At 41.8% G+C, this 57,671-nt stretch carries 46 protein-coding genes, 1 pseudogene and 1 riboswitch (1 of these 48 running past the window's edge); of the genes and pseudogenes, 23 read left to right on the plus strand and 24 right to left on the minus strand.

Annotated elements, in window-relative coordinates; translation table 11 throughout:
• The 7 genes and pseudogenes from Phpb_RS16735 to Phpb_RS27590 all read left to right on the plus strand — a co-directional run.
• A partial coding sequence (locus tag Phpb_RS16735) for a VENN motif pre-toxin domain-containing protein (protein WP_165603313.1) occupies positions 1-1,691 on the plus strand: 1,691 nt, incomplete at its 5' end.
• Positions 1,692-1,705: 14 nt separating this feature from the next.
• Positions 1,706-2,053 carry an immunity 8 family protein gene (locus Phpb_RS16740; protein ID WP_075489515.1) on the plus strand — a complete coding sequence of 116 codons (348 nt, stop codon included), beginning with the start codon at positions 1,706-1,708 and terminating at the stop codon, positions 2,051-2,053.
• A gap of 283 nt (positions 2,054-2,336) precedes the next feature.
• Positions 2,337-2,897, plus strand: coding sequence for a polymorphic toxin type 25 domain-containing protein (locus tag Phpb_RS16745; RefSeq protein WP_065391338.1), 561 nt, complete (start codon positions 2,337-2,339; stop codon positions 2,895-2,897).
• A 2-nt stretch (positions 2,898-2,899) separates the two neighbouring features.
• Complete coding sequence (locus Phpb_RS16750; protein ID WP_065391339.1) at positions 2,900-3,346, plus strand: hypothetical protein; 447 nt, start codon at positions 2,900-2,902, stop codon at positions 3,344-3,346.
• A gap of 5 nt (positions 3,347-3,351) precedes the next feature.
• Positions 3,352-3,486 (plus strand): hypothetical protein, encoded by a 135-nt coding sequence (locus Phpb_RS27285; protein WP_276204280.1) that lies wholly within the window; start codon positions 3,352-3,354, stop codon positions 3,484-3,486.
• 244 nt (positions 3,487-3,730) lie between these two features.
• Complete coding sequence (locus Phpb_RS25750) at positions 3,731-4,066, plus strand: hypothetical protein (RefSeq protein ID WP_065391340.1); 336 nt, start codon at positions 3,731-3,733, stop codon at positions 4,064-4,066.
• A 53-nt stretch (positions 4,067-4,119) separates the two neighbouring features.
• A pseudogene (locus Phpb_RS27590) lies at positions 4,120-4,347 on the plus strand (DUF2569 family protein); the annotation flags it as partial.
• A 114-nt stretch (positions 4,348-4,461) separates the two neighbouring features.
• On the opposite strand, the gene Phpb_RS16760 reads toward Phpb_RS27590, so the two are convergent.
• From Phpb_RS16760 to mfd, 3 genes are all read right to left on the minus strand, one after another.
• On the minus strand, positions 4,462-5,307 hold the full coding sequence (locus Phpb_RS16760; protein ID WP_065391341.1) for a TauD/TfdA dioxygenase family protein: 846 nt from the start codon (positions 5,305-5,307) through the stop codon (positions 4,462-4,464).
• Between the two features lie 48 nt (positions 5,308-5,355).
• A complete protein-coding gene (gene pvcA / locus Phpb_RS16765; RefSeq protein WP_065391342.1) occupies positions 5,356-6,333 on the minus strand; it encodes an L-tyrosine isonitrile synthase in 978 nt (325 codons plus the stop codon).
• A 721-nt stretch (positions 6,334-7,054) separates the two neighbouring features.
• Positions 7,055-10,501 carry a transcription-repair coupling factor gene (gene mfd, locus Phpb_RS16770; RefSeq protein WP_065391343.1) on the minus strand — a complete coding sequence of 1,149 codons (3,447 nt, stop codon included), beginning with the start codon at positions 10,499-10,501 and terminating at the stop codon, positions 7,055-7,057.
• A gap of 197 nt (positions 10,502-10,698) precedes the next feature.
• On the opposite strand from mfd, the gene lolC reads away from it, so the two are divergent.
• From lolC to pepT, 5 genes are all read left to right on the plus strand, one after another.
• Positions 10,699-11,901: a lipoprotein-releasing ABC transporter permease subunit LolC gene (gene lolC, locus Phpb_RS16775; RefSeq protein ID WP_065391344.1), complete on the plus strand. Its 1,203-nt coding sequence runs from the start codon at positions 10,699-10,701 to the stop codon at positions 11,899-11,901.
• Entirely contained in the window at positions 11,894-12,598 is a 705-nt protein-coding gene (lolD, locus tag Phpb_RS16780; protein WP_065391345.1) for a lipoprotein-releasing ABC transporter ATP-binding protein LolD, read from the plus strand. Before lolC ends, lolD begins: the two co-directional genes overlap by 8 nt.
• Entirely contained in the window at positions 12,598-13,845 is a 1,248-nt protein-coding gene (lolE, locus tag Phpb_RS16785; RefSeq protein ID WP_065391346.1) for a lipoprotein-releasing ABC transporter permease subunit LolE, read from the plus strand. Before lolD ends, lolE begins: the two co-directional genes overlap by 1 nt.
• Before the next feature lie 91 nt (positions 13,846-13,936).
• Entirely contained in the window at positions 13,937-14,788 is an 852-nt protein-coding gene (cobB, locus tag Phpb_RS16790; protein ID WP_065391347.1) for a Sir2 family NAD+-dependent deacetylase, read from the plus strand.
• A 55-nt stretch (positions 14,789-14,843) separates the two neighbouring features.
• On the plus strand, positions 14,844-16,109 hold the full coding sequence (pepT, locus tag Phpb_RS16795; RefSeq protein WP_065391348.1) for a peptidase T: 1,266 nt from the start codon (positions 14,844-14,846) through the stop codon (positions 16,107-16,109).
• Between the two features lie 240 nt (positions 16,110-16,349).
• Here the strand turns inward: pepT and Phpb_RS16800 are convergent, their stop codons facing one another.
• The 8 genes from Phpb_RS16800 to rluE all read right to left on the minus strand — a co-directional run bounded on the left by Phpb_RS16800 (position 16,350) and on the right by rluE (position 24,356).
• Positions 16,350-17,471, minus strand: a complete 1,122-nt coding sequence (locus Phpb_RS16800) for a ribosomal protein uL16 3-hydroxylase (protein WP_065391349.1) — start codon at positions 17,469-17,471, stop codon at positions 16,350-16,352.
• A gap of 83 nt (positions 17,472-17,554) precedes the next feature.
• Positions 17,555-19,018 carry a two-component system sensor histidine kinase PhoQ gene (phoQ, locus tag Phpb_RS16805; protein WP_065391556.1) on the minus strand — a complete coding sequence of 488 codons (1,464 nt, stop codon included), beginning with the start codon at positions 19,016-19,018 and terminating at the stop codon, positions 17,555-17,557.
• A 19-nt stretch (positions 19,019-19,037) separates the two neighbouring features.
• Complete coding sequence (phoP, locus tag Phpb_RS16810) at positions 19,038-19,706, minus strand: two-component system response regulator PhoP (RefSeq protein ID WP_065391350.1); 669 nt, start codon at positions 19,704-19,706, stop codon at positions 19,038-19,040.
• 367 nt (positions 19,707-20,073) lie between these two features.
• Entirely contained in the window at positions 20,074-21,444 is a 1,371-nt protein-coding gene (purB, locus tag Phpb_RS16815; RefSeq protein WP_065391351.1) for an adenylosuccinate lyase, read from the minus strand.
• Positions 21,445-21,467: 23 nt separating this feature from the next.
• Positions 21,468-22,094 carry a high frequency lysogenization protein HflD gene (gene hflD, locus Phpb_RS16820; protein ID WP_065391352.1) on the minus strand — a complete coding sequence of 209 codons (627 nt, stop codon included), beginning with the start codon at positions 22,092-22,094 and terminating at the stop codon, positions 21,468-21,470.
• Between the two features lie 2 nt (positions 22,095-22,096).
• The gene (gene mnmA, locus Phpb_RS16825) at positions 22,097-23,200 is read right to left on the minus strand and encodes a tRNA 2-thiouridine(34) synthase MnmA (protein WP_065391353.1); all 1,104 of its coding nucleotides are present in this window, start codon (positions 23,198-23,200) and stop codon (positions 22,097-22,099) included.
• A gap of 84 nt (positions 23,201-23,284) precedes the next feature.
• Entirely contained in the window at positions 23,285-23,734 is a 450-nt protein-coding gene (locus tag Phpb_RS16830) for an NUDIX domain-containing protein (RefSeq protein WP_065391354.1), read from the minus strand.
• Positions 23,727-24,356 carry a 23S rRNA pseudouridine(2457) synthase RluE gene (rluE, locus tag Phpb_RS16835; RefSeq protein WP_065391355.1) on the minus strand — a complete coding sequence of 210 codons (630 nt, stop codon included), beginning with the start codon at positions 24,354-24,356 and terminating at the stop codon, positions 23,727-23,729. The genes Phpb_RS16830 and rluE overlap by 8 nt, the downstream gene beginning before the upstream one ends.
• A gap of 138 nt (positions 24,357-24,494) precedes the next feature.
• On the opposite strand from rluE, the gene icd reads away from it, so the two are divergent.
• On the plus strand, positions 24,495-25,748 hold the full coding sequence (gene icd / locus Phpb_RS16840; RefSeq protein ID WP_046395879.1) for an NADP-dependent isocitrate dehydrogenase: 1,254 nt from the start codon (positions 24,495-24,497) through the stop codon (positions 25,746-25,748).
• Positions 25,749-26,066: 318 nt separating this feature from the next.
• On the plus strand, positions 26,067-26,399 hold the full coding sequence (locus Phpb_RS16845) for a hypothetical protein (RefSeq protein WP_065391356.1): 333 nt from the start codon (positions 26,067-26,069) through the stop codon (positions 26,397-26,399).
• Positions 26,400-26,593: 194 nt separating this feature from the next.
• Here Phpb_RS16845 and Phpb_RS16850 read toward each other — a convergent pair whose 3' ends face one another.
• Both Phpb_RS16850 and folE read right to left on the minus strand, forming a co-directional pair.
• Entirely contained in the window at positions 26,594-27,178 is a 585-nt protein-coding gene (locus Phpb_RS16850; protein ID WP_065391357.1) for a 6-carboxytetrahydropterin synthase, read from the minus strand.
• The gene (folE, locus tag Phpb_RS16855; RefSeq protein ID WP_240492594.1) at positions 27,175-27,870 is read right to left on the minus strand and encodes a GTP cyclohydrolase I; all 696 of its coding nucleotides are present in this window, start codon (positions 27,868-27,870) and stop codon (positions 27,175-27,177) included. The genes Phpb_RS16850 and folE overlap by 4 nt, the downstream gene beginning before the upstream one ends.
• A gap of 669 nt (positions 27,871-28,539) precedes the next feature.
• Here folE and Phpb_RS16860 point away from each other — a divergent pair.
• The 3 genes from Phpb_RS16860 to Phpb_RS16870 all read left to right on the plus strand — a co-directional run bounded on the left by Phpb_RS16860 (position 28,540) and on the right by Phpb_RS16870 (position 34,399).
• Positions 28,540-29,433 carry a LysR family transcriptional regulator gene (locus Phpb_RS16860; RefSeq protein ID WP_065391359.1) on the plus strand — a complete coding sequence of 298 codons (894 nt, stop codon included), beginning with the start codon at positions 28,540-28,542 and terminating at the stop codon, positions 29,431-29,433.
• A gap of 2,423 nt (positions 29,434-31,856) precedes the next feature.
• Complete coding sequence (locus Phpb_RS16865; protein WP_046397923.1) at positions 31,857-33,329, plus strand: alanine/glycine:cation symporter family protein; 1,473 nt, start codon at positions 31,857-31,859, stop codon at positions 33,327-33,329.
• Between the two features lie 251 nt (positions 33,330-33,580).
• Positions 33,581-34,399 (plus strand): N-acetylmuramoyl-L-alanine amidase, encoded by an 819-nt coding sequence (locus Phpb_RS16870; RefSeq protein WP_065391360.1) that lies wholly within the window; start codon positions 33,581-33,583, stop codon positions 34,397-34,399.
• Positions 34,400-34,753: 354 nt separating this feature from the next.
• Here Phpb_RS16870 and Phpb_RS16875 read toward each other — a convergent pair whose 3' ends face one another.
• Both Phpb_RS16875 and Phpb_RS16880 read right to left on the minus strand, forming a co-directional pair.
• Entirely contained in the window at positions 34,754-35,182 is a 429-nt protein-coding gene (locus Phpb_RS16875) for a DUF805 domain-containing protein (RefSeq protein ID WP_065391361.1), read from the minus strand.
• 544 nt (positions 35,183-35,726) lie between these two features.
• Positions 35,727-36,110 (minus strand): helix-turn-helix domain-containing protein, encoded by a 384-nt coding sequence (locus tag Phpb_RS16880; RefSeq protein WP_065391362.1) that lies wholly within the window; start codon positions 36,108-36,110, stop codon positions 35,727-35,729.
• A gap of 315 nt (positions 36,111-36,425) precedes the next feature.
• Here Phpb_RS16880 and mgrB point away from each other — a divergent pair, with 315 nt between their 5' ends.
• Positions 36,426-36,569, plus strand: coding sequence for a PhoP/PhoQ regulatory lipoprotein MgrB (mgrB, locus tag Phpb_RS27680; RefSeq protein WP_080984968.1), 144 nt, complete (start codon positions 36,426-36,428; stop codon positions 36,567-36,569).
• A 295-nt stretch (positions 36,570-36,864) separates the two neighbouring features.
• Positions 36,865-38,244, plus strand: coding sequence for an amino acid permease (locus tag Phpb_RS16890; protein ID WP_065391364.1), 1,380 nt, complete (start codon positions 36,865-36,867; stop codon positions 38,242-38,244).
• A gap of 54 nt (positions 38,245-38,298) precedes the next feature.
• On the opposite strand, the gene pagP is transcribed toward Phpb_RS16890, so the two are convergent.
• Entirely contained in the window at positions 38,299-38,922 is a 624-nt protein-coding gene (pagP, locus tag Phpb_RS16895) for a lipid IV(A) palmitoyltransferase PagP (RefSeq protein WP_065391365.1), read from the minus strand.
• Positions 38,923-39,524: 602 nt separating this feature from the next.
• Here pagP and cspE point away from each other — a divergent pair.
• Together cspE and thiD are read left to right on the plus strand one after the other, a co-directional pair.
• Positions 39,525-39,734 carry a transcription antiterminator/RNA stability regulator CspE gene (cspE, locus tag Phpb_RS16900; protein ID WP_036781809.1) on the plus strand — a complete coding sequence of 70 codons (210 nt, stop codon included), beginning with the start codon at positions 39,525-39,527 and terminating at the stop codon, positions 39,732-39,734.
• 114 nt (positions 39,735-39,848) lie between these two features.
• Positions 39,849-39,941, plus strand: a riboswitch (TPP riboswitch).
• 37 nt (positions 39,942-39,978) lie between these two features.
• Complete coding sequence (gene thiD / locus Phpb_RS16905; RefSeq protein WP_065391366.1) at positions 39,979-40,776, plus strand: bifunctional hydroxymethylpyrimidine kinase/phosphomethylpyrimidine kinase; 798 nt, start codon at positions 39,979-39,981, stop codon at positions 40,774-40,776.
• Positions 40,777-40,919: 143 nt separating this feature from the next.
• Here thiD and fbaB read toward each other — a convergent pair whose 3' ends face one another.
• From fbaB to Phpb_RS16950, 8 genes are all read right to left on the minus strand, one after another.
• Positions 40,920-41,969: a class I fructose-bisphosphate aldolase gene (gene fbaB / locus Phpb_RS16910; protein WP_065391367.1), complete on the minus strand. Its 1,050-nt coding sequence runs from the start codon at positions 41,967-41,969 to the stop codon at positions 40,920-40,922.
• A gap of 2,192 nt (positions 41,970-44,161) precedes the next feature.
• On the minus strand, positions 44,162-45,523 hold the full coding sequence (trhP, locus tag Phpb_RS16920; RefSeq protein WP_065391369.1) for a prephenate-dependent tRNA uridine(34) hydroxylase TrhP: 1,362 nt from the start codon (positions 45,521-45,523) through the stop codon (positions 44,162-44,164).
• A gap of 198 nt (positions 45,524-45,721) precedes the next feature.
• A complete protein-coding gene (locus Phpb_RS16925) occupies positions 45,722-46,066 on the minus strand; it encodes a YegP family protein (RefSeq protein WP_036805088.1) in 345 nt (114 codons plus the stop codon).
• Positions 46,067-46,163: 97 nt separating this feature from the next.
• Positions 46,164-46,868: an envelope stress response regulator BaeR gene (gene baeR, locus Phpb_RS16930; protein WP_065391370.1), complete on the minus strand. Its 705-nt coding sequence runs from the start codon at positions 46,866-46,868 to the stop codon at positions 46,164-46,166.
• Positions 46,865-48,253, minus strand: coding sequence for an envelope stress sensor histidine kinase BaeS (gene baeS / locus Phpb_RS16935; RefSeq protein WP_065391371.1), 1,389 nt, complete (start codon positions 48,251-48,253; stop codon positions 46,865-46,867). The genes baeR and baeS overlap by 4 nt, the downstream gene beginning before the upstream one ends.
• Positions 48,250-51,336: a multidrug efflux RND transporter permease subunit MdtC gene (gene mdtC / locus Phpb_RS16940; RefSeq protein ID WP_065391372.1), complete on the minus strand. Its 3,087-nt coding sequence runs from the start codon at positions 51,334-51,336 to the stop codon at positions 48,250-48,252. The genes baeS and mdtC overlap by 4 nt, the downstream gene beginning before the upstream one ends.
• Complete coding sequence (locus Phpb_RS16945) at positions 51,333-54,479, minus strand: MdtB/MuxB family multidrug efflux RND transporter permease subunit (RefSeq protein ID WP_065391373.1); 3,147 nt, start codon at positions 54,477-54,479, stop codon at positions 51,333-51,335. The genes mdtC and Phpb_RS16945 overlap by 4 nt, the downstream gene beginning before the upstream one ends.
• Positions 54,479-55,684, minus strand: a complete 1,206-nt coding sequence (locus Phpb_RS16950; RefSeq protein WP_065391374.1) for an MdtA/MuxA family multidrug efflux RND transporter periplasmic adaptor subunit — start codon at positions 55,682-55,684, stop codon at positions 54,479-54,481. The genes Phpb_RS16945 and Phpb_RS16950 overlap by 1 nt, the downstream gene beginning before the upstream one ends.
• 641 nt (positions 55,685-56,325) lie before the next feature.
• On the opposite strand from Phpb_RS16950, the gene Phpb_RS16955 reads away from it, so the two are divergent.
• A complete protein-coding gene (locus tag Phpb_RS16955; protein ID WP_065391375.1) occupies positions 56,326-57,255 on the plus strand; it encodes a nucleoside hydrolase in 930 nt (309 codons plus the stop codon).
• 25 nt (positions 57,256-57,280) lie between these two features.
• Positions 57,281-57,671, plus strand: partial view of an adenosine deaminase gene (gene add / locus Phpb_RS16960; RefSeq protein WP_065391376.1) — the 5' portion only. 599 nt of this gene lie beyond the right edge of the window; only the first 391 of its 990 coding nucleotides appear in the window; the start codon lies at positions 57,281-57,283; the stop codon falls past the right edge of the window.

A 57,671-nucleotide genomic window follows, 5' to 3' on the forward strand; every position in this document is an offset into this window, starting at 1 on the left:
CCGTCAGCGACGGCAACCTGATTATCCGGGATAAAGCGCACCAGACGCAGGATATCGCGACCCTCAGCCGCGATACCGATAACGCCGCGAATGCCCTGAGTCCGATATTTGACAAGGAAAAAGAGCAGCAACGGCTGAAACAGGCGCAACTGATTGGCGAAGTTAGCGCCCAGATGACCGAGATAGCCAGTACGGAAGGGAAAATTATCGCCACCAAAGCGGCGAAAGCGAAGTTAGACCATATCAGTGAACCGGACAAAGCGGCCGCCAGAAAAAAACTGGTCGACAGTGGCAATCCACACCCGACTGCGGCGGATATCAATAAGCAAGTTTATGATACCGCTTACACACAGGCGCTGAATGACTCGGGCTTTGGGACCGGCGGAACCTATCAGAAAGCCCTACAGGCGGCCACGGCCGCCATTCAGGGCTTAGCGGGCAACAATCTCGGTCAGGCGCTGGCCGGGGGCGCTTCACCGTATCTGGCGGGCGTGATTAAGAACTTGACCACTGACCCGCAAACCCATCAGGTGGATATCGCCACCAATACGCTGGCCCATGCGATTTTAGGCGCGGTGGCGGCGGAAGTGAGCGGTAACAATGCCCTGTCGGGTGCCGCGGGTGCGGCGTCGGGGGAACTGGCTGCTCAGGTTCTGATTAAGCAACTTTACGGCGACGGGGCTAAAGTCAGTGAGTTAACGGAGGAGCAGAAGCAAACTATCAGCACCCTGTCCACCCTGGCGGCAGGACTGGCAGGCGGTATTGCAGGTGACTCCACCGCCAGTGCCCTCACTGGGGCGCAGGCAGGGAAGAATGCAATTGAGAATAACTTTTTGAGTGTGAATGAGCTGGACAACTTTGCGCACCAAGCCCGCACCTGTGAAGGCGAAAGCTGCAAACAAGTGATCAAGGATATGGTGGAGACCAATATCCGTAATCAGCAGGAAATGATGGACTTCTGCAACAGCAACCCGAGCCAGTGTGCGCAGAAGTATGGTTATCTGGTTGATCAGTGGCCGGTGTTTGAACGCACCCTCAAAAATATGGACCGGGACGGCACATTGCCGGTTGAGTTCAGAAATTACCTGTCGGCGGTGAATACGTTAGGTCAGGCGGCTACAGGCAAGGTAGGCGAACTCGGCTGGACAAAACGCTTTGAAGCAATGGGCATGAGTCAGGAGACTGCCGCTGCGATGGCGATGACGCTGCCTATTGTGATAGAGGGAGCCAAAGGGCCGAAGTCGTCACCAAAATCATCGCAAAATAATGCCGGCAAAGGTGCTCAGCCTGAGTCAGCAGGGAAAAACACAAGTGGCGCGGAAAATGCGGCAACTTATCCGAAGTTAAAAGAAGACTTAGTGCAACGAAACCTTAGTCATATTGCTTCGCAAGACCCAAGGTTGGCAGCTGTAGTTAAAGGTGATAATGGTAAGCTCAATTATGGCATTGGGGCAGGAACTCGAACAGAAGCGGATAGATTAGGCAAAATCTGGGTAGGAGATGGAGCCAAGAAGACTACTGGAAATGGCTGGGTTAGTGCGGATGGTACAAGAGGTTATAGACCACCATCAGAGAAACCTAATAGTGCCCATGCTACTACTGGTGTGCAAGCCAATTTTGAGACATATTCAATTGATTCTAAAGGAAAAATAAATAAGACTGGAAACGGTCATTTAAATATTCTGGATTAAAAGAGGATGCATTAGTGAAAGCAGTACTAAAAGGCATAGATTGTATGCATAAAGATCCAGTCATGTATTCCGGTGAAGATGACGGAACTATTAATATAACCTTATCCCTATTAATCGGGCCAGAGTTGGAAAGTGGGAGTGAATATTTTGATCTTTTTATCTGTACACCTGAATGGCTGTGTAATCATCATTGGCAACCGGAATTGATACGTCATACGCTTCTGGTACGTGAGTATAATTTGGATGAAATTAAAAAGATCATCACGGATTATATTGAACAGTGTGAAGGTAATGACTGGATGGAGATAGCCCAAAAGCTTTCCCGTGTCTTTGCCTGGGAATATGAGGATTATCAACCTTAACCTGCTGTTATCCAAGGAGTCCAGCTAAAGAACTGGACTCTTCCTTTAGCTGTCAGTCATTCTCAGCCAGTTGAATGATTAACTGCCCGGCTTCGCTGGTAATAGTGATCGGGGCTACACTGACAAGGGCACGGCGGGAAAAACCGGCTTTCGGGGGTGAAAAACGCGTCAGGGGGTTTTGGATTCGGCTGTGAACGCACATCGGAAAAAACGGGGTGTAACTGACTGAGTACACAGGGAAAATTGGTGTTCAACGGCCAGCTTCGCATTGGAAAGTGTTGTTGTGGATAATAATGCTCTTGGTTATGGTCTAGGAACCTTTTGGGGGCAGATAGCCAACTCGATCAGTTCAGATACATCATTGTCCTTTGATCTACAAGGTAAAGGGAAAACAGTAGAAGAAATGAACGAAGCTATAAAATACTCTCATCAGGGGCCATCATGGGGTGTTACTTATAAAGTTAAACCGCATGTAAAAGGTGAGGTTACAGCAGGAATAGGTCCAGCAGGGTTTGCTGAAGCAGCATTGGATCCAAATAAATTTGCAATTAATGGTGGGATGACAACAGCTATTGGTGCTCATGGTGGGGCAACTGTCGGAATAGAATTTGGCCCTTATTTCCCAGGTTTATTAGGAGCCCAAGATAAAGATTATTCTTTTGATCTAGGTTTTGGCTATGGTTCATTTGGAATATCAGCAGGAAAAGATGGAATAGGTGTATCACTTGGTATAGGGCCTTCAATTGGCTGGAGTGGTATTTCAAGGGAAACTCCATTAGGTGAAACAGACGTGAATGGCAAAGTTGGCACTGAAATATATAAACATGAGTTTAAGGATAAATGAGCATGATTGTATATATTCCGTTTACTTTGATGGTCTTGAGTCTGTTGGGGTTTCTTGCATGCTTCATCTACTTTGGCTTGAGCAAAAAAATTTTACTAAGAAGTGTAAAATCTCCATTGCTCTTTTTTGATTTTTGTTTTTTTAATAAAAACAAACTTGCTAATTTTTCCATGATAATATTATTTGTTATTTATATGTCTGGAATTTGGTTTGAATTTATTAGAAATGGAAATTTAATTTCCTTTGTTGGATATTCCATTGGGGTGTTTGCAATTCTTGTTTTTCTTATTCATTGCAGATTTTTCTCAAAAAGAAAATTTGCACATGGAAATAATATTGAATTCATAAAAGAGTTTGCTTTTGAAATGGAAATAAGTCTTCAAAATACGTTATTATGGTTATCTAGGTTATTTTATATTGTTTGGCTTTATTTGTTTTTTTCTACGTAATTGTTGTGGATAATAACCACTTAAGCGTTGACCAGAACCGTTCAAGGAGTGAGGAACTGGTCAACTGTCAGGGTGATACCAACCGCCGTTCTGTTGTCCGGGATAAATATCGTCAGGAATACGATAAGGTTCAGGTATGAATAACAAGCTGTGCCAGTGCAGAGCAATGTGTTGCCGTTGCCAAATAACTGCGGGCATTACAAGGTGATTACAGAGCACTAATAGTAAAAGTTCAGAAAGAAGCCAGGATGAAATATTTTTTTTCACTTGAATATGTAAATAAGGCTATTAAAAATAGGGGGTATCCGGCTAACAAGTTATTATTTTATATACTATCACCTGTATGATTTACGTGAATTAATAATCAATCTTTGGAGAAATTTTATGAAATGTATTAAATGTGAAAGCCCAGCATTACATGAATCAGATTTTTGTGCAGCATGTGAAGAGAAAGAATTAAGTGGCATTGGCGGATTTCTCTATTTACCCGCAATAAATCTTATCTTTGCAATATTTAGCTCTTTATTTAGTTCATATAAAACAATGACAATCTTAAACTCTGGTTATGGTTTTTCAGGTGAATTACGTATCCTTATAGGATTTGAGTTTATACCCGTTATCTTTCAAGTTGCCTCTTTGTTGGCTGCGCTCACTCACCCCGGTCACATAGTTCTCTATGCTCCCGGGGATTCGCTCCCTTGCCGTCGCGATCCATCTTGAAATCCATAGGGTATATCTGTTTTACAATTATTTTTTGAGTTGCACTTTATACATCTATTTTCTTCTTTAGAAAAAAGAAGAAAACACCTTTGTTTTACATTATCCTGTTAGTTTTTACCTCATTATTTGTCATCACCGATTTAGCGTTGGCTCATTATGTATATGAAATAAAACTGGATTATAATCATCTTTTCTTGCTTTTTAGAACTGTGTTTTATGCATGTATATGGGTGCCTTACTTTATTATATCTATTCGAGTTAAAAGGACATTTATTAAATAATGATGGCGGATTAGATTAATAAATGCAATTTTTCATAAAGATAGATCATTTGACTCCCAATAAATTACAGTGCGAGTCAAATAATCTTTCCAATTTTTTGTTTATATAAGAATACTATGGTCTTAACGCCTGATTATTAAATACCGGATCGGATTGTATATGGATTCTCTGTAAATGCCGTTCTGATTTGGAGGTAAATCCTTCACGTCCATGTAGCAGAGAGAAGTTATCCACAATCACCAGATCGCCTTTTTTCCATGTATGAGCATATAAATGGCGTTTATCATAGAGTGTTTTGATGAAATCTTGCTGAAATTCCGCGACTTGATCAGGGCTGATGTTATGGTATTCAATAGCATGTTTATTCAGGAATTTTTCTCCATCTATTGCTGGTTCATTATATCTGATAACGTATCCGTTTCCGTCAGGATGTTCTTCCAGTAGAGGAGAATGAACCTCTCCACCATAATGAGTGACCTTATTAATGCGATAAGTAATAGATATATTTTTCCATTGTTCTAGTTGCTGTTGAGTAGCATTAGTAACAACACGACGAGTATTGACAAAAGTTGTTCTGCCCCCTTGGTCACTTTCAGGTGCGTGGGCACAATGGAACATGATAAATTCGGGAATGGTCGGTTTATACATGCCATCCCAGTGCAATGGCATATAGCTGTTATCAAAAACGTGATCGGTAGCATCTTGATGTTCACGAACATCTAAAATAGCACCAAACGGCCACATCATTATTTCTCCCCAATTATGGGCATATTCTTCATATTTTTTGTGGTCAGATAAGTCAGATTTGAAACCACGTAATATAAGCAGATTGTGTTTTCTAGTCAGTTCTTTCAGTTGTTCCACTGATAATGTATCAATATGTTGATCGGAATATTGAGGAGTAATTTTTAAACCAAATGGGGTTATCTCTTCTGTCTGGAAGTTATTTAATTTTGCCATAGTTATTTTCCTTTAAATTATAATTTATCTTTAAATCACCATATTAAGTTAAATTACATAGTGACTGGGTTTTCCATGAATATTAACTAGCTTTCCACCCATCATCTGGACTTCTTTGTGTTTCATAAGTATGAATTGTCCATTTACATTGGCTGCGACACCGTGCCAAGGGGTTAACCAATCATCCCGGGTTGGCATCATATGAATACCAAGTTTAATACTATTTGCTGGCTGAGGATGAATAGATAAACGTATGGCGTTTGGAAAATGAGTGTCTAATAAACTTCCCCACGCCCAGCTTCGTTGAATAACACCAACGGCCCTTTGTTTGGCATCTTTTTGTAAAGCATTGTTTGAGCCAGTATAGCCGGGTAATAAGCTGTCTTCATATAAGAAACGAGTGACTGCACGATATAATTGTAATCCGTCACTATTTTGCAATAGTTCGTCTTTGATAGATTCTTCTGAGCGGGCATAATGTTTAACTAACATCTGTCTCTGCAAATTGAAATCATCACTATGTTCGCAGAGTTCCTTGTCGTCATTAAGGTTAAATGTACTTAAATTGATAGCACCCACTTCATGAAGTAATTGCTTAATATCTTCATGATATTGGCTGATAACTGTATCACTGACGCGAATCAGATCACCGAAAACGTGCCCGTCAGAGCAAATAATAATGCGGGCGCCAGGCGGATAATAAAGCTGAATACGCTGGCAAAGAGAATTAAGAAAAATCAAAGACAAGCGCTCTGCCATATCAGGGGAGGTGCCAAGTACTTTATTTCTGTTTGGTGACTTGGTTGGGAATGCCGGTAAGATGAATTCGATAGGCTTTTTCTTCTTGATAAAATATTCAATTCTAGGTAATTGTACAGTTTTAACAATCTCTCTTTCTTGATCTGTATTTTTCTTTGAGTCAGTAAGGTGTCTGCGATATTGTAATAATTCACATAAAATCTGCATGGAAATATCATTAACAGAAACATTTTCGGGAGTAATATTATCAATAGTGGCACTTTGCATAATTACGATTTCTCATACTTGTTGTAAATATATTTATTATTTTGTTTCTTTAAAATAGATAAATAGCGGTTTAATTAATTGGTATAGACGAAGTGTAAGATAACGCAATTAAAAGATAATATAATATTTAAGAATATCTAATAATCTATTTCATAATAAGCAATATGCTTGAATATAAATTATATAGTTAATCAATATATTTGATCGATTGTTACATTAAGGCAAAGTTTTACGTGGTTATTAAAATATTTAAAAAACTGGTCCGATCACTTTTTATGAGATAAATAATTGAGTATGTAAATTGATAAGTAATTTGTTTTTCTTCTGTAATGTATTTATAGTGATTATATATTGTGATTATTGTATAAGAGAAAAATATAATTATAACGGGGATGTGTTATTCAGACAGAAAATAAATTCTTGTATCAGATTAATAATATAGACTGTTATTATAATCATGTCGGGTTATTATTTTTCGGAAACTGAATTTGTCCTTAACCCAGTCGGGGAAATAATCCTTATTCCATATGGATATTACGATATGTTTGTTATCTTAGAATAAATATTAATGAATAAATCACAGCATAATTATTCAATAGTACAAATGAATATTGGTCTCGATTTTGGTGGGGTTACGTAAAAAAAGAGTTATACAATGTGAATTAAATTGCAGTACTTCCCCATAGACTGGTAATCAATCATAGGGGAAGTTAGCAGTGGTTTAAGAATGGATTTGATGATGTTCAAACATATCAAGTAATTGCTGAATAAATTCCAGACGTGTCATTCTTTCGTTCAGATCAGTGATGAATTTCAGTTTGGCGGGGCCATCCAACCGGTAGATTTCGGGTTGTTTCTGTAACAGGCCGATAAGATAAGTTGGATCGACTTTATGTTTCTCACTAAACTCGATGAATCCTCCTTTTTCATGGGCTTCTATTCGTTTAATACCTAACTTCTGAGCTGACAAGCGAATGGCTGCTGATTGTAATAAATGGCGCCCCGGATTAGGTAATGTGCCGAATCGGTCTATCAATTCAACCTTCAATTCTGCTAATTCTGATTCGTCCTTGGCGCTGGCGATACGTTTATAAAAAGACAAACGCATATTGACATCGGGAATATAATCATCGGGTAACAAAATAGGTATCCGCAATTCAACGTCAGTTTGGCTATTGGTCAAGTCTTCAAGTGAAGGTTTGCGGCCTGCTTTTAGTGCATCGACAGCGCTTTCCAACATTTCCATGTAGAGAGTGAAGCCGATGGTTGTCATCTGACCACTTTGTTCTTCGCCCAAGAGTTCGCCGGCTCCACGGATTTCAAGGTCGTGAGTTGCCAATGCAAAGCCTGCGCCTAAATCTTCAAGGGAGGCGATGGCTTCCAGACGTTTGTGTGCATCGGTTGTCATTGCTTTCGGATGTGGTGTCAGTAGGTAAGCATAAGCCTGATGGTGGGAGCGTCCGACGCGTCCACGCAATTGATGCAATTGAGCCAAGCCGAAATGGTCAGCACGTTCGATAATGATGGTATTGGCGCTTGGAATATCGATGCCTGTCTCAATAATTGTGGTACAAATCAGAACATTAAATCGTTGATGATGGAAATCAGTCATCACTCGTTCCAAATCCCGTTCACGCATTTGCCCATGACCAGTTGCGAACCGTGCTTCTGGTACTAACTCTTCGAGACGCAGTTTCGCTTTCTCAATATTTTCAACATCGTTATAGAGATAGTAGACTTGGCCTCCGCGCAAAACTTCACGCAGTATGGCTTCTCGCACAACCAGACTGTCATACTCGCGCACGAAGGTTTTAACTGCCAGACGACGGGCGGGAGGAGTCGAAATAATTGAGAGGTCTCGCATACTACTCATTGCCATATTGAGCGTTCGGGGAATTGGGGTTGCGGTGAGGGTTAGAATATCGACGTCGGCACGCATGGCTTTGATCTGCTCTTTGTGGCGCACACCAAACCGATGTTCTTCATCGACAATTAACAAGCCAAGGTCTTTCCAACGCAGGTCGCTTTGTAGCAGTTTATGCGTACCAATAATAATATCGACTTTACCTTCGGCTGCCATTTCAACAACTTGTTGCTGTTCTTTGGCGCTGCGGAAGCGGGATATCATCTCAATACGTACAGGCCAATTAGCAAAGCGGTCGCGGAAATTGTCAAAATGCTGTTGAGCCAGCAGTGTTGTCGGAACCAGAACCGCCACTTGCTTGTCATTATGGACCGCCAGAAATGCGGAGCGCATTGCAACTTCGGTTTTGCCAAATCCTACATCACCGCAAATTAAGCGATCCATTGCTATTGGTTGACACATATCATTCAGAACGGCGTTAATCGCCTGTTCCTGATCTGGGGTCGTTTCGAATGGAAAGCTTTGACAGAATAGTTGGTATTGTTCCCAATCATGTTTAAAAGCAAATCCGGGTTTTACGGCGCGGTGAGCATAAATATCAAGCAGTTCCGCAGCTACGTCGCGTACTTTTTCGGCCGCTTTCTGGCGGGCTTTGCTCCATGCTTCTCCGCCCAATTTGTGTAATGGAGCATTTTCATCAGCGCCGCCTGCGTAGCGGCTGATTAGATGCAGGGAAGATACCGGAACGTAGAGTTTGTCGTCGCCGGCATAACTTAGGATCAGATATTCAGCTTGGATACCACCTGCTTCCAGCGTAGTTAACCCTTGATAGCGGCCAACGCCATGCTCCAAATGGACCACCGGCTGATTGGGGCGTAATTCTGCAAGGTTACGGATCAGGGTATCGGTATTAATCGTGCGGCGGGTGTCTTGACGGCGGCGAACAATACGCTCACCGAGCATGTCGCTTTCACAGATTAGAGCAAATTCATTCTTTGTATCGATAAAACCGTGTTCAGCGGCACCAATCATCAAAAAGTGGCCGGGTTGTTGCGCCTGATTTAATTTATTGATTTTAATTGGTTTAATCTTTATTCGTGACAATAATTCCTGTAATGCTTCTTTTCGTCCTTCGCTTTCAACGGAGAAAATTACGCGGCCCCTGAATTGTTCCAGGAAACGGCGAAGTTTATCCAGCGGCGTCTTATTTTGCGCAACAACGGAGAGATCGGGCAGTAATTGATAGTCAAGGTTTACGTGGCTCGTTTTTTTACTCAATTCTTCCGCTTTAAGTTGAATGCGGGGCCAGTTTTTTAGCGCTGAAAATAATTTATCCGCCGGGAGCCAAAGCTCTTCTGGGGGGAGGAGAGGGCGCATTGGATCAATTTTACGGCTCTCGAAGCGCTGTTGAATATCTTGCCAGAAACGTTCAGCGGCATTGTTGATTTCTTGGCTAAGAATCAGGGTGTTATCAGGCAGGTAATCAAACAACGCAGGCAGAGGTTGGCTGAAAAACAACGGTTGCCAGTATTCTATCCCTGCCGGTAGCGTACCTTTGCTGACTTGCTGATAAATATGCTCACTGTCCCGACGGACTTCAAAACGTTCCCGCCACTGGCTGCGAAACAGTTCAATCGTCTCTTTATCCGTTGGGAATTCATGAGCGGGCAGGAGGTTGATTTGCTTAACCTCAGTTAGCGTGCGTTGGCTGTCAACATCGAAAATGCGTAAGCTATCGATTTCATCATCGAAAAAATCAATACGATAAGGATGCTCGCTTCCCATTGGAAAGAGATCAAGTAGTGCGCCCCGAGTAGCAAATTCGCCATGTTCAAGAACTTGTTCGACACTACGATAGCCGGCCTGTTCTAATTCAGCGCGAAGTTTGTCCCGCGAGAGTCTCTGACCTTTATGCATAACCAATGCATGCCCGTTAAGGTACTCATGAGGGCAAACCCGTTGCATTAAGGTATTTATCGGCAGGATTAAAACACCTTTGGTCATCGTCGGCAGACGGTAAAGTGTAGACAGGCGGTTGGAAATGATTTCCTGATGGGGAGAAAAGCTGTCATACGGCAGTGTTTCCCAATCGGAAAGAAGATCAACCGGGCAGTCGGTAAACTGATAGATTTCATCATGCAGGCGTAAGGCGTTTTGCATGTCTTTGGTTATCAGTACGACAGGCCCTTGATGGCGTTCGATAATTTCAGCGCACTCTACAGCGCAAGCGGCGCCAATAAGTCGACCTAATTGACGGTTATCGCCGCGGCGTTCAGGCAGTTCATAACGATATTTTGAGGACATAAGCGTAAATGTGTTCTTTATGATTCAGTCCATTCCAACGGGCTTTCGACGCATATATGGTCTTCGAGTAAACACGCAGGCTGGTTGAGAGAAAATAAAAAAACCACAGAATCTGGGTGTTGGTGGTTCCATAAAATATAACTACCCTTTATTATCCCCGAACACTTTGCTTTGGCAACAGGGGCGTAACAGATTTCATGTTTCAATCTGTCTCATTATTTATAGGTTTACGGTATATGCGTGGCCGGGCGGCTGACAAATTTGGTCGGTTTGTCTCATGGCTATCAGCAATTGGCATTACTCTCGGTGTTGCCGCGTTAATTACAGTATTGTCTGTGATGAACGGTTTTGAGCGTTCATTGGAAACCAGCATTCTCGGTTTTGTGCCACAGGCGGTTGTGACGTCGGTAAACGGCTCGCTAGACCCAAAAGCGCATCCTGCCAGTGAACTTGCGGATCTAAAGCAGGTTAACAGGATTACCCCATTGGTGACGGGGGATGTGGTATTGCAAAGCGCCCGGAATGTTGGTGTCGGTGTGATGTTGGGCATCACTTTTGATGAATATGAGCCGCTGGCTGAATATTTAAACGGTGCTTATCGTCATCAACTTGAACCCGGTAGCTACAATGCTATTTTGGGCGAAAGAGTAGCCGGGGAGCTTGGAGTAAAACGTGGTGATCGCATTCGCCTGATGGTGCCCGGTGCAAGTCAGTTGACGCCAATGGGACGTATTCCTAGTCAGCGTTTATTTAATGTTATTGGTACTTTTGCATCTAATAGCGAAGTCGATGGCACACAGATTCTGGTTAACCAGCAAGATGCAGCCCGTCTGATGCGCTATCCGCCAGGTCACATTACTGGTTGGCGTCTCTATCTCTCAGAACCATTGGCTGTAGATAGTTTGAGCTTACAAGCCCTGCCTGAAGGATTGTTGTGGAAAGATTGGCGCGAACGTAAAGGTGAGTTTTTCCAAGCAGTCAGGATGGAAAAAAACATGATGGGCTTATTGTTAAGCCTGATTATTGCTGTGGCTGCGTTCAATATCATTACTTCGCTTGGTTTACTGGTAATGGAAAAACAGGGAGAAGTGGCGATTTTGCAAACACAGGGGTTGGTACGACGTCAGGTGATGGCGATTTTTATGATCCAGGGCGCGGGAGCCGGGATTATTGGCACTTTACTGGGAACTGGGCTTGGTGTTCTGCTTTCCAGTCAGCTTAATAACTTAATGCCGCTTATTGGCTTGTTGACCTCAGGGGTTGAACTGCCTGTTGCCATTGAACCGCTACAGGTTGTTACAATCGCAATTTCAGCGATGGCGATCGCCCTATTGTCTACGTTATATCCTTCCTGGCGTGCTGCTGCCGTCCAACCTGCTGAGGCTTTGCGTTATGAATAATCAACCACTATTGTTGTGTAATAATCTGTGTAAAAAATATCAGGAAGGACAAGTACTGACCGAAGTGCTGAAAGATGTCACTTTTGCTGTCAATCAGAGTGAAATGATGGCGGTTGTGGGAAGTTCCGGTTCAGGTAAGAGTACGCTTCTGCATTTGCTTGGTGGGTTGGATACGCCGACTTCTGGTGAAGTCCTGTTTAAAGGGCGTTCTTTGAATAAAATGTCTTCCAGTGCCAGGGCGGAACTGCGTAATCATGAATTGGGCTTTATTTATCAGTTTCACCATTTGTTGCCAGATTTTAATGCGATAGAGAATGTCGCTATGCCGTTGTTGATCGGCGGTAAAAACCGTAGTCAGGCGCAGAAGAAAGCATTAGAAATGCTGGCGGCCGTTGGTCTGGAGAAGCGAGCTCATCACCGCCCATCGGAATTATCCGGAGGTGAACGCCAGCGTGTGGCAATTGCCAGAGCGTTGGTGAACGAACCCTCTTTAGTTTTAGCGGATGAACCTACCGGTAACCTCGATTTACGTAATGCAGATAGCATCTTTGCATTACTGGGCGAGCTCAACCGGCGGCAAGGCACGGCATTTCTGGTCGTCACCCATGATTTAAATCTCGCCGGCAGATTAAATCGCCAGGTGGAGATGCGTGATGGTTATTTACAGGATAAATTGACCCTGGCGGGGGCGTTGTAATGGCGAATTTGCCTCTCTCTTTGGTCACTGCCTTGCGATTTAGTCGCGGGCGTCGCCGTGGCGGTATGGTATCTCTGATTTCTGTGATTTCTACGCTAGGGATTATGCTTGGTGTCGCTGTTCTGATTATTGGTCTGAGTGCCATGAATGGTTTTGAACGAGAATTGAGAAACCGCATCCTCTCTGTTGTTCCTCATGGTGAAATCTATACGGTTCATCAGCCTTTTGAACAGTGGCAACCTGCATTGGAACGGGTAAAAAACACAATCGGTGTGGTTGCTGCTTCACCTTATATTACTTTCACTGGCTTGATGGAAAAAGGCGCCAGCTTACATGCTGTTCAGGTGAGAGGCGTTGATTTAGCCTCTGAATCTCAGGTCAGCTCATTACCACAATTTGTACAAGATAATGCCTGGCAAAATTTTCAGGCTGGTCATCAACAGGTCATTCTGGGACAGGGGGTTGCTAACGCCTTGAAGGTCAAACAGGGTGACTGGCTGACTGTTATGATCCCAAACAATGATCCTGATATGAAATTGTTGCAACCGAAACGAATTCGTTTACAGGTTAGCGGGATTTTTCAATTGAGCGGCTTGCTTGATCATAGTCTGGCCCTGATTCCTTTGGCTGATGCGCAACAATATTTGGATTATGGACAGGGAGTCACGGGCATTGCGATCAAGGTTGATGATGTATTTGACGCTGATCAGCGGGTAAGGTCTGCCGGGGAAGCATCACAGGAGTATGTCTATATCAGCAGTTGGATGAGAAATTATGGCTATATGTATCATGATATTCAGATGGTACGTAGCATTATGTATCTGGCGATGATTCTGGTGATTGGCGTGGCGTGTTTTAATATCGTTTCTACTTTGATTATGGCGGTAAAAGATAAAAGTAGTGATATTGCTATCCTGCGAACCCTCGGCGCTAAAGATAGGCAGATTAGAGCGATTTTTCTTTGGTATGGGTTACTGACGGGTATGACGGGCAGTATTGCCGGTGTTGTAGCTGGTGTGTTGTCGTCACTGAATCTGACAGTGCTTATTCATGGGTTAGAAAAGTTGATCGGGCATCAATTTCTTTCCGGCGATGTTTACTTCATTGATTTCTTGCCATCTGAGTTACATGGCATGGATGTTCTGTATGTTCTGGCGACGGCTCTGATTCTGAGTTTATTGGCCAGTTGGTATCCGGCGCGACGGGCAAGTAGACTTGATCCGGCCCGAATTTTAAGTGGGAAATAATTAATCTGTTATTGGCACGAGCTAATCAAAACGTTATGGTGTAAAAAACAGAAACCTAAGCAGCATTTAAGAAATCTTAAAGGAAGTCAGTATGCGAGTTCGTCGTCGGCTTAGTCGGCTTGGCCGGCTTCGTAAGGTTAAGCGTGTAAGACAGCAGAGATTTCGTAGCCGGATTTTTTATAGGGATAATCTATTGGCGCTTAATATGAAAAAACCTTACATCGTAGTATTGACGGGGGCCGGTATTTCGGCCGAATCGGGTATTCGGACTTTCCGCTCTTCTGATGGGTTGTGGGAGGAGCATCGGGTGGAAGATGTTGCTACACCTGAGGGTTTTCAGAAAGATCCAGAATTGGTGCAGGCATTTTATAATGCTCGGCGTCATCAACTTCAGCAATCAGAAATAAAACCGAACGCGGCGCATTATGCTTTAGCCGCGCTGGAGCATGAGCTTGGTGATAATTTTTTGTTGATTACTCAGAATATCGATAATCTTCATGAACGGGCGGGTAGTTATCGCACGGTGCATATGCATGGTGAATTGCTCAAGATTCGTTGTTGCCAATCTGGGCAGGTGTTTGAGTGGACAGGCGATTTGACGACAGATGAACGCTGCCATTGTTGTCAGTTCCCCTCGTCATTGCGTCCACATGTTGTTTGGTTTGGTGAAATGCCTTTGGAGATGGAACAGATCTATTCCGCACTGGCCCAGGCAGATATTTTTATCGCTATCGGTACCTCTGGTCATGTTTATCCTGCGGCTGGATTTGTACATGAAGCTAAACTGGCAGGGGCGCACACGGTAGAACTGAACTTAGAACCGAGTCAGGTGGAAAGTTTATTTGATGAAAAGCACTATGGACCCGCCAGTAAGATAGTAGATGAGTATGCCAGAAGGTTAATTGATAGTATTAAAGAATTTAAAGCTGATTTGACGCAATAATTATTGTGTTTCTCTTCCTCATAATAGGTAATAAAATCCCTGGGGGAAGAGAATAATGGACAGATTACTAGAGCGTTTTTTTAAATACATATCTTTTGATACTCAGTCAAAGCCGTCAGCGAAGACTATTCCCAGTAGTTATGGACAGCTCGAACTTGCTAACGCGCTAAAACAGGAGCTGATCGAATTAGGTTTTTCCAATGTGGCGCAGGATGCTCATGGTTGTGTGATGGCAACATTACCTGCCAATACCTCTTGGCCCGTACCAGCTATCGGTTTTATTGCTCATCTTGATACTTCACCTGATTTCTCTGGGAAAAATGTTAGTCCACAAATGCTGGAAAATTATCGAGGCGGCGAGATTGCTCTGGGAGCGGGTAATGAAGTGTTATCGCCGGTTATGTTTCCTATCTTGCATAATATGTTAGGGAAGACATTGATTACCACCGATGGTAAAACGCTGCTTGGTGCTGATGATAAGGCAGGTATTGCGGAAATCATTACTGCAATGGTTCGTCTGAAAAATAGCAATATCTTACATGGTGATATTCGGATTGCGTTTACACCTGATGAGGAGATAGGTAAGGGAGCAAGCTATTTTGATATTAATTCATTTGATGCTGAATGGGCATACACTGTAGATGGTGGTGGTGTAGGTGAATTGGCATTTGAGAATTTCAATGCAGCAGTAGTAACCGTTAAGATTGTTGGCAATAATATCGACTCTGGTAATGCTAAAAATATCATGATCAACGCGTTATCGCTGGCGATCCATATCCATCAGGCATTGCCATCGGAAGAAACACCGGAACATACCGATGGATATGAAGGCTTTTATCATTTGCAGCGTATTAAAGGCACGGTTGAGCGTGCTGAAATGCACTATATCATTCGTGATTTTGATCGGAATAACTTCGAAGAGCGTAAAAAGAAGATGATTAAAATTGCTGAAAAAGCCGGTGAAGGGTTGCATTCTGGTTGTTATATCGAACTGACTATCGATGACAATTATTACAATATGCATGATGAAGTTATCAAATATCCGCATGTTATTGAGATTGCTAAACAAGCAATGCTGGATTGTAATATTGAACCCGTTATTAAACCTATTCGTGGCGGTACTCATGGTGCGCAGTTGTCATTTCGTGGTCTACCCTGCCCGAATATATTTATGGGGGGGTATAATTATCATGGTAAACATGAATTTGTTTCGTTGGAAGGAATGGAGCAGGCTGTCAGTGTTGTCATGCGTATTGCTGAATTAACCGCATTGTTGTCTAAAAAATCGGAAATAAGTCCGTCGTTGTGCAGCATTAACTAAGTCGATAATTTGCTGTGTTGTTTTTCGGTATATGAGATAAATTAATAGGTCTTGCTTTCTGCTTGTGAGTGATGGCAATACCATGATTTATTTGTATTTTCCTTTAATATACAAATTCAAAAATTGCCTTTGAATCAGAGGATCTGATTCAAAGGCAGTGAGTTAATCACTAACTTAGGTGTTAAACAGAATTAATGATCTTTGATAACTCTCTTGAAATTAACCTCTTGAGGTGAGGTATCAATCATTAAAGTACCAGTAACCACTATTAACCAATGCAGTGAGCAACCTGATAAAACGAACATCATCTATCGCTTCACCAAGCATTTCGGCATTAATTTCATAATAGCGGCAAAGAACATCAGCCGCTTTAATATGAGGCGTATCTATTAATTCACCGTTAACAAAGCACTGATCACCAATCCTTATAACCCGCAATCCGTTAAGTCGGTGGAGATTTTCACCTTGTTTCATTAATTCATAAATTTCATCACTTTCATAAGGCGGCTCTGGTGGAGCAATATCAAGTTCATGCCGTGACTGAGAAATGAATTCACCAAACCATTGCTGGAAAGTGTCAGGTTGTGCCAATAACTCGTTCATCATGGCATGTAGCTTTGATAATTCATGCGGCTGGACCAGTGCTGGATTTTCACGGAAAGTCAGATCAGGATCGTTATAACGATAGCTGCCTAAATCATTAGCCAGCACATAATCGGCGAAGCTACTGAAAAGCTCACGGGAATTGGGGGCGCGGAAACCAACTGAATAATTTAGTGACTCTTCGATGGCATAACCTTCATGCGGAAATCCAGGTGGGATATAGAGAATATCGCCTGGCTCCATCTCTTCGTCAATAATGGCATTAAAGGGATCGACCTGTAATAGGTCGGGGTGAGGGCAGCGCTGTTCCATTGGTAGCTTTTCCCCAATGCGCCAGCGACGGCGACCCATTCCTTGAATGATAAACACATCGTATTGGTCTAGATGTGGACCAACACCACCTCCGGGAACAGAGAAGGAGACCATCAGATCGTCTATCCGCCAGTCAGATAATACGCGGAATGGTTGCATTAATGCGGCGGAAGGATGGTGCCAGTGATTAACCGCTTGTACCAGCAGTGACCACTCTTTTTCACCTAAATGATCGTAACTTTCAAATGGACCATGAGAGACATCCCAACGGCCATTTTTCTGGCTGACCAGGCGGCAGTCAACTTCATTTTCCATAGCCAGACCCGCGAGTTCATCGGGAGTAAGGGGATCAATGAATTGACGGAAGCCTTGTTTAATCAGTAAAGGCCGTTTTTGCCAATGATTATGCAAAAATGCCTGCCAGTCCAGGTTCAACTGATAGTCCATAGTGACATCCTGAGTGTGAAGTGAATTTCAGGGTATTATAACCAATAGTTAAATCCAGTATCAGACTGTACTGGCATATTTAACTAATCGTCATCATTAATTTGCTGGCATCGGAATATAACGCAAATTCTGGCGCCACCAAGCGGGCTGTCACTGATACTGATATCACCTTTATATTGTTCGATAATTTCAGAAGCAATTGACAGTCCTAGCCCTTGACCGGGCCTTAAAGTATCAACACGTTGGCCTCGCTGGAAAATCATTGCCCGTTTTTCAGGCGGCACCCCTGGACCATCGTCATCGACAATAATCATTACCGAATCGTGATCGATCGCCACAGAGATCTCAACAAATTTAAGGCAATATTTACAGGCGTTTTCCAACACATTACCCATGACTTCCATAAAGTCGTTTTTCTCACCAAGCCAGGTGATCTCCGGTGAGACATCTAACGTGAGGCTGACGCCTTTACGTTGATAGACTTTTGTTAAAGCGCTGCACAGGCTATCCAGTAAAGCAGGAACGGAAGAAACTTTCCGCATAATGGCGCTATGTTCACTGCGCATACTGGCTCTATGTAGATAATAGCCTATCTGCTGAGAAATACGGCCAATTTGTTCTAGCATGATAGGTTCTGCCTGCTGAATAGTCATTTGTTTGCTGTCACGTAAAGAACGGAGAGTTGATTGTAAAACAGCCAGTGGCGTTTTCAAGCTGTGTGTCAGATCAGCAAGCGTTGTCCGGTATTTTGTATAGCGGTTGCGTTCATTATTGAGCAACACATTAAGATTACGAACTAGCCCCCGCAGCTCTGTTGGTGGATTTTCATCCAGTTTTTCCCGTTCACCTTTTTCTAACGAACTAATCTGATGAATAAGCGATTTAATTGGCCGTAAACTCCAGTGTGCTGCCAGCCAGATTAATGGGATAACCAGAATAAGGTTGGCAATTAATACATAACCGAACCACTCCCACACCAGAACCGTTTTTTGTAAATCCTGTGGAATGGTATCGATGACTACAATAGTTAATGCTGGCAAATGAGCTGTCGCGCTGTATCTGTTGACGGAAACGGAGTGGGTTAGCTCGTTATCTTCATTTTCGTCAAGTGCATCAAGTTTACCTAATTGTCCTTGTGTGTTAGCCGAATTTTTTAGTAAGTCGCGGCTGCTTTTTAAGTCAGTATCCAGTTCATATAAACCGTCCTCTTTTAACCATTCACTGGGAATAGAGTTTTCGACTTTTGGGATATGGCGTTGACGCCAGAGGATGGCGCCTTTGTTGTTATAAATCAGAACCAATGATGGGTTATTCAGCGTGAAATTAGGGGGTACTGAAATATCCAGCTTATTATTATTCCACTGTGCAAGGCTGAAAAATAGGTTACTTTGACTGCGTAGCAGTGTATAAGCAGTTTTATCAAAACTAACCAGATAACCGACAATGGCGACAATACCGTAAGACATGGTAAGAGCAAGAATAATCGCCGCCGTTGCCATTAAAAACCGGGTACGGAGTGAGAAAGGCTGCTTTTTGTGCTTGAGCACTTTTTTACCTATAAAAGTCTTATACATCAAAGCGATAGCCTTGGCCACGAACAGTTACGATAGCTTCATAGGGCCAGATATCCAATATTTTCTTCCTTAGCCGGCCTATTAAGACATCGATGGAGTGGCCTTCGCGCAGTTCAGCATCGGGATATAATTGGCGCATTAATGACTCTTTAGTGACAACTTTGTCGCTATTACACATCAGTGTTTCAATGATTCGGTATTCAAACGCCGTTAGTTTGACGCTCTCTCCGTAAACTGTTAATTCCTTGCGTGACAGATCAATTTTGAAAGGCGGGAATTCAATGATCTGAGAAACTAGCCCATTATTACGGCGTAGGAGTGCCTGCATACGGGCAATAATTTCTTCAAGATGAAAGGGTTTGGTAACATAGTCATCCGCTCCTGCATCAAGAACCGTGACTTTTTCTTGCCAGCTTTCGCGGGCGGTCAGAACAAGAATGGGGAGTTTTTCATCTCTTTGGCGCCAGCGACGGATCAAACTCAAGCCATCTTCTCCGGGCAAACCAAGATCAACAATGGCAATATCGGGTTCGCTCTCGACCAGGTAATAATCGGCTTCTTTGGCATTTGCCGCGGCATCAACTAGATGACCGGTATCACGAAGCTGTACCGTTAAATGGTGACGCAGTAACATGTTGTCTTCAACGATCAATATCCGCATGGAATAATCCTTCTCAACTCCAGCAGGCAGTATTGTAATAATCAATTCATTCGGACTGTTATATAGACAAAACTGCCGGTAAAAAATTCAATGCAATGGTTCTGGCTGAACATGTTAGATACATGGATCTGTAACAGCAAGACGTTAAGTCGAAATAGAGAATATAACTTTAAAGTGTGTTTGGGATTGGTTTATATAAGAATATACCCGTCATCTTTCAAGTTGCCTCTTTGTTGGCTGCACTCACTCACCCCGGTCACATAGTTTGCTATGCTCCCGGGGATTCGCTCCCTTGCCGTCGCGATGTATCTTGAAATCCATAGGGTATAGCAACAGACGGGTGTTTTATCCGTCTGTTGAATATCAATTACTTCAATTCATCAACCAGTGTAATTGCACGGCCAATATAATTTGCCGGTGTCATGGCTTTTAGGCGAGTTTTCTCTTCTTCCGGTAAATCCAGCCCATCGATAAAGATTTTCATCCCCTCAGCATTGACGCGTTTGCCACGGGTAAGTTCTTTAAGTTTTTCATAAGGCTTTTCGATACCATATCGACGCATCACTGTTTGGATAGGTTCAGCAAGCACTTCCCAGTTTTGATCTAGCTCATCCAGCAGATGCCGCTCATTGACTTCCAACTTATTTAAGCCTTTCATCGTAGATTGATAAGCGATCAGAGCATATCCTAGGCCAACACCAAGGTTACGTAATACGGTTGAATCAGTCAGATCACGTTGCCAGCGGGAAATCGGTAACTTGCTTGCCAGATGACCAAATACCGCATTTGCCAGCCCCAGATTGCCTTCTGAGTTTTCAAAATCAATTGGATTGACTTTGTGTGGCATAGTGGAAGAACCAATTTCACCGGCAACCGTTTTCTGTTTGAAATGGTTAAGTGCGATGTAACCCCAAATGTCGCGGTCAAAATCGATCACAATCGTGTTGAAGCGGGCGATGACATCGAACAATTCAGCAATGTAATCATGGGGTTCGATTTGAGTCGTGTATGGATTCCATTTGATGCCGAGTGAAGTCACAAAAGTTTCACTAAACTGATGCCAATCAACCTGTGGGTAAGCGGCTATATGGGCATTATAGTTACCTACGGCGCCATTAATTTTACCGAGTATTTCGACTTGTTCCAGCTGGCGATACTGGCGTTCCATCCGGTGAGCGACATTGGCAAACTCTTTACCAACGGTGGAAGGAGTGGCCGGTTGGCCGTGAGTGCGAGATAATAGTGGTAAATCTCGATATTCACTCGCCATTTTTTTGATGGTATCAATTATCTGACGCCATTGTGGTAAAAGTACTTCTTCACGAGCTGTTTGTAGCATCAGTGCATAAGCTAGATTGTTAATATCTTCAGAAGTACAGGCAAAGTGAATAAACTCAGAAACCTTGTGTAATGCAGGAACATGTGCAACTTTCTCTTTTAGAAAATATTCCACTGCTTTGACATCGTGGTTAGTGGTGCGTTCGATAATTTTAATGCGCATTGCATCCTGTTCATTGAAATTTGCGATGATTTCATTCAGGTAAGCGTTTGCGTCTGTATCAAAAGCGGGAACTTCTTTAATTTCAGCACATTCTGCCAGTTTTTGCAGCCAACGTACTTCAACCTGCACTCGGAATTTCAGTAAGCCAAACTCACTAAAAATAGTACGTAATGCGCTGACTTTATCGCCGTAACGGCCATCGATCGGAGAAACAGCAGTCAGTGAGGACAATTCCATTGGTAGCAACTCCCGGATTTTATTTAACAATGAGAAAGAATATCTTTCGCCTGTTGGATCAGGCGTTGACGAGAAAACATTAATTGCAAGCGACCGCCGCCAACTTGTTGCCATAAGACCGAACAACGGACGCCAGCCAGTAGAATAGCCCGGACTTTCGCTTGTACAAGTGGATTGCGCAGAACATCAGGGGAACCTGTTACTTGGATACGTGGACCTATTGGGCTGATAACATCGACATAAATACCGGCCAACGCGTTGAACATCCCTTCAGACATGGGTTCAAAATGTGCCTGCTGGCGCTCTAACAAATTGATACGATTACCCAGTGCATCGAAAGCTGCCTGATTTTTATTTAGTCGGCGCTCCAATGCGATTAGACTCAAGATATAGCGGGTGAGATCGGCGGAAATACCATTGTTAGAGTTATTAAACATCCCTAGCAATGCGTTTAGCCCGGTGCGCAGATTGCGTTCATGATTGCCGAACACATCTAAAACAGATGTCGGGTTAGTGTTCAGGATGCTATTAACCATAGTGGCAACAGCATCGGCGTCACATTGGTTTTCATGAGCAAGTTGTTGTACCAGACGACCTGACTGGCAAATTCCCGCCAATGCCAGTGTGATATTGTAATAATTCTTTGCCACGATTACTCCTGCAAACGTTGTTCAATCACGCCGCCGCCAAGACAAACTTCACCCTGATAAAAGACGGCTGATTGGCCGGGGGTGACTGCGGCGACAGGGTTAGCAAAACGGACTTCAATTTTATCTTCGTTTATGGGGGTGACAGTGCAAGGAATATCCTGCTGACGGTAACGTGTTTTGACGACGCAATGGATTTTTTCAGTTAATGTCTCTCTGTCAACCCAATGAAGTTGTTGAGCAATAAGGCCGGTAGACATTAAGCGAGGGTGTTCATGCCCCTGCGCCACGATCAGAATATTGTTCTGAACATCTTTATCTATGACATACCACGGCTCTTCGCTGCCTTCTTTCGTTCCACCGATGCCTAAACCTTTGCGTTGGCCCAACGTATGGTACATCAGCCCCTGATGTTCACCGACGGTTTCTCCATCTACAGTCATAATCGGGCCAGGTTTGGCAGGTAAATAACGGCCAAGGAAATCACGGAATTTGCGCTCACCAATAAAACAGATACCGGTGGAATCTTTTTTCTTTGCTGTCGCCAGACCGATTTCTTCGGCGATACGACGAACCTCCGGTTTTTCCAGTTCACCGACAGGAAATAGGCTTTGAGCAATTTGTTGGTGGCTCAGAATGTATAAGAAGTAGCTTTGGTCTTTATTGTTATCCAGCCCACGCAATAATTGGCTTTTACCGTTAATATCTTTGCGACGGACATAATGACCTGTTGCGATGTAATCCGCGCCTAAATCCTCAGCGGCGAATTCCAGAAACGCTTTAAACTTAATTTCTTTGTTACATAGAATATCTGGATTAGGTGTTCTGCCCGCTCGATATTCAGAAAGAAAATGTTCGAAAACATGATCCCAATATTCGGAGGCAAAATTGACGGTATGAAGTTCGATGCCCAACTTATCGCAAACGGATTGAGCATCAGCCAGATCAGCCGCGGCTGAACAGTACTCTTCATCGTCGTCTTCTTCCCAATTCTTCATGAACAAGCCAGCCACTTGATAACCTTGCTGTTGTAGCAAATAAGCGGAAACGGAGGAATCTACACCGCCGGACATACCGACAATGACTTTTTTCTGGCTGTTCTCTGACATGGGAATCTCACTGGCGAAAAAAACAAGCGCAGTATTTTAACACGTTGCAGACAGGGGTGCATCAAACGTATTACTGTTTTGTTATTAAATAAATGGAGAAGCATAACTATCCAATAGGGTGAGAGGATATTTTTCGTCTCGTAGGTAACAGCGGATACTTTCTGCGACGAGAGGAGAACGAAGACAATGGTTATTGAATATTTGTTCTGTTGTAACCCAATGGCAACAGTCAATATCACGGTCCTGTGGATTGGCTACGGTTTGTTGTTCCATTTCAACCAGAAACAGAAAACGGATAAAGGGTGTGCCGTCTGGTGCAACCCACTGATGAACTTTCAGTAGTGCTTGTGGTTTAGCCTGAATACCGGCCTCTTCCCATAATTCGCGTTCCGCCGCTTGTAACAATGTTTCATTAGCCTCAAGATGACCGGCGGGTTGATTCCACAATGCTTTGCCATTAATTGTCTCTTCAACGACCAGGAATTTATTTTGGGCATGGACAACACAGGCAACTGTAACGTGGGGACTAAACAAAATTGATCTCCTTCCATTCACCGGGTTTCATTTTGCCTAATTGCACGTTTCCCATACTAAAACGAATCAGCCGAAGTGTGGGAAAACCGATATGTGCTGTCATTCTGCGCACTTGACGATTTCGGCCTTCATGAAGTGTTATTTTTAACCAGCTTACCGGAATATTTTTACGTTCACGAATCGGTGGATGGCGATTCCAAAGCCATGTTGGTTCATGAACTAACTCGGCGCTTGCGGGTAGGGTAGGCCCATCTTTTAATATGACGCCATTGCGTAACTTATCGAGAGAAGCTTCATCTGGAATGCCTTCAACTTGCACATAATAAACTTTGGCTGTTTTTTTATTCGGTTGGGTTAGCTGTGCTTGAAGTTTGCCGTCATTGGTCAGAATTAATAATCCTTCACTGTCGCGATCTAAACGCCCGGCAGCATACACATTAGGCAACGAGATAAAGTCCTTTAGTGTTGTTCTGTCCATTTCATCGGTGAATTGGGGTAAAACATCGTAAGGTTTGTTAAATATCAATACTCGACGAGGTTCTGTTGGTTTTTTGACAGAATGTGATATTTTTCTTTGGCTGAATCGGTTAAGTCTGTGTTTTTTAATGGTGAAATTTGTCATCATAGATCACTGCATAAAATGGAAGGGGTATTATACATTAGTCTGCTATCAATTGGCGTTCGCAGAATATTCAAGTAGTATTGACACGTCCCTTACAAAAAATTAACAAGGTATTACGCTTACTTGAAGGAGAGGTTAATGGAAAGCAAAGTAGTTATTCCGGCGGAAGGTAAAAAAATAACAGTCGACGCTAAAGGTAAACTGGTTGTTCCGAATAACCCGGTCATCCCTTATATCGAAGGGGATGGAATTGGTGTCGATGTTACCCCTGCAATGTTGAAAGTGGTCGATGCAGCGGTTCAGAAAGCCTATCAGGGTGAGCGTAAAATTTCCTGGATGGAAATCTACACCGGTGAAAAATCTACTCATGTATACGGTAAGGATGTTTGGTTGCCGGATGAAACGTTGGATCTGATCCGTGAATATCGCGTAGCTATTAAAGGTCCTCTGACGACGCCGGTTGGCGGCGGTATTCGTTCTCTGAACGTAGCATTGCGTCAGCAATTAGATCTGTATGTTTGTCTCCGTCCTGTTCGTTACTACCAGGGTACGCCAAGTCCGGTTAAACAACCTGAATTGACCGATATGGTTATTTTCCGTGAAAACGCGGAAGATATTTATGCCGGTATTGAATGGAAAGCAGGGTCTGCCGAGGCGGATAAAGTGATCAAATTCCTGCAAGAAGAGATGGGCGTAAATAAAATCCGTTTCCCACAACAATGTGGCATCGGTGTGAAACCCTGTTCTGAAGAGGGCACTAAACGCTTAGTTCGTGCTGCCATCGAATATGCAATTGATAATGACCGTGAATCTGTCACTCTGGTTCACAAAGGCAACATTATGAAGTTTACCGAAGGCGCTTTCAAAGACTGGGGTTATCAGCTTGCTCGTGAAGAGTTCGGCGGTGAACTGTTGGATGGCGGCCCTTGGGTAAAAATTAAGAATCCGAAAAACGGCAAAGAGATCATTGTTAAAGATGTCATCGCGGATGCGTTTCTACAACAGATTCTGTTGCGCCCTGCTGAATATGATGTTATCGCCTGTATGAACCTGAATGGTGACTATATTTCTGATGCGCTGGCTGCTCAGGTTGGTGGTATTGGTATCGCTCCGGGAGCAAACATCGGTGATGAATGCGCCTTGTTTGAAGCGACTCATGGTACAGCGCCTAAATATGCCGGTCAGGATAAGGTGAATCCAGGTTCTGTGATTCTTTCCGCTGAGATGATGTTGCGCCATATGGGTTGGACAGAAGCCGCAGATCTGATCGTTAAAGGTATGGAAGGCGCGATTGCCGCGAAGACCGTGACTTATGATTTCGAACGGCTGATGGAAGGCGCTAAACTGCTGAAATGTAGCGAATTTGGTGACGCGATTATTCAGCATATGTAATCCGTCATCATTGTGAAAACTTCACGGTAGCTAATGCTTCCGTGGGGTTTTCTGAATTTACAGGGATTTTTGCTGTAAAATTCTCAAAAATAGTGGAAATAAACGTGCTTTTTTGCGTTATATTCTTCAATTTTATTTTTTTCAGGTAGTTATCTGTGGTTTTTACCTTTTATGTTTTATGGCCTTAATTGGAAAATCTCAATCACTTAAAGGTATATATTGTTGTTTTATTAGGCATGAAATTTTGCCAGTCACATATGACAGAGTGTATACTGAGGTTAATATTCGTTCTGTCTGATAGGAAGAGGGGAGTAAAAGATGAGTAGTTCAGATGATAAAAAAATAGAGTTTAGTACGAGCGATGTGTTAAATGCTCTCTTACATCGCGGGCAGAATATGCAACATCTTGCAACTCAGGAAAGTGTGGATAATCTGCGCCGTGAGACTGAGGCTAACTTTGCGTCACTTGATAAGCGATTCGAATTAATAGATAAACGCCTCGAAGTTATGGATAAGCGTTTTGAATCCATAGATAAACGTTTTGATAAACTTGAAGGTAAATTTGATCGACTTCAATGGTTTATTGTTGCCGCGGCGCTAGCGTTGTTATTCAAAGAATATATTTTCAAAGCGGCGGCTGTTATCCAGTAACTTGCAACCTTTTGCAAGTTACTGCTAACTTATTCTTTCATTTGTTATTTTTTCTCTGTTTCATTGCTTTTTGGCTACGGTATCTTCCAGTTCATCGGAAATTGAAATGCATTGATAATAAGACTATTGGTCATAAAATATCGCTGTCTATATTGGTCGGTTTTCGTTACACCTATTCACAGTGGTTTATTGTTTCATAAGTTCTCAGAAGTGGAATCTGGTGTAACAATATTTCTTGAGTCATATTCAAACCGGCCCATTGCTTGTGAATAAGCTTTCAGCTCTTCGAATCGTTGGCTGAGAAATGCGTTACGCTCCTCTTCATGAATCGAATCGGCATTGCAATCTGTAAAACAATTGGGAGTTTCATAGAGTCTGACATGGTGAATTTTGAGGCTATCCCATTCACTAAAAAGAACTTCCATAGTGAGGAATATCTCTTTCGCAATATTCTCAACGGTTGGATTGCAGTATTCCCCACTAGGATTTAGGCTCATGAGTCTGAATTTACTGCGCGTAGCATGAACAGCGGATATGAAATCTGCATCCTTTGGGTTAAGAATCGAGGCGTGATCCAGAAACTCATCAATCCATGCGGCGCCGATACGCTTTATCTCTTTAAAATCTATCGCGTATCCAATGGATTGCATCTGTTCAAATGAGAAAGTGAGTTCATACAGATAAGTGTGTCCGTGGATATTGAAGCATTTCACTCTCTCGTTCATGACTCGATGAGCGGAGTCAAAAGAGCCTTTGCGTGTAATATATTGAATTGTCATGCGGTACCTCTAATCAATTCATAGAAGTCTTGCTTGGCAGGTGAATCAGTATCGGCGAATACACCTGAGAACATTTGTGTCTTCATCCGACTTTTCTGGTGGCGTACACCTCTGCAACTTACACAGTTGTGTGATGCATCTATCAATACTGCGACACCCTGATTTCTTTCACATACTTGGTTTACTGCATTATGGATTGTTGCTGTTAATCGTTCTTGTATAAGCCCACGTCTGCCAAAATGTTCGACGATTCGATTTAACTTTGACAGGCCAAGAACACGCCCATATTGACTTGGTATATAAGCAACGTGAACATAGCCTCTGATTGCTTGATGATGGTGAGAGCACATGGAGTCGAGAGCGATCCAACCGTCGAATACAATGCCATCGTAGTTATCTGCCGGAAATGTAGTGATAGGTCCCATTGGTTTGTATCGACCTTTCCATAGATCAAGTACATAAGCTTTCGCAACACGTCTCGGCGTGTCTTTCGAATTAGGATCATTTTGCCAGTCTACGCCAAGAGCGGTCAGGAATTCTCCGAATGATATAGCAGCTTTATCTATGATAAGGTTAAGCTCTGTTTTGGTCAGAGTTTCATTGGGTCCGTGTAATGCGCGTTTTTTTGCTAATTGCATGGATATTCCATCTGCAAATCCATGTGTGGTGATTTCCAAATCTCCTGGTTCCACAGTAGGTACCTCGTTATTGTCACTAAATGGTTTCATTATGATCCGTTTAGAAAAATGCACATTTTTGTTTAACGGACCATCAGTATTTAGACCCTTACTATCTAAATGCTAGATAAAATAGTGGTGGGTATCATGTCTTTTGCAGTCACTCTTAAGACCTTTTAAGTCTTAATTGGGGGAACTGATACTGGGATTCGTGTTTTCCCGTTCACTTAGTTACGTTGTGAAATTGTGCATTAAGTTAGATATGTTATGCCGTTATTTTTGCTTGTTTTAATATCTTGATATGAATGTTTAATACCTATCTTTCCAGAGAAAATAATGAGTCTTATTTATTGTTATTGTAAATGTATTGACGTACAGTTTGGTGCTTATTCATTAATTAAATTAATTAGTTGTAGGGGTGCTATCCAGATAGAGAACGGTTTCACAACTATCAGATACTGTTTTTACCAAGGTTAGGTAAATCTTGCCCGGTGATCGGTTATAGCATATTTACTAAAGGAGGCTTTATGTCATTCGGAATTGATAATGTGGACCCTGATCTAACCTACGGGACAATACCAACTTAGAGCTGAACGCTGTTAGATGATCTGAAAGAACAAATAAAGATGTGTTCAGAGAGAATAGGCATAAGTCTGTTTAGCGAAAGATGGAGATTGCATATATATGAAATTGCGACATTTACGGTGTTTTGTGGCGGTAGCAGAAGAATTACATTTCGCTAGAGCTGCGGAGCGCTTGCATATAGAACAATCACCGCTATCAAGGATAATTAAAAACCTAGAAGCTGATCTTGGTACGATGTTATTCGTGCGGACCACAAGGAATATCCGGCTCACGCGTGCGGGGGAAATTTTACTGGAACAGGCTCCTCGCATCTTTTCCGTACTTGGTCAGGTTCGTGATAGTGTGAAGGCAGTTTCGGCTGGATTCCATAGTCAGCTTCGTATTGCGTTATCCGATGGTGTTACACCCCCCAAGTTAGCCGAATTGTTAGCAAAATGCCGAGAGGACGAGCCAGGGATGGGTATTCGCTTACACGAGATACCTCTAGCCCAACATATGAATGGATTACGTGACAACCTTTTTGATGTGGGATTTGCTCAATCTACGACAGTAGGCGATGGCATTATTGCCATGCCGGCTTGGTATGACTCATTGGTGGCGGCTATTCCTATCAGTCATCCGCTTTTGGCGTATAAAGAAGTGCCGTTAGATGAACTTTTACGCTACCCACTGATCATCTGTGGTCAGGAGGCGTATGAGAGATGTTTGGAGCCAGTGTTGTCTATATTTCAAAATGGAAAGTTAGCGCCATGTATATCGGAAAAGGTTTCTAGCTTTGACCTTTTGTTAACTTTAGTGGCTGCTGGATATGGGATTGGTGTGGCGGGAGAGTCACAGCTCAATTTGACTCGGCATGGCGATGTAGCCATAAGACCATTCACTGGTGGTATTCCTAAGCTGGTGACGTATATGCTTAGGCTTGACGCCCCGTTAACAGAAGAACTTTCCCGGTTTGAAGAAAGAGTTGGGAATTTGTACACCAATGTTTGTTGATCTTATTAGGGGAAAGGGTCTTTTGGGGTTTTACTTGTGCTGGTACTGATTAAAGTGCAATTCGCAATCTTCTAAATTTGTAGAGAATTACGAATTTTTGGCAAATATTTGGCTATTTTTTCTAATACTCAATGAAAATTTTCGTGCCAACCAGAGCCGGGGACTTAAGATACCTATCTTGAGAAAGAATTAGATGATCAGCTTGGTTTGATGAGTGACAAGTAGATGTAAGAAGTTAAAACTGGATAGTTAATTTAATAGCATGTAAAAATCTTTCTTGCGTGTGTATTTAGGTAAAACCGCTAACGGGAGTTTGTTCTCCCGCTGGTTTTATAACTGTAAATAGAGTACTTACTGTATAATATTTAAAGTGTTATTATTTAGTTATTGTTTTTCCTTATTAAGAACTTTTTCATACTCCTCCCAAACGACAGACAATGGTGAACTTAAACAACAAATGGATATTGAACCCCCTGATGGAGGGTGATATTCATATTTAGATCTCCCACGATAGACTCTTATAGGTAAATTGTTATCAGTGGGATTCTTCCTTTTTTTTCTTAACATCATTCATAACCTCAACGTATATTGTTTAAATTATGCATTTAGAATAAAAGTGAGATATTTATACAATATTAACTTCATAAACATATTTTTTTTGTAAAAGATAACAAATGAAAATATTAGCAGTAGATAATAAAAGATCCAGTTTTATGTTGCATATAAGAGAAGTTTTTTCACATTTTTTATAAAATAGTTTCAAAATGAAATAATATTTTATGGAAATTAAAACACAATGTTTGGTAAATGTAAAACAAAAGTTGATTTTAGCTATTGTATAGTTGGGTTAAGTCTGTTGTTTTTATAGACGAATGAAGTGGTGATTAACATATCACTGTCCGTTTGGGGGCATTTTGATGCTTATATACCCGTTAGCTTTCAAGTTGTCTCTTTGTTGGCGGTACTCACTCACCCCGGTCACATAGTTATCTATGCTCCCGGGGATTCGCTCCTTTGCCGTCGCGATGCATCTTGAAATCCATAGGATATAGGTATTCATGAGTTGTTGTAACAAAATGGTGGGTGTAATTTGGGTCAAACTATCTCTAACTGGCTATCACGATGGATTGCCAACGTTGAGTCTTGGTATTTTTGTGATTTACCCAAGATACCTCTACTCGTAGTATCCAGTCTTAGGGAAATTCAACGTGGTGATATCATTGTAATAACTTTATTTTGCAGTGTACCCGATTTTACTTAAATTCTATTGCTCATGCGGTAAATTTTTTACAAGCTTTATTAAATATTCAGTCTATCTGGCAGTCGATCAAATTTGTCCTGATGAGGCTGGAAAACTTGCCGAATAAATATTATTTGCTGCCAAAAGGCAATCAGAGTACCCCTTGATTTTTTATAAAAAAGGATTTTATTATGCCGATTTTATGGTCATTTCATTTTAATCCACTTGCGGAAATATTGGACAATCATCTTGTGGAAAATAGAATAATAGGAGGCATTAGATATATATTTTGAAGATATTTTAAGAATAGAAAAATAAGCAGAAATGTGTTCGTTAGGATCAGATGAAGAAGTGGGAAACATTCGTTTAAAAATTTTTTAATGCTAATGATACTTAACACAAATAGCTAAAGGAAAAATATCATTTTTCCTCGTGATTGAAGATGTTTATAGATAAGTGTCAGATAGAGGTTAAGGCTTTTATTAGTTTTTTGCATGTTATGTTATTTATTGGGATGATATTTCCTACATTGAGCGTATGTGTTGGTATTTCATTGTAATCTGATGAGTGAGTTTTTTATCTTTTTGATTTTTAATGTTTTATGTGATGGATGTCACTATGCGAAAATTTTCTAAATTAATGATGATTTTTTTGTTAAAGCTGATAATCTGCTCACAAAATTAATCACAATATCTTATTTTTGAACTTTTTTTCTTGATATTAGTTGGTTGTTGATTTAATTAAAAAGTGGTCCATTGGTAGAACTTCTTTTACTTGTGTAGGGATTATAGCCGTGGGCCTCATACTATAGCCGTGGGCTTCATAATAGTAATGGATTTCATAATGTAGCTTATTGTGAATCACAGGTAGGAGGCATCGCCGAAAGTGTATGAAATGACTGACGGGCAATAGTTGATTGAATGCCATATCTATTAACTATCAGTCAAAAACAGTACACCAAACATTCATTTAATCTGATGGATAATGTAAAAAGGTCAGTAAACATTACACATCAATTTCAAACTTGTGTTACATTCATAGTGTTTTTCTGACCGGTATCTCTGTGTTTTCTTATACAGCATTGTGTTACTTGTTAATTATAAAGGCATATTAAGCGCAATGAATTCTGCCGGATACGATTTTATGGTCAGACTAGGTTTACTAATTTAAGGGGAAAAATATCTTGACGGAACTAATTAGCTTTCTTAACAGCCTTAACGGCATCCTTTGGGGCTCCGTGTTGATTTATCTTCTTCTTGGCGCCGGTATTTACTTCACGATACGTACAGGTTTTATACAGATTCGCCATTTTGGGCACATGTTTTCAGTGTTGAAAAACAGTAAGAAATCTGACAGTGCAGGTATTTCATCATTCCAGGCTCTGTGTACCAGCTTAGCAGCACGGGTTGGTACCGGTAACCTTACTGGTGTGGCAATCGCCTTAACGGCTGGTGGGCCTGGTGCCATTTTTTGGATGTGGATGGTTGCTCTGATTGGGATGGCGACCTCTTTTATTGAGAGTACACTTGCCCAGCTGTACAAGACAAAAGACGATAAGGGGAATTACCGCGGTGGTCCGGCCTATTATATGGAAAAGGGGCTTGGAGTACGCTGGATGGGCATTCTGTTCTCCATATTCCTCATTATTGCTTTTGGTCTGGTATTTAATGCTGTTCAGGCAAATTCCATCGTTCAGGCCGCCGCTTTCGCATTTAATTTCAATCCGTTGTATGTCGGCATCGGTTTGGTGATTTTTAGCGGGGTCATTATTTTTGGTGGCTTGCGTTCTATTGCTCGGGTTGCAGAGTTGGTTGTCCCTTTCATGGCGATAGCTTATCTGATTCTGGCATTCTGGGTCGTCGGGCATAACTTTGAACGAATGCCGGAAGTGTTTGCATTGATTTTTAAAAGCGCGTTCGGTTTGCAGGAAGCTGCCGCAGGAGCCGTTGGTTACGGTGTTGCCCAGGCGATGACACAAGGTGTTCAACGCGGGCTGTTTTCAAATGAAGCAGGGATGGGTTCGGCACCCAATGCCGCTGCTTCCGCTTCTCCGTATCCTCCTCATCCGGCATCTCAGGGTTATGTGCAAATGCTAGGTGTCTTTATGGATACTCTGGTTATCTGTAGTGCTACTGCTGTTATCATCCTGTCATCGGGTGTGCTTGATGGCAATATTGTGGGAATCAGTGGAATAGAATTAACTCAGCGAGCATTGTCTTCCGCTGTTGGTGATTGGGGCTCTGAATTTATTGCACTGGCTATCTTCTTCTTCGCATTCACATCAATTATTGCGAATTATGCTTATGCTGAAAGCAATATCGTATTCCTTGAACGTAATCATACTGCGGGTCTGGTGATCTTACGTTTGGCGGCGTTGGGTATGGTGATGTTTGGTTCGTTGGCTGATTTGCCTTTAGTTTGGAAAATGGCTGACTTGTCTATGGCATTGATGGCAATTACTAACCTGACCGCTATTTTGTTGCTTTCTGGCGTCGCATTTAAGCTCGCAAAAGATTACAACCAACAGAGACGTGTTGGTAAATTACCGACATTTGATATCAATCAGTACCCTGAGATTCAGAAAAAAGTTGAAGTTGGTATTTGGGAAGAAACGGCAACTCTTGCCCAATCTAACCAAGCGGTTGACCGCAAGTGAAATGCTAGAACACAGTATAGTTAATACTCTTTAACAACATAGCGACTGATAGCCTTTCACGTTTCATTTGTTATTTTTGCCTTATTTCCATCTAGCTTATGGGAATAAGGCATCTTTGCTTGTGCTCTATGTCAAGAGCAAAACCGGTAGTTTTATAAAAAAATCATGCAAAACATAAATTTTATTTTGTGTTCATTTAATTTCTTTGTGTTATTATCTTGCTTTCAATTAATAGATGGGACAGGGAAATGATGAAGAAGATCATATTAGTTGGCTTATTTATGTTATTGGCGGGGTGTTCCAGCCTGGAAGATCGGGGCACTTATAAAGTTGATAGCTCTTTTCCTTCACAAGGTCAAAATGACAGAGTAAGGTTTTTGGTATTCCATTATACCGCTGTCAATGATGAAGGTTCTTTACGTATACTCACTCAGGGCGGTGTTAGTGCCCATTATTTGCTCCCATCGTTACCGAATTATGTGAGAGGCAAGCCTGTTATTTTGCAACTGGTTCCTGAAGATAAGAGGGCGTGGCATGCTGGTGTTAGTGGATGGAATGGCCGGAAAGACTTGAATGACACTTCGATTGGCATTGAAATTGTTAATAAAGGATTTACGGAAATGCTACTTGAGAAAGAGTGGTATCCGTTTAATGAGCAACAGATCGATCTATTAACGCGTTTGGCGAAAGATATTGTTCAACGTTATGGCATTGAACCTATTAATGTCGTTGGTCACAGTGATATTGCGCCTTTGAGAAAGTATGATCCAGGTAAACTTTTCCCTTGGAAGAGTTTGGCTGAGCAAGGTATCGGTGCATGGCCTGATGATGCAACCGTTGGAAAGTATATGGCGGGTAGAAAATGGAATGATAGTGCTTCTGTTGAGTTAATTCAGAAGACATTGGCTAAATATGGCTACACTATTCCACAAACCGGTGTGCTTGATGAAGATACCCGTAAAACAATCAGTGCATTCCAGATGCATTTCAGGCCAGATGACATCAGTGGTAATCCTGATGCACAAACTGAGTCGATAGCTCTGGCTCTGGTTGAGAAATATAAAAAGTAGTTTTGATTTGTAATATTTCATTGTGATCGTGCCATAGAAAGAACTTTATCAGAGTGACCTTTATGGCATGATTCCTCTCATTAACTCTATCGATTTTACGATCTATTCTTGAGTCCGTTCTTCACTTTGTTTTAACCGGTAATGGCAGCTTGGCAGTTGTTGATCACATCTTTCTTGTTATCTATTTTAACTCTTGGTGGCTTTCATTATTATTCCTATAAAGAAAGAAGTAAGATTATGACTAAGTAATAAAATATTCAGTGTATATAAATAATCGTCGCTTTATTTTATAATGATGATTACTATCTTAAGTAATCGTCAGATTAAATAAAATTTTTCGATATGGAAAAAATATTACTTTTTATTATTGTTTTTCCTTTCTGGTAGAATAAATGCTAGGATAATCCCAATTAGGCTGATAAACGGCGAATACATTGTTATTTTTTCGGGAAAATAGTTTGGTAACACACTGCACAGGTAGATAGGAATAGAGATTAGCCAACCATACAGTCCTACATCATTAAATCTGTAAGCTGTTTTCATGATTAAATAGTAAATCGTAGCAAAGGAGCACATTGCCCATAAACCAATAGAGATTATGTACAGCCACACTGATAACTCATATTGCATATGGGAGGCGTAATTGTTTTCTGCTAGATAACCCGAGAGAAAGATCAATATTGCTAAAACAATGGCTATTTTAATAAAGCTAATAATATAATCTTTTCTACTCAATCTTTGGCTGAAATAGCTTTTTATTGAACTCACTAGAGAATCGTTCATAAATAATAGTCAGATAAATAAGAATGGGACAGATAATAACTGATTTAACGATAGTATGAACAGAAAAATATGAATCAGATATTAAGATGAGAATATTTCAAAAGTAATTTTATGATTAAATATGTATAAATAAGGTGATGATTGTTAAATTGTATGATGGTTTTTATCCTTTATGATTTTTTTGGTGTTTAAACCGTTGTGTGATGATTTGACAAATGATTATTCGCTTATGTGACTGCTCCCCGCCGTAAACGGCAAGGCTTCCCACTTCTCAGGCCGCAACCGTTGATGCAACGGAGGTACTGGCATCGGGTTTGTTCGTTTTTCGAACTCATGTTAACGGAAACCAAGTGTCGTCAAAAAATTCGGCAGAGCTCTCTAGTCCATCTAACCATGAAACCCAGAGAGCTTTGTTGAGGGAAGTATTGTGTCTGGCATCAAATAAAAGATCAGAACACAAAGGTTGAAACTCTTTATCTTTCACCGGAAAGCACGGTTGCATTTGTTGGATAATTGCCTGTTTCAATGTTCTCTGACTATCGTGTCACGAACGGTTGGCAGCAAAATGTAGAGGTAATTTAACTTCGAGCTTAATATCTGGATTCTGCCGGAAATCATAGGGCGTTATGCCATACTCTTTGCGGAACATGTAAGTGAAATGAGACTGAGAGCCGAAGCCGAAATCTAAAGCGATATCAAAAATAGGCAAAGAGCTGTTTCTTAAAAGATGAACAGCGCCGGCCAGGCGTCGCTGGCGGATATATTTACCAAGCGAAATGCCGGTGACTTCCTTAAATATTTTCTGCATGTGCCAAAGCGAGTAACCGGAGTAAGTTGCCAGTTCTTCCAGGTGGATTACCCGGCCAAGGTGATTCTCAATCCATTTGCTGAGAGCGCATACAAGTGCTAAGTGATTATCCTGTGGCATTAACAATTTTGTTCTGGTTGAAAATGAAAGGAAGTATACACAACTTTTTCTAAAGATGACAAAGCCTTGACATCACGATTGGGATTGTAACTGAATGTGACAATTGATTTTTTTGTTATAGTGAATAGAATCCACATGGTTAGTATTTGTTTAAACGTGTTCTGATATGTTGTTAGCATATATATTGTTGCGGGTACGATTTTTTCGCAATGAAAGCACAGGATGAATATTTTTCTTGTTTCATTGTTGTAAAATATCATTTTCCAACTTTATTCTTAACGTATTGCGTTCTGACCAAACTGAAAGGAAATAGAATTGGACATAAAAAAAACCATTGCAATCTTAGTATTACTTGGAATATGTCTGTTCTTGTACCTGTTAGCTTTGGATAGCTATTGTGATCAGGGGGAAAAGTTTGATTCAGGTATTTGTTCTGTGACTCGATATCTGCCTTTCTGATTAGTTGCTGATACTCATCAGCCATTTTCCCATCATATATCTGTGCTAACATATATACCCAAATGGATTTCAAGATGCATCGCGACGGCAAGGGAGCGAATCCCCGGGAGCATAGAGAACTATGTGACCTGGGTGAGTGAGCGCAGCCAACAAAGAGGCAACTTGAAAGATAACGGGTATATCTTCAATATCCACCCTTTAAAGCCAGTGTTTTGTTTGCTTTGAATAAAGCAGATAAGGGGAAGCGGTTGTTTTCCCACTAATAACAAGATAGAAGTTGCATCAAGAGGACAAGATGGCAGGACAATCGCAGCGGTCAACACTTAAACGCGGTTTAAAAAACCGGCATATTCAACTTATTGCTTTGGGGGGGGCTGTCGGGACTGGGTTGTTTCTCGGTATTGCACAAACCATAAAAATGGCAGGTCCCTCCGTAATTTTAGGATACGCTATCGCAGGCTTTATTGCATTTCTGATTATGCGTCAGCTAGGAGAGATGGTGGTCGAGGAGCCTGTAGCGGGGTCGTTTAGTCATTTTGCGTATAAATATTGGGGGGATTTTCCCGGATTTTTATCAGGTTGGAATTACTGGGCGATGTTTACTCTGGTCGGCATGGCTGAATTAACGGCTGTGGGAATGTATATCCACTACTGGTGGCCTGATATTCCAACCTGGGTTTCTGCAACCGTCTTCTTTGTCTTAATCAATACAGTAAATTTAATTAATGTCCGACTCTATGGTGAAACAGAATTTTGGTTTTCCATCATTAAAGTGACCGCCATTATCTGTATGATTGTGTTTGGCGCTTACTTGTTAGTTAGCGGAAATGGCGGACCTCAGGCCAGTATTACTAACCTTTGGCAACATGGCGGCTTTATGCCTAATGGCATCACCAGCCTAATCATGGCAATGGCTGTGATCATGTTCTCTTTTGGTGGATTGGAACTGGTGGGTATTACCGCGGCAGAAGCGGAAAATCCGCGTATCAGCATTCCTAAGGCCACCAATCAGGTGGTATACAGAATATTGATTTTCTATATCGGTTCTCTGACCGTGTTGTTGTCGCTTTATCCGTGGGGCAATGTCGTTGAAGGTGAAAGCCCATTTGTTATGATTTTTCATAACTTGGATAGTTTCTGGGTGGCTAACGTTCTGAATATTGTCGTCCTAACTGCCGCATTATCCGTTTATAACAGCGGTGTGTATTGTAACAGCCGAATGCTGTACGGTTTAGCAAAACAGGGCAATGCACCTGGGATGTTGAAAAAAGTTAATGAGAGTGGTGTCCCTATCAGAGCCATTGTCGTGTCTGCTTTGGCAACGTCCGTTGGTGTATTGATTAATTATGTGATGCCGGGCAAAGCATTTGAATTATTGATGGCGCTGGTGGTAACAACGTTGGTGATTAATTGGGTTATGATCTGTACGGCGCATTTAAAATTCCGGGCAGAAAAAGTTAAACAGGGAATAGAGCCATCATTTAAGGCGTTCTGGTATCCATTCGGTAATTATCTGTGTCTAACTTTCCTTGCCTTTATACTTGTCATTATTTTAATGATGGACAGCATCCGTATTTCAGTCATCCTGATGCCATTCTGGGTGGGTGTGTTATGGGTTGGGTTTTTAATGTCTCGTTCGCGCCGTGATAAAATGAGAGCGCAGGAGCAGGGATAACATATGCGGGAAGGTACCGGGCTGATATTACACAGCCTGGTATTTTTTATCCAGTTACCATTGCCAACGTAGCCAGGCGAAGAGGACGTTACCGTTATTATATGTGCCGGGAATATATGTCCCTTGCAGCGATAACCGATCATATTCTATAGAGAATAACGGTAATGGCAGTGGAATAGGGACATAATAATAATCATGACGAGCTGTAACGCTTAAAGTGAAACCGATTCCCATTCGGAAACCATCTAAATCACCGGGTATCCACATTTTCTGAAATCCATAGCCAACGATGGGTTCCAAACGGTTATGAGAATCCATAAAAGCCATTGCATAAAGGGAATGCCAATCATTGTCTTGGTCGTAACGATATTTACCATAGCCGAAACCCCAAGGCCGCTCATTATATCTATCGATTTTCTCTTTATCGTAGGTATGTCTGTTATGCCAAGTAATTACCGGCAGATAAAGTTCATTGTCGGGTGCATCCCAGGTGAGAGCGATATTATTGTTGAATTTTTCCCATAAACTATCTGAATTGTTGCTATAACCGATCAGTGTGTGTGATTGAGTCGTTGCTAATGATTTATTAGCAGTATTTGCCGTTGCTGCCAACACTGTCCCAGATGAGACTAAAAGAGTGGCTGATAGGGTACAGGCTGCGGTTAAATCAAACTTCATTATTTATTACTCCAAATTTCCCGACGACATAAATTGGGAAGATCCTGCGCATCACGTAAAATATGACAAACATCTAAATTCAGGAATTCTACTCTTGCTATTTTCAATAAAAGTTAAACGAAAAATTAATATTAAGATGTGATAGGTATTAACTGGGTATATTTAGTACTGATATTTTAGTCGACTAATATTGGGAATGTATTGATTTTTTCTTTCACCCAAACAGTAGAGATTGGCCTCTATGAACAGACTATAGATATAAAAAATCTGATAATAAGATAGGCAAAATAAATTAGAATTTTTTATGTTATCTGGGGTTTTGTTGAGTGGATAAACTGTAAGCTAATTAGGATAACCTTGGATTTTCAAATTTTTGCAGTTATGTTAAACAATAATTGTTGTTAAGAATTTTAAATATGTGCGTTAGCTCCATAGCTGATAAAAAATGGCTTGCCATCATATTAAGAATATGTGATAAATCGTTCGGGTAAACGAGGTACGGTTCTGTTATACAGTTCTGTTAATAGCAGCAACTTGCTCTAGTTTTTATGTTGCGCCGAAACGGCGAATTAGAATTAAGTGATCCAAAGGAAATTCTTAAAATGGCAAAAATCACTGGTACTGTAAAGTGGTTCAACGAATCAAAAGGTTTTGGCTTTATTACTCCTGCTGATGGCAGCAAAGATGTGTTTGTACATTTTAGCGCTATTCAGAGCGAGGGTTTTAAAACTCTGGCGGAAGGCCAAAAAGTTGAGTTTGAAATTCAGGACGGTCAGAAAGGTCCTTCTGCGGCAAACGTCACTACAGCATAACTTCTTTTTGTCGATCATTTTGGATTGACGAAGTAAATTTGTTGTCTGATTGATTTTTTACTGGCAACAATGACATACCGATATCACCCTGTTGGTTATCTGATAGGGTGTTTTTGTTTTGGCTCGGGGCGCTCTTTACTGAGCTGAGATGAACCCGTAATACCTGATCTGGATAATGCCAGCGTAGGGAAGTCATGGTGTCTTTTCCTGATACTTGCTTTTCTGCCTGGAAGAGGCACTTATAATGAGAATCAATTCACTGACAATTGCCGGTACTGATCCTAGTGGCGGTGCCGGCATTCAAGCCGACCTGAAAACTTTTTCCGCACTTGGTGCTTATGGCACAACAGTAATGACAGCGCTTGTCGCGCAAAATACCTGTGGTGTGCAATCTATTTATGATATCGATCCTACTTTTGTTGCGGTACAGCTTGAATCCGTGTTGTCAGATATCAGAATTGATAGCGCTAAGATAGGCATGTTATCTAATGCAGCCAATGTTGCTGTTGTTGCTGACGCAATAAGTCGTTATTCCGTTCCTTATGTTGTATTGGATACGGTAATGATTGCGAAAAGTGGCGATCCGTTGCTGGCGCCGGAAGCGGTTTCCGAGGTTGTTGAACGATTATTACCGAAGGTTTCGTTGATTACGCCAAATTTGCCGGAAGCGGCGGCGATATTGAAATGCTCTGTAGCGAAAACCGAAACGGACATGCAAAAACAAGGGCGTGAATTATTATCGCTAGGATGTGAAGCCGTTTTACTGAAAGGCGGGCACCTTGCAGAACATGAAAGCCCTGATTGGCTATTTACGGTTGAGGGCGAATGGCGTTTTACTGCGCCCAGAATCAATACGCGTCATACTCATGGTACAGGGTGTACACTCTCCGCTGCGTTGGCTGCTTTGCGTCCACGTTATTCGAATTGGCAGACAACACTGCCTGTTGCCAAAGCATACCTCCAGGCGGCGTTAGAACAGGCGGACTCGTTAGCGGTAGGAAAAGGCATTGGGCCTGTGCACCATTTTCATCAGTGGTGGTGAGAATAACTGACTGGCGTTTTCGGGATTAGGTGAGAAAGTGATAATGAATAAGAAGAGTAAGGTATTTATACTGTGAGAGCAGTATAACTCAACATTGGTAGTGACTTACTATCTATATCATTATCACCGGCGACAAGCTTGACCTACGCGATAGTCACTTGTTTATCCAGATAGACATCTTGAACCGCATTAATCAGTTCAATACCCTCTTTCATGGATTTTTTGAACGCCTTACGACCGAGGATTAGCCCCATGCCGCCTGCGCGTTTATTAATGACGGCGGTGCGAACTGAATCACTCAAATCATTATTACCGGATGCACCACCTGAGTTAATCATACCGGCGCGTCCCATGTAGCAATTAGCTATCTGATAACGGACCAGATCGATAGGATGGTCGCTAGTCAAATTAGTGTAAACACGTTTATCGGTATGACCAAAACCAATTGCAGTATAGCCGCCATTATTCTCGGCCATTTTCTGTTTAACGATATCGGCGCCGATAGTGACTGCCAAATGGTTAGCCTGGCCTGTTAGGTCCGCACTGGAGTGATAATCTACCCCCTCTTTTTTGAAGGCGGAATTACGTAAGTAGGCCCACAATACCGTTACCATGCCTAATTCATGCGCTCGTTTAAAGGCGGCTGAAATTTCCTCAATTTGACGCCGTGATTCAATAGAGCCAAAGTAAATTGTTGCGCCAACGGCAACGGCGCCCATCTCAAATGCTTGTTCAACACTGGCATATAAAGTTTGATCATATTGGGCGGGATAGCTCAGTGCTTCATTGTGGTTCAGTTTAACCAAAAATGGGATCTTATGAGCATAACGACGAGAAACAGAGGATAACACGCCATAAGTAGAGGCAACACAGTTACAGCCGGCTTCGATAGCCAGTTCAACGATATTTTTGGGATCGAAATAGAGAGGATTTGCTGCAAAAGAAGCGGCAGCAGAATGTTCTACTCCTTGGTCCACCGGCAAAATAGATAAATAACCAGTGCCTCCAAGACGACCATGATTTAACAATGTTTGCATGGAGCGCAAAACTGTATTGGGTCGGTTATTGTCGATCATTACGCGGTCAACAAAATCGGAGCCTGGCAGATAGAGATTTTCACTTAGGATGGTATTACAACGATGTTGCAATAAATTGTCCGCATCTTTGCCTAACAACTTAGCGATATCAGTCATGTTTTACTCCAGTTATGAAAAGATATCATTGATTGTCATTTATCCTTTTTAGGATAACAAGTTGTATTGGGAGGGAAGTGGTAGTGGATCGCTTCAGGTGGGGGGGATAAAGAGAATTTTATTACCTGGAAAGTGGATATTTAGCGCAAGAGTGATGTGACCATTCTTTAGGGGATATAGGGGCGAAAGCGTAAACTCTTTATGTGTTGGGTTATATATTTTTGTAATTCTTATTGTTTGCTAGCAGACATTTTTCTTGGATAAGATAAATAGATGTATGAGATTTAATACTGATAAAGAATAAATTATTCATTGTATTTATGACATTGATATTTATTGTGTTTTGATAAATTGCAATATCAATATAGTTGAACTGATCGTCTTTGTTGATATTGTTAATATTTCCTTGGTTTTTATTATTCAACAATGAAATGTTTTCATTATAGATTGGATATATATTATTGTTTCTATAAAGTTTCTGGAAAAATAATTTATATTTTATTGATTTAAGTTTTTTATCTATACAGATTATATACTATAAGTTTAACTATTTCTCTTTATCAATATCAAAAAAACGGAAATAAATCTATTATCGTAAATCTCTATCTATTAGTGCCTTTTTATTTATGAAGGAATCAATTTTTTAGTTATTGTTCTTTATTGATTTATAATATTACAATGTTGTTGGATGGAATTTATAAGATTATTGGGTGATTTTGGAGCTAAAACTAATGTAAATTTATCATTCTCAATAAATAACTCATTGATTAATATTGAATTGTTGTGTTGTTTGCGTAATTTAATTAACCGGTAAATAAAATTATTATTTATATTTTATTATTTATGTCGCTAAACTTAATGTTTTATTACATGAGTCTTTTATAAAGATAAAATATATTTTTCTATTATTTAAATGAGTTTTACAAGGTTAAATGTTCATATTTCCTTATAGCTATTGATATAAATTTAATTGGTTTTGATTATTCATGTGAATAATTTTCCATTTTGGTGATTTATTTATAACCATGTTTCGATATTATACATGATAAATAACTATTTTTGACGTCAATGTTTTTAGATCCACATAATCCTGTAAGCAACAGTCAATATAGTTATTTATTCTTTCTTAAAAGTGATAATAATATAAAATAATAATTATACTAAATTCTTAGTTTTAACTTGTATTTATCCATTAATTAACTAATTGAAAAATACATCAATATAGTTTGATTTTGTCACAGGTGGAAAATTTCTCATGTTTTTATTACCAATAGTGGCATTTCGGTTTCTTTCATTTGCCAAGAGTAATTTCTTATTACATTTCTTCTTGAGTAATTTGTTTGCAAACGATGTTTTATAAAGTTATTGGATCTATTGATATAGGTTAAGAACTTGATAGATAAAGGTTAAGTGTCTATTGCTGTTACTCGCTAAGCTAATTTTTCCTGATGTTATTGTTAGGTGATATTTTTCATGCTGGTCCGGTGTAAAAATGGATTTCTATAGTTTTTTGGTTTGCTGAGCAGCTCCTATTGTGGGATTAAATTTCATCTTTACAAGAGAGTAACATGTACTGTGCTGTTGTTTATCAGCTTTAGGGTGATTTGGCTATTTTATCCCTGTTTATACTATGGATATATAAACCGAAATCCATTTTGGGTTGTTAAGTCGGTATAGTCAGCTAAATGTTGAACTAATAGTTTTAACAATAAGTAAATTGTAATTATCTGTTTTCATAATTTTCACCTGATTAATTCTATCAAATTGTATAATATTTGGTCTAAATATGATGGATTTCCTGAATTATTGAACAGTGGAAAATTTTAATTACATTTCTTTAGATAGTGTGATATTTCAATAAGTAGAAATATTTTCTTATTAATATATAGGTATAAGGAACACATTGATATAAATATTCATGTCTTTAATAGTTAAATTTCTCTATTTAATTAATCATGTAAATGAATTTTGTAACTTGTTGATTTTATTTTTCGGAGAAAAAAGAAAAGGCCAGCTCAAGGGAGATTGAGCCGGCCAAGGAGGTGGTTCCTAGTCTTACTGTAAAACTTTTTTAATTTTTTATTTTTCGTCAGCAATACTACGGTAAATAAAATAGTATTGATGTGATCTGTTTCTAAAAAAAGAAATATATCCTCATAAAGAGGGGATATTGATGATTATTTGTCTGAGTCTCAGTTCGTTTGAGCAGATTGAGAATTAATACCATTTAGATTACGTATTAATAAGGCATAATTAATATCGATTTGTTCCGGAATTGGCAAATAGACAATATACCCATCTCCAGGCGCAACTTCCATTGGTTGGCCTTTTTTATCCTGCATTGCTTCCAATGTAAACTGGATATTGCCTGATGGTGTCATTAATTCGAGACGATCTCCGATCATGAATTTATTCTTGACAGCGACTTCAGCTAATCCGTTGACTCGTTTACCCGTAAATTCACCAACAAATTGTTGTGTATCGGATATCGAATAGCCATATTCATAAGTCTGATAGGCATCATGGGTATGACGGCGTAAAAATCCTTCGGTATAGCCGCGATGAGCGAGTCCTTCTAACGTTGTTAGCAGAGTTGGATCAAAAGGTTTCGCTGCAACGGCATCATCAATGGCTCGGCGGTAAACTTGTGCTGTGCGAGCGCAGTAATAGAAGGATTTTGTCCGTCCTTCGATTTTCAAAGAGTGAACGCCCATTTTAGTTAATCGCTCAACATGCTCAACAGCACGTAAATCTTTAGAATTCATGATATAAGTACCATGCTCATCTTCGAAAGCTGACATATATTCACCAGGGCGTTTTGCTTCTTCGAACGTAAATACTTTATCTGTTGGTGTACCCTTTCCCAATGTTGGCTCGATATTTTCTGTCGGTATAGGTTCATGCATATGTACAATATTACCGATATCATCCTCTTTGCCTTCTTGGACATGGTATTCCCAACGGCAGGCATTAGTGCAGGTTCCCTGATTGGGATCTCGTTTATTAATGTAGCCGGATAACAGGCAACGACCAGAATAGGCCATACACAACGCGCCATGTACGAAAACTTCCAGTTCCATATCGGGAACCTGCTGGCGAATCTCGTTAATTTCATCAAGAGAAAGTTCTCGGGAAAGAATGACCCGCGTCAGCCCCATTTGTCGCCAGAATTTTACTGTTGCCCAGTTGACTGCGTTAGCTTGAACGGAAAGATGAATTTCCATTTCAGGAAAAGCTTCACGAACCATCATGATCAGTCCGGGATCGGACATAATGAGAGCATCTGGCCCCATATCAATGACAGGTTTTAGATCACGGATAAAAGTTTTCAGTTTGGCATTGTGAGGCGCAATATTGACCACAACATAAAAGCGTTTACCAAGCTCATGGGCTTCTTTAATGCCGAGCGCCAAATTTTCGTGATTAAATTCATTATTGCGAACGCGCAGGCTGTAACGTGGTTGACCGGCATATACGGCATCTGCGCCATAGGCAAAAGCATAGCGCATATTTTTCAGCGAACCGGCAGGGGAAAGTAATTCTGGAGTAAACATGGTTAAAAAATTCTCGATTTGAGTTGAGATTAGTTTTCACTATAAAAAGTAAGGATAATGTGGGGAATTCTAACGCTTAATTTGTTGAGGACACAAATTTATTCGCATGAAATGTCCGGTTCTATTGATCGATGAAGGGCGCCTTATCAATTGACAGTAACTTTCAACTGATAAGGTGCGGTTTATCATGAAAAAATGTCATTCTGACTTTGTTAAATCTCGGACATTGGTGCTGGAACCATGTTTAATCGCAGATTGAATGCCTTTTTTGGCTGCGACTTCATTGTCGTGAGATTCGCTGATGCCGATAACTTGATAGTTTCTCGCTTTCAGCACGAAATAGGACTTGCCAGATTTATTTTCTCTGATTTCGAAGTTTTTTTCTGCCGGTGAATTTGCTTGGACAGAACGAATTCCTTTATTCGCTGCTGCCTTAGTGGTGTACATTTCACTGGTAAGGATAACTTCACCGTTCGATGCTTTTAAATTGAAGTAATACTGCTTGTTTTTTGTTCTCTTAAGATCATAATGACCTATAGCCATAAGAAATTCCTCCAATTAAAGGTAAGTATTTTTAATATAGCTGAATTTCTGACCGGTGAAAGGTTGAGAGAAATTTAATTCAGTTAAAATGTGACAGTTATAACAAACGGCATATATCCGCTTCCCATCGGTAGCCAAGTCCATAAATAGAACGAATGAATGTTTTACTGTTGTCCAATTGCTCCAGTTTACGGCGTAAATTTTTAATGTGACTATCAATAGTACGGTCTGTCACGATTCGGTGATCGTCATACAGATTATTCAGTAATTTATCGCGGGAAAATACTTGCCCTGGGCGACTTGCCATCGTTTTTAATAACCGGAATTCAACCGGGGTTAAGTCTAATATTTTATCGCGGTAACGCGCTTGGAAACAGGCTTCGTCAATTTGCAGATCACTTTGCTTGACAATATCTTGTGGTCGGTAACAACGACGAAGAATCGTTTTAACTCGCGCGACAATTTCACGTGGACTATAAGGTTTACAAATATAATCATCTGCCCCAATTTCCAATCCAAGTAAACGGTCAATTTCTTCCGTTTTGGCAGTGACCATGATAATCGGTACGTCAGAGAAGCGGCGAATGTCCCGGCAGATAGATATGCCATCACAGCCTGGAAGCATCAGATCCAGCAAAATAATATCTGGAATATGTTGTTGTACGTGGGAGACAACTTCATCACCCCGCAGTAGCCACTGGGTTTTGTAATCAGCCGCCCGCAGGTAATCAACCAGCAACTGACCAAGCTTTGGTTCATCTTCAACAATCAAAACAGTATATTGTTCAAACTCTGTACTCATAACGTTTCGCCGTCGAGGGATTTAGTTAGCGGCAATTCTACGATAATTCTCAAACCACCTAAAGGTGAGGGTTTGGCATGGATTGTCCCGCTATGTGCTTCAACAATGTTATAGCAAATAGCTAACCCAAGCCCTGATCCGCCACTGGCACGGTTTCGTGAGGATTCACTACGGTAGAATCGTTCAAAAACCCGTTGGCATTGCTCTAGTGACAAACCGGGCTTACTGTCCTCCCAATTCAGAATGAAGTGGTGATCGTTAGAACAACCTTTAATGATTAATTTTCCATTATCAGCGGTATAGCGAAGACTATTTTCCAGTAAATTATGAAATAGCTGAGTCAATCTGCTTGGGTCGGCAAACACCATAATAGTTTCAGGAAGTTTAACATCTATTTGGATTTGTTTATCAAGGAAACGTCCACGATAAGATGCAATAGCAGCCTGAATTAACTCACTGATATTGATAAATTCTTTCCGGTATGCCAGCGCTCCGCGATCGGATAAAGAGAGTTGGTGTAGATCATCAACCAGTTTGGTCAATGTGGTAATTTCAGCCAATAACGAATTGAGCGTTTCTGGGGTGGGTTTGTGGACACCATCCTGTAACGCTTCCAATTCACCGCGCAATATAGAAAGGGGGGTGCGCAGTTCATGAGAAATATCTGCCATATAATCGCGACGCATCTGCTCGTTTTTTTCCAGAGTACTGGCGAGCTGATTAAAATTGTGGGCAAGCTGACCAATTTCATCTTTACTTGATGGTGTGACTCGGGTGCTGAAATCGCCGGCTGCCAGTTTATGTGTCCCTTCAACCAAACGTTTAACGGGTTTTAACATACCGCGGGATAATAATAGCGTGGCTATGATTGCCAGCAAGGTAGATAAACCGGCAATGATCCAGCTTGTCAGTTGTTGTTGGCGATCAAAACTGATGTCAGCTTGACGGGTAATTTTATCTGATGTGCTGACAATGACCCAGCCAACGACTTGCTGATGATAGAGGATTGGTTTGCGATAGGTCTCTGCCGGGATTTTACCTTCATGACCGACCAGTAGTTTCATGTCGCTGTCCACTACCCAAAATTGAGTTCGCCAGCCGCGAGGTGGTGGACCTTGATAACTTTCACTGGTTTGTTCAATGGAGCGAATAATTCGAAAAATTACCCGGTCATTTCTCTTTAAGAATTTCCAACTACCATATTGCTGATATTGTTCAGCCAGCGCTTCGGCTAACATAGCAGTACGTAACTGGATATTTTGTTTTATATAACCAATAAAACCATGCTGGAAGCTGCTTCTTACGCCCCAATGCATAGTGATAAGCACCAGCATACAAGTGGCGAAGATGGCCATAAATAATTTACTGTTGATGCCGAGTTTCATGATGGCTCCATAATTTGCCTGGAGGCACGCCATTGTTGCCACTTTTCCCTTAGTCGATCAAAACAGAGATAGACCACCGGTGTGGTATATAGCGTTAAAAGCTGGCTCATGACCAAACCACCCACAATGGTTATTCCTAAGGGTTGGCGTAATTCCGCACCGTCGCCACTACTCAAAACCAGTGGCAGAGCACCAAACAAGGCGGCCAGTGTAGTCATCAGAATTGGACGGAAACGTAACAGGCTGGCTTGGAATATCGCATCACGGGCGCGAATATTACCGTTACGCTGAGCTTCAATAGCAAAATCCACCATAATAATGGCGTTCTTTTTTACGATGCCAATCAATAACATGATGCCTATTAACGCTATCAGACTGAATGGTGTGTCAAACAGTTCCAATGCCAGCAGGGCGCCAATGCCGGCAGAAGGCAGGGTAGAGAGAATAGTCAATGGATGGATATAACTTTCATACAGTATCCCTAGCACCAGATAGACGGTAATAATGGCGGCCAGGATCAAGAATAATTGGGATTTCTGGGTTTCCTGGAAAATCTGGGCGGTACCAGCAAAAGTGCCGCGAACTGTTGAGGGTACACTGAGTTCAGTCATGGTTCTTTCAATTGCATTGACAGCATCAGAGAGGGTATAGCCTTCCGGTACATTGAAAGCAATGGTTGAAGCAGCAGAAAGCCCTTGATGATTGACACTCAGCGGAGCGTTAGCTGGTTGCCAATGGGCAAAATAGGAGAGTGGAATAGCTTTTCCTTGATTGTTAATCACAAACATTTTTTCCAGTGCGCTGACATCCTGTGTATATTCTGGTGCAACTTCCATCACAACCTTGTACTGATTAAGTGGTTGATAAATGGTGGATATTTGTCGCTGACCAAAAGCATTATTCAGCAGGCTATTGGCTTCACTGACATTGATCCCCAGACGAGACATGGTATCGCGGTCATAGATTATTGCCATTTCAGCCCCTTTATCCTCTTTATCCGAATTCACGTCGGTCAGTTGGGGCAATTGCCCTAATGCCTTACGGATAACCGGCTCCCATTTGCGAAGATCATTCAGATCATCTGCCAGCAATGTAAATTGATAGCTGGCATTGGCCTGGCGACCGCCAGCCTTAATATCCTGTACCGGAATGAGAAACAGATTTGCCCCCGGTTCATTGGCAAGTTTAATTCTCAGGCGTGAAATAACCTGTTCAGCGCTTTCTGAACGCTCTTTCAATGGTTTCAGAGAGATAAATATAAAGCCATTATTCACCCTCCCACCACCAGTAAAACCGATAACGCTGTCTACAGTAGGATCTGCATTGATTACCTGCATGAAATTTTTCATTTTTTCACGCATAGATTGGAAAGAGATACTTTGGTCTGCCCGAACGAACCCTAGCAATCGACCGGTATCCTGCTCCGGGAAGAAAGTTTTGGGGATATGGATATAGAGCCAAACATTTAGGGCAATGATGCCAGCCAAAATTAACAATACCCAACGGCTATGATTAAGAACCCACATCAGGGAGCGTCCGTAAATTTGCTGAATTTTCAGCAGAACTGTACCGAATCCCCGTATTTTCTTCTGTGCTTTGGGAAGCTGAGATTTAAGTAAATGAGCGCACATCATTGGCGTTAGTGTTAGAGAAACCAATAATGAGATGCCGATTGAGGTGGTTAAGGTAATGGCAAATTCACGGAACAGCCGACCAACCAATCCATCCATGAGTAGGAGCGGGATAAAGACGGCTACCAATGAAATACTCATCGAAAGAACTGTAAAACCCACCTCCCGGACACCACGTAGTGCCGCGTGCATGGGTTTTATACCCGCTTCAAGGTGGCGGGAAATATTCTCCAGTACCACAATCGCATCATCCACCACAAATCCTGTGGCGACGGTTAGCGCCATTAAAGAAAGATTGTTCAAACTGAAACCGCACAGATACATGGCGGTAAAGGTGCCAATGAGTGAAATGGGTACCGCGATGGCCGGGATCAATGTTGCGCGACCGGAACGTAAAAACAGGAATACCACTAGAATGACTAGCCCGATAGCAATCACCAATGCACGTTCGACTTCTGCTAATGAAGCACGAATCGTTGGTGTGCGATCTTGAGTAACTTTCAGTTGAATACTGGCAGGAATAGATTCACGTAATGCAGGTAATTGTTCCCGGATACGGTTTACTGTGGCAATAATATTCGCGCCAGCCTCACGGCGAATAACCAACAAAATAGCTGGTTTACCGCCAGAAATTCCGGCTGCTCTGACATTCTGAACAGAATTTTTTACATTTGCTACATCCTGCAATCGCACCGGTGAACCGTTGTTATAGTGAACGATGATTGGGCGGTAGCTTTCGGCTGTTTTTAACTCGTCATTCGTTTGAACTTGCCAGTGTTGCTGATCGGAATCCACATATCCTTGTGGACGGCGAACGTTGGCATTGCTGATAGCTTTGCGTACCGCGTCTAGCGAAACTCCCTGATGAAACAGAGCGCCAGGATTTAATTCAACTCTGAGTGCCGGTAATGAGCTTCCGCCAACAGAGACTTCACTGACACCTTCAACTTGGGCGATTTTCTGAGCCAGTTGAGTAGAGGCAAAATCATAAAGCTGCCCTTGATTATAGGTATCAGAAGTCAATGTGAGGATCATAATCGGGGCGTCAGACGGGTTGACTTTGTAATATTGCGGTCTGCTCGGCATACCGGAAGGCAACAGACTTTGAGCGGCATTCAATGCTGCCTGTACATCCCTTGCTGCGCTGTTAATATCACGATTAAGGTCAAATTCCAGTGTGATATCGGTATTGCCAAGGGAGCTGCTCGACGTCATTTCATTAACTCCGGCAATTCTACCTAAGGCATGCTCCAACGGAGTAGCGACAGATGAGGCCATTGTCTCCGGTGAGGCGCCCGGTAATGAGGCGTAAACGGAGATCACCGGAAAATCCACTTGTGGCAAAGGAGAAACCGGCAACAAGGTAAATCCCAATACCCCAAATAGGGTTATAGCTAAACTCAATAGCGTGGTGGCGACAGGACGTTGGATAAATAAGGCAAAAAATTTCACCGCGGCTCCTGATGATCAATAGATAAAGTGTTTGGGGCTGATAGCTGGCGATTGCGGCGATAGTGTGCCAACCGGTCAAACAGTAAATAGATCACCGGCGTAGTAAACAACGTTAGGATCTGGCTCATAATCAATCCACCTACCATACAGATACCCAGAGGTCGACGTAATTCAGCGCCTACACCGGTACTGAGCATTAAGGGGAGTGCTCCAAGCAACGCTGCCATTGTGGTCATCAGGATCGGGCGGAAACGTAATAAACACGCCTGATAAATGGCTTCGTAAGGCGATAATCCCTGTTCGCGTTCTGCCGCCAGCGCGAAATCGATCATCATGATGGCATTTTTCTTCACAATACCTATCAACAAGATAATGCCGATGATTGCAATGACATCCAGTTCCTGACCTGCCATCATCAGCGCTAATAGTGCGCCCACTCCCGCTGTCGGCAACGTGGAGAGGATTGTCACAGGATGGATGAAGCTTTCATACAATATGCCTAGCACGATATACATAGCGATAATGGCAGCCGCGATTAGCCACAATGTATTGCCCAGTGCGCTTTCAAATGCCAGCGTTGTTCCCTGAAATTGGGTGGAAATGTCTTTGGGCATTTTGATCAATTGTGCTGCATTACGAACAGCATTGACCGCTTGTTCGAGAGAAGCATCCTCGGCAACGTTGAAAGAAAATGTCGCAGAAGGAAATTGAGCGAGATGATTGATTGCCAGTGGGCCAAATCTTTGTTCAATAGTCGCAATGGCTCTGAGAGGTACGACATGGCCGTCAGTTCCGTTAAGGCGGATGTTATCAAATGCTGCCAGCCCTGGAGTCGATGTTACATCATGTTCCAAGATGATCCGATACTGATTAGCCTGTGTATAAATGGTTGAAATTAGCCGCTGGCCGAATGCGTTGTAGAGCGCGTTATCTATAGCGGCCATTGAGATACCCAATCGGCTGGCTGTGTCTCGGTCTACCTTAACGTAAGCGATGAGCCCCTGATCTTGCCAGTCGCTGCTGATATCAACCAGTTCTACTCTCTGCTTTAGTTCAGTCAGCAATTTGGGCACCCAGATACTCAGTTCATCGAGAGAGGTTGCCTGCAAAGTGAATTGGTATTGGGTACGAGTAACCTGAGTGTCAATCGTCAAATCTTGTATTGGTTGCAGATAGAGTTTTATGCCGGGTATAGCGGCAACTTTTTCCTGCAAACGCGGAATGATGTCAACGATTCTGTCATCACGCTGATTCAGTGGTTTTAGTGTGATTTGCAGTCTCCCGTTATTCAATGTTGGGTTACTGCCATCAATACCGACAAAGGTGGCGATATTTTCTACTGCCGGATCTTGCAGTAATAGAGATGAAACTTGCTGTTGCTTATCTACCATTGCAGCAAAGGAAATGGATTGCGGCGCTTCAAGTGTTCCCTGAATCAGTCCATTATCTTGCGATGGAAAAAATCCTTTTGGAATCACCAGATAAAGCAGGGCAGTTAACGCCAATGTGCTTAGGGCGATGCCAAATGTAATCCACGGATGATTCAGCGCTCTTTTTAGCCATACGGCATAACCGGCAATCATTTGTTCAAAAAAGCGTTCACTGGCTTGTTCAAAACGATTGTGTTTTATCTGTGATTCCGGTTTCAGTATTCGAGCGCACATCATGGGGGTTAATGTCAGCGAGACAATGGCTGAAATCAGAATTGCTACGGCCAGAGTAATCGCAAACTCACGAAACAGGCGGCCAACGATATCACCCATAAAAAGCAGCGGGATTAGCACCGCAATCAAAGAGAAAGTCAGGGAGATAATGGTAAAACCGATTTCACCCGCACCTTTCAATGCCGCTGTCATCGGTTTCTCGCCTTGTTCTATATAACGAGAGATATTTTCAATCACCACAATGGCATCGTCTACGACAAAACCGGTGGCAATGGTGAGCGCCATTAGCGTCAGGTTATTGACGGAGAAACCGCAGAAATACATCACTGCGAATGTACCAATCAGTGAAAGAGGAACAGCGATACTGGGAATGAGTGTTGCAATACTGTTACGTAAAAACAGGTAAATCACCATAACAACCAGTGCAATTGCCAGTAACAGCTCAAACTGAACATCTTTCACAGAAGCACGAATGGTTGTCGTGCGGTCAGTCAGGATTTTCATCTCGACGGATTTAGGCAAGCTGCTGATAAGTTCCGGCAACATCTGACGAATGTTATCTGTGGTTTCAATGACATTGGCGCCAGGTTGGCGCTGAATATTAATCACAATGGCTTGTTTGTTATTTGACCATGCACCGAGTTTGGTGTTTTCAGCGCCTTGTTCAATGGTTGCGACATCTTGTAACCGTACCGGCGATCCGTTTTTATAGGCAACGATCAAGTTGCGGTAATCGCTTAATGATTTCATTTGATCGTTAGCTGAAAGCGTGACGGAACGGGTCGGACCATCAAGGCTGCCTTTGGCGGAGTTAACGTTAGCGTTGTTGATTGCAGTGCGGATCGTTTCGCTATCCAATCCCTGTGCCGCGACTGCTTGAGCGTTTAATTTTACTCTGACGGCTGGTCGCTGGCCGCCGGCGAGTGTCACCAATCCTACACCGTTGACCTGGGAAATTTTCTGTGCAATACGGGTTTCCACCATATCTTGAATCTGTGTCATTGGCATTGCGTCGGAGGTGACCGCCAGCATTAGAATAGGCGGATCAGCGGGGTTAACCTTGCTGTAAATAGGAGGGTAAGGAAGGTCATTCGGCAGTAAATTACTGGCTGCGTTAATGGCTGCCTGCACTTCCTGTTCGGCGACATCTAACGGCAAAGTCAGTTGGAATTGCAATGTGATAACGGAAGCGCCGCCGGAACTTTGGGATGCCATCTGTTTAAGACCGGACATTTGCCCGAGTTGTCGTTCCAGTGGTGCGGTGACTGCCGAAGTCATCACATCGGGGCTTGCGCCGGGGTAGAGTGTGACGACCTGAATGGTGGGATAGTCCACTTCCGGTAGCGCAGACACCGGCAGCATGCGATAGCCGATAATACCTGCCAGCAGGATTGCTGCCATAAATAGCGTAGTGGCGACAGGCCGCAAGATGAACAGGCGTGATGGTCCGCCTCCTGGGATTAGGGAGCTTGCCTGCATCAGGAATTCTCCGTTTTGTCGTGTTTTTGCGGCTGAGGCTTATTTACCATCGGCGTGACAATATCCACTTTAGCGCCATCTGTCAGGCGATCGATACCGTCAGTGACCACTTTATCACCTGCGGCTAAGCCGGTACTGATAACAACGCGTTTTGTATCCTGCAATTTGACCGTGACCAGATGCTTGCTGACTTTATTCTCTTTGCCTAACATCCAGACAAAATTCCCTTCATTACCCATTTGCAGAGCGGCATTTGGGATCACCACGGCGTTTTCCAGTGTATCGACTTTAATACGGACATTAACGAACTGATTTGGGAATAAGACGCTATCTTGATTGGAAAAACGGGCTTTCAACTTAATTGTGCCGGTAGCGGCATCAATTTGATTATCAATGCTCAACAATTTTCCTTCGGCAAGTTGTTGCTGGTTATTGCGATCCCAGGCACTAACAACGACGTCATGATTCGCTTTCTGAGCTTGCAAAACAGCATTGATATCGTTTTCAGGGAGTGAAAATAGCACATCTACCGGATCGGTTTGGGTAATAACCACAATAGGAGAGTTATTGCCACTGGAGATAAAATTCCCTATATCAATCTGTTTCAAGCCCACTTTACCGGAAATAGGCGCCGTAATACGGCTGTAAGTGAGTTGAAGTTTCGCGTTATTAATTGCTGCTTGATCAACTTTCAGACTGGCTTCGTGTTGGCGGACAAGTGCACGTTGATTATCCATTTCTTGTTGGGAAATCAGGTGAGTGTTTGCCAATTTCTGGTAGCGATTGAGATCTTGGCGGGCATTCGCCAATATTGCTTCATCTTTCGCCAGTTGGCCTTTGGCTTGTGCTAACTGAACCTGAAAAGGGCGTGGATCAATTTCCGCCAGTAAATCCCCTTGTTTAATTTGTTGCCCTTCCTGAAAGTGCAAAGCGATAAGCTGACCTTCAACCCGGCTGGTGACTGTGGCGGTATTGGCGGCTTGAATGGTGCCAAGCCCGGTCAGAAAGCGAGGAACCGCCTGCTCTTTTGCCGTGGCGATTTGAACCGGGGGTAACGGGGGATGCCTTAAACCGGAAGGTTGATCCGATGCGCTAGATTGTTGAGGAGTTTTAAATTGGTACCAAAAAAATATGGCCGCAGCGATGGCAATGACGGCTAGTGTTGCACGGAAAATAAGGGTACGGCGTTTATTATTTTGATTCATTTCTTCGACATTCTCTCAAACGCAAGGTCAAGGTATTGCTTGATTATGTCCGATTGAAATATCGGTTTAATCACATCTATTAGTTTAGACAGTGAGGATAGGCTAAAAAATGGAGAAAATGTGGAAAATATGTCAAGGAAGCGCTTTTTAAGGTAAATTAAGGCGTTTTTTGTCAATTTTTTCGAGACGGCTCCAGAAATTATGCAAATGGTGCTGCCTTTGTTACCTTCTTTTCCTTTTTCTCGTTCATATTTGAGTATAATTTTAAATAGATAAACTTAATGAAAGACGTTAATTGTCTATCTTAGGCAGCTATTTTTTCTTTATTTTTTGCATGTATTGTTATTTATAACCCATAACTCCAAATGATTTATTGACGATATATACCCTACGGATTTCAAGATGCTTCGCGACGGCAAGGGAGCGAATCCCCGGGAGCATAGCAAACTATGTGACTGGGGTGAGCGAGTGCAGCCAACAAAGAGGCAACTTGAAAGATGACGGGTATATTGTGAAATAGATCACATACTCGTGATATATCTCTGTGCACATTGTTTCTTGATTTTGAAAAAAGGTCATGTGACTTTTTTTTGGCGGAACTGATAACTTAATGTAAGGATCATGATAAAGAGAGGTAGTTTATGAGACATTTTATTATTGATACAGATACGGCTTCCGATGATGCGGTTGCATTACTAATGGCGCTTCGTGAGCCATCAGTTTTTATTGAGGGTATCACCATTGTTGCCGGTAATTGTGCTGTTGCTCAATGTAGGAAAAATGCGTTAGTTAGTATTGAAAAAGCAGGAACATATATTCCCCCGGTATATGAAGGAATGAGCAAGCCATTATTTAGAGAACACTATGCTTCATATCATATTCATGGGAAAGATGGTATGGGTAATATGGATTTACCAGAGTCTTCACTAATAGCAGAGGATAAACATGCAGTAGATGCAATTATTGATATCGTAAAAAAATTCCCTGGTGAGATAGAGATAATCACTTTGGGGCCATTGACAAATATTGCGATGGCTATCTTAAAAGAGCCAGATTTGTATAAGCTTGTCAAGGGGGTTTATATTATGGGTGGGTCGGGTATGAAACCGGGTAATATTACGCCGTTAGCTGAATTCAATATTTATGTTGATGCCGAAGCAGCACATATAGTATTGAATTCTGGATTGCCTCTTATATTTTGTGGATGGGAGCTAGGTATGGAAGAGGCTTTTATTGATGAATTCGATATGGATAAATTAAATTCTTTAGGTGATCTTGGTCAGTTTGCAGTGAACTGTAATAGAACATTGGTTGAATTTAATGCAGGAAGGACGAATAGAAAAGGGTTTGATCTGCCTGATCCTATAACAATGGCTATTGCTTTATATCCGAATGAAATGATAGAGGATAAATTAGAGACGTATGGTTATGTTGAATATCAAAGTGTGCGTTCATATGGGCATTTAGTTATTGATTCAACTGATCTTCTCAATCATCCCCATAATATGACTGTGGTGACTAAGATCAAGGGTAGAGTATTTAAGAATAAACTATTTGCATTATTGTCATAATTTTAATCATATAGGCGGATAAAAGATGAATTTTAATCCTGATTTACTGAGAAAGGTGGAGTTACATACACATCTTGATACTGGGTTGAGCTATCATTTCGTTAAAAAACTTATTCCTGATATTACCCAGAAGTCGTTTTGTGAAAAATATATTGCCTCTGAAAAATGTCATGATTTAGGCGATTTTCTAAATAAGATTACTCCTTCATTGGATTTACTGCAAAAAAGGGAGGTAATAGCTGATGCTGTAGAAGATCTTTTCATGCAATTAAAAAGCGATAACGTAGCCTATGTTGAGATTAGATTTGCCCCTTTACTGCATCTTCGTTTAGGGTTAAGTGACTGCGATATTGTGGAAATTGTTTTGGAGGCAATGAAAAGTTCTTCAATTAAATATGGTATAGCAGCCGGTTTAA

The sequence above is a fragment of the Photorhabdus namnaonensis genome (genome assembly GCF_001684335.1).
Taxonomy (GTDB): Bacteria; Pseudomonadota; Gammaproteobacteria; order Enterobacterales; family Enterobacteriaceae; genus Photorhabdus; species Photorhabdus namnaonensis.

What these genes read in the sequence shown, in the direction of transcription:
- Phpb_RS25750 (WP_065391340.1), top strand. Translation starts at nt 3,731, where the DNA reads ATGAAATGTATTAAATGTGAAAGCCCAGCATTACATGAATCAGATTTT.
- cspE (WP_036781809.1), top strand. Translation starts at nt 39,525, where the DNA reads ATGGCAAAAATCACTGGTACTGTAAAGTGGTTCAACGAATCAAAAGGT.
- Phpb_RS16870 (WP_065391360.1), top strand. Translation starts at nt 33,581, where the DNA reads ATGAAGAAGATCATATTAGTTGGCTTATTTATGTTATTGGCGGGGTGT.
- Phpb_RS16890 (WP_065391364.1), top strand. Translation starts at nt 36,865, where the DNA reads ATGGCAGGACAATCGCAGCGGTCAACACTTAAACGCGGTTTAAAAAAC.
- lolC (WP_065391344.1), top strand. Translation starts at nt 10,699, where the DNA reads ATGTTTCAATCTGTCTCATTATTTATAGGTTTACGGTATATGCGTGGC.
- Phpb_RS16945 (WP_065391373.1), bottom strand. Translation starts at nt 54,479, where the DNA reads ATGCAGGCAAGCTCCCTAATCCCAGGAGGCGGACCATCACGCCTGTTC.
- thiD (WP_065391366.1), top strand. Translation starts at nt 39,979, where the DNA reads ATGAGAATCAATTCACTGACAATTGCCGGTACTGATCCTAGTGGCGGT.
- baeS (WP_065391371.1), bottom strand. Translation starts at nt 48,253, where the DNA reads ATGAAACTCGGCATCAACAGTAAATTATTTATGGCCATCTTCGCCACT.
- Phpb_RS16925 (WP_036805088.1), bottom strand. Translation starts at nt 46,066, where the DNA reads ATGGCTATAGGTCATTATGATCTTAAGAGAACAAAAAACAAGCAGTAT.
- Phpb_RS16860 (WP_065391359.1), top strand. Translation starts at nt 28,540, where the DNA reads ATGAAATTGCGACATTTACGGTGTTTTGTGGCGGTAGCAGAAGAATTA.
- Phpb_RS16955 (WP_065391375.1), top strand. Translation starts at nt 56,326, where the DNA reads ATGAGACATTTTATTATTGATACAGATACGGCTTCCGATGATGCGGTT.
- lolD (WP_065391345.1), top strand. Translation starts at nt 11,894, where the DNA reads ATGAATAATCAACCACTATTGTTGTGTAATAATCTGTGTAAAAAATAT.
- Phpb_RS16845 (WP_065391356.1), top strand. Translation starts at nt 26,067, where the DNA reads ATGAGTAGTTCAGATGATAAAAAAATAGAGTTTAGTACGAGCGATGTG.
- Phpb_RS16850 (WP_065391357.1), bottom strand. Translation starts at nt 27,178, where the DNA reads ATGACAATTCAATATATTACACGCAAAGGCTCTTTTGACTCCGCTCAT.
- mnmA (WP_065391353.1), bottom strand. Translation starts at nt 23,200, where the DNA reads ATGTCAGAGAACAGCCAGAAAAAAGTCATTGTCGGTATGTCCGGCGGT.
- pagP (WP_065391365.1), bottom strand. Translation starts at nt 38,922, where the DNA reads ATGAAGTTTGATTTAACCGCAGCCTGTACCCTATCAGCCACTCTTTTA.
- lolE (WP_065391346.1), top strand. Translation starts at nt 12,598, where the DNA reads ATGGCGAATTTGCCTCTCTCTTTGGTCACTGCCTTGCGATTTAGTCGC.
- cobB (WP_065391347.1), top strand. Translation starts at nt 13,937, where the DNA reads ATGCGAGTTCGTCGTCGGCTTAGTCGGCTTGGCCGGCTTCGTAAGGTT.
- pepT (WP_065391348.1), top strand. Translation starts at nt 14,844, where the DNA reads ATGGACAGATTACTAGAGCGTTTTTTTAAATACATATCTTTTGATACT.
- Phpb_RS16875 (WP_065391361.1), bottom strand. Translation starts at nt 35,182, where the DNA reads ATGAACGATTCTCTAGTGAGTTCAATAAAAAGCTATTTCAGCCAAAGA.
- mfd (WP_065391343.1), bottom strand. Translation starts at nt 10,501, where the DNA reads ATGTCCTCAAAATATCGTTATGAACTGCCTGAACGCCGCGGCGATAAC.
- Phpb_RS16800 (WP_065391349.1), bottom strand. Translation starts at nt 17,471, where the DNA reads ATGGACTATCAGTTGAACCTGGACTGGCAGGCATTTTTGCATAATCAT.
- pvcA (WP_065391342.1), bottom strand. Translation starts at nt 6,333, where the DNA reads ATGCAAAGTGCCACTATTGATAATATTACTCCCGAAAATGTTTCTGTT.
- Phpb_RS16880 (WP_065391362.1), bottom strand. Translation starts at nt 36,110, where the DNA reads ATGCCACAGGATAATCACTTAGCACTTGTATGCGCTCTCAGCAAATGG.
- phoP (WP_065391350.1), bottom strand. Translation starts at nt 19,706, where the DNA reads ATGCGGATATTGATCGTTGAAGACAACATGTTACTGCGTCACCATTTA.
- Phpb_RS16760 (WP_065391341.1), bottom strand. Translation starts at nt 5,307, where the DNA reads ATGGCAAAATTAAATAACTTCCAGACAGAAGAGATAACCCCATTTGGT.
- trhP (WP_065391369.1), bottom strand. Translation starts at nt 45,523, where the DNA reads ATGTTTACTCCAGAATTACTTTCCCCTGCCGGTTCGCTGAAAAATATG.
- fbaB (WP_065391367.1), bottom strand. Translation starts at nt 41,969, where the DNA reads ATGACTGATATCGCTAAGTTGTTAGGCAAAGATGCGGACAATTTATTG.
- rluE (WP_065391355.1), bottom strand. Translation starts at nt 24,356, where the DNA reads ATGACAAATTTCACCATTAAAAAACACAGACTTAACCGATTCAGCCAA.
- purB (WP_065391351.1), bottom strand. Translation starts at nt 21,444, where the DNA reads ATGGAATTGTCCTCACTGACTGCTGTTTCTCCGATCGATGGCCGTTAC.
- baeR (WP_065391370.1), bottom strand. Translation starts at nt 46,868, where the DNA reads ATGAGTACAGAGTTTGAACAATATACTGTTTTGATTGTTGAAGATGAA.
- Phpb_RS16750 (WP_065391339.1), top strand. Translation starts at nt 2,900, where the DNA reads ATGATTGTATATATTCCGTTTACTTTGATGGTCTTGAGTCTGTTGGGG.
- Phpb_RS16950 (WP_065391374.1), bottom strand. Translation starts at nt 55,684, where the DNA reads ATGAATCAAAATAATAAACGCCGTACCCTTATTTTCCGTGCAACACTA.
- icd (WP_046395879.1), top strand. Translation starts at nt 24,495, where the DNA reads ATGGAAAGCAAAGTAGTTATTCCGGCGGAAGGTAAAAAAATAACAGTC.